We start from the raw sequence: 57,671 nt of genomic DNA on the forward strand, positions 1-57,671 counted from the left end.
CCCTCTCCAGAGCTAGGTTTCAGCCAAATAAAGTTCTCATTTCCGGATAAGTCTAATAAATAATAAACAAAAAGGGCTGCTGAATTAGCAACCCTCAAATTTAGTAAAATTGTTTTTTTTAATCAACCGACGCTAAACCAAGGATTTGTAAGGGTTTTGTAGTATCTCCGATTTTTGTATTAATTTGCTGCACCATTGGTTTGGTATTAATAAGGTCTTTTCCATCTGATGAGTCGGTATCAAACTCATAAGCGCTGGGTTCGTCCAGCATCAGGCGATCGCACGGTATTTTATCGGATAAAATTGCACTTGCCATCATCCCTGTATGAATCTCCATTTGACCTTTTCGCGGAGCTTCAAATACTAAACGTTGTCCTGGGAAAACAACCCTTTCAAAGTACCAGTTGGGAATATTGGAGATGCGAGCTACCTGTATTTTGCTCGTGGCATTAATGTAGCAGCAGAGAATTTTCCCCGATTGCTCAGGTGGTAGAGGATCTAATATTTGAGCCATAACTGCTGAGGAGCTTTACGCCACAATTTTACATTACACTAGCCAAGCCTAACACCCACTGATCCCCACTTGTTGTAACTGCGAATACCAACTCATGTCTTTCTAGATTTTTTCTACCTAAAGATATATCGGAGGTTATAAAAATTTTATAAATATTTATGCTCTTTCTAAAATTTTATACTACGTGAACATCTTTGAGTTTTTAATCTCTGGCAAAAAACCTTTAACTTCTTCAGGGCAGATAATTACAGAGTCGGTATGGTGAAGATCCCCTTAGCTTGAGCTTAGTTCACGAGTGTATTTTTGTGTTTCATCTATCCCCCGATTAAAAGCCTGGGATCATCGCTTAATGAATAAACTCAATGTTATCGTAAAGCTATATGAAAAATTTCTTCATAAAGCCTCTCTTGATAGCCTGCATTTGGTATGTAAAGCAATTTTATTGATTCCTACATCTGTGAACAAAAGTTTCGCTCATATCAATAATCGGCTTCAATGTCAAGCAAGATTGTCAAAGATTAAGAGTAGCCAAAACAAAAACACGCCTTAAAACTGGAATTTATCTCGCTTTCCCCAAAGATTGGCAAGATGGAAGTCAAAACACCCATGATGGAAAATCGAATTCTTTACGTTCGCCTTCCTTGTAACCCTATCTTTCCCATTGGGGTTGTCTACCTGAGCGATCACGTCCACAAACAGTTTCCAAATATCGAACAGCGTATCTTTGATTTGGGAACAGTGCCACCTTTAGATTACGCTACCGCCTTGGATCGCTGTATCGATGAATTTAAACCGACACTACTAGTATTTTCTTGGCGGGATATTCAAATTTATGCCCCAGTTGGCGGGCGTGGTGGTAATCCACTACAAAACGCTTTTGAATTTTACTACGCGAAGAATCCTCTATTGAAACTACGTGGAGGATTGGGCGGTTTACGAATCTTCATCGCTTACTATGTAGAGTTATGGCAAAACCAGGGCTTAATCAAACGCGGTTTAAAGCGTGCCCAAAAATATAATTCTGATGCTCGTGTAGTTGTAGGTGGTGGTGCAGTTAGTGTATTTTATGAACAGTTGGGTAAAAGCTTACCTCAAGGGGCAATTATTTCTGTGGGTGAAGGCGAAACTCTGCTAGAAAAACTTTTAAGTGGCGGAGATTTTCGAGATGAACGCTGTTACGTTGTCGGAGAAACTCAACCACGGAAACGGCTAATTCACGAACAACCCACCCCACTAGAAAAAACAGCTTGTAACTATGACTATATCGAAAGCATCTGGCCGGAATTTAACTATTACCTGCAAGAGCAAGACTTTTATATAGGTGTACAAACTAAGCGCGGTTGTCCTCACAACTGTTGTTATTGCGTCTACACTGTTGTGGAAGGGAAACAAGTACGCATCAACCCAGCAGATGAAGTAGTTGCTGAGATGCGCCAATTATACGATCGCGGCATTCGCAATTTCTGGTTTACCGATGCCCAATTCATCCCAGCGCGAAAATTTATCGACGATGCCATAGAACTCTTGCAAAAAATCGTCGATTCTGGTATGACAGATATCCACTGGGCAGCTTACATTAGAGCCGACAATTTGACACCCCAGTTGTGCGACTTGATGGCGAAAACTGGGATGAACTACTTTGAAATTGGGATTACCAGTGGTTCTCAAGAACTCGTGCGGAAAATGCGGATGGGGTATAACCTGCGAAACGTCTTGCAAAACTGCCGTGATTTAAAAGCAGCTGGTTTCAACGACTTAGTTTCCGTCAATTACTCCTTTAATGTCATTGACGAACGTCCCGAAACCATCCGCCAAACCATCGCCTACCACCGCGAACTAGAACGGATTTTTGGTGCTGATAAAGTCGAGCCTGCCATTTTCTTTATTGGACTACAACCCCATACTCATCTAGAAGAATACGCTTTTAAAGAAGGTATCCTCAAACCAGGATATGATCCAATGAGCCTGATGCCGTGGACAGCCAAAAAACTCCTCTGGAATCCCGAACCCCTTGGTTCATTCTTTGGTGAAGTCTGCTTGCAAGCTTGGCAACAAAACCCCAACGATTTCGGACGCGAAGTCATGAAAATTCTAGAAGAAAAACTGGGTTGTGCCGACTTAGAAGCAGCACTTTCTGCACCAATAGAGACGAAAGAAAAACAGTTAGCAGTTGTATCCTAAAAAACACGAATTCGGAATTTCTGCCCCTCTCTTCCTCTGTGTCACGCTAGTTGCTTCTCCCAAGGGGAGACGCTGCGCGAACAAGTCGGGAAACCCGCCCAACGCACTGGCTTCTCTGCGCCTCTGCGGTAGCCTGCGGCAAGCCGCTCCACGTCTACGTTTTCATAAAATCCCAAACCCATGTTAGAAGGTTCAATTCTACAACAGCTAGAAACAGCCCATCGCCACACTACCAGACCAATTCGATTCGGTGTTTACTATAAAAATACCCTAGTTGCATTGTGCCATGCTCTAGAAGACCATATCTTAACCGACGACGGTACACCCTTAGTAATCACCGCCTTCCAACAGGGTAAATGGTACTTACAAGAAGCTCAACGATATGCAGACATCGCCCAGCGCAGCCGCGAAATTGCGATCATGGCTGCCTCTGAATCTGGCTTTGCTGAACATCCTACCAGCCAGCTACCCAATGTAGACTTAGTGGCATTAGATCCAATTGATCCAGTGGCGCAGGAGTGGCACTTAATTATTTTATCGCCGAAATACACAGCGATGGTAATTTGTCAAGAATTATCAGAGGCTGATTATGGCAGCGCTGGAGTACCGACATCAGATTTAGAGCGCAAATTTTATGGCTTGTGGACATTTGAGCCAGAGTTAGTGCAAGAGACAGCAGAAATAGCGATCGCTCACATCAAAAAATACAACCCAGAACTGGCGGAAAAACTCACAGCCGATAAACAGCAAATTGTACCGTCAATGGACAGATCCCAAAATTTGGGTGCAGTTGTCTCCCGTGTAGTAGATTATCTCCAGACTGGGCAAGATAATTTATCCATACCAACAGCGCTTCAGAAACAAACGCTGGATCGAAACTTGGTTTCCAACGAAATCCAAGCCTTTTTGCGAATGGCGCAACTGATGGATATGGCAGATGTCAACAATCCAATGGCAGCTGCGGAAGTAGTCGTACTTGCTGAAGCGATCGCCCAGCTTTTGGATCTTCCTGCATGGCAGATTAAAAGGTTGCGGTTGGCGAGTTTGTTGCATCGCATAGATCCATTACAGAAAGCCGAAAGCGTTCTCACTGGCGGTATATCTACACGCTACCAAGAAGATGCCCCTAGTTCTCCCTTAACTTGTCCCTTAGTACCGGGGGCGCAAGTATTGCGAACCATGCCACGACTGCGAGCAGTTGCCCAAATTATTACTCACCAAACCGAGTGGTGGAATGGTTCAGGGGAACCAGCAGCTTTAGCTGGAGATGAAATTCCCCTAGAGTCGAGAATTTTGGCATTATTGGCAGACTTTCAGTGGCGGTTAAATCAGCGAAAGTCGTCAAATCAAAGCCGGGAACAAATATTTACTCAAGCTTTAGATGAGTGCAAACAGCAACAATCTACCCGGTTTGATCCTAAACTTGTAGATACCCTAGCTTTGTTAGTTCTGGGTTTACAACAGGGACTCGACTTACCCTTGATGACACCCAAATTCAGCGCCGGTATCTGGATACTTGATTCCCAATGGGATAGCCACAGCAAGATAAGTGAGGAGATTGGTAGTTACTTTACATGAATATTGAAGCCATTAGATTAGGAAAACTCAAACAACTTCCAGGGGCAAATTTAGAAGACGAGGAACTCTCCCGACTCGATTTAAGCCGGATTAATCTTGCTGGCGCTACCCTTGTCGGCACTAATTTCGCTGGTTCTAAACTCGAAGGTGGGCATTTTGAGGGGGCGAATTTAATGGGAGCCAACCTCCAAGAAACTGACTTGCGGGCGAGTTTGATGGGAGCAAATCTGATGCAAGCAGATTTAACGGGTGCTGACTTGCGGGGTAGCAATTTGCGTGGCGCTAACTTGATGGGAGCAAGACTCAGTGATGTGTCATTGGTGGGTGCTTTCTTGAGTGGTGCCAATTTAATGAATGTGAACTTGCAAGGCGTTGACTTGCGCGGTGCTGACTTGCGCGGTGCAAACCTGACTGGAGCAAATCTTAAAGGTGCAGACTTGAGTCGCGCCGATTTGCAAGGGGCTTTGTTGAGTGAAGCAAATCTTGAAGAAGCTGACTTGCGGGGGGCGAATTTGGCGGGGGCGAATTTGACGGGAGCTAATTTACTCTGTGCAGAGTTAGAAGGTGCAAATTTGAGCGGCGTTAATTTGAATAAAGCGTGTTTGGTGGGTACAGTGGTTGAGAGGCTGACGTAAAGATTGCACCAAAAAGCCCAGTATCCTTGGATATTGTTAAAATTTTTGGAAATGAAGCAGGTGAAAATTTGTGAGCCTAAAAGAAGTTATCAGACTAGCAAAGCAGCTTTCAACTGTGGACAAAGTACGTTTGATCCAGCAAATTGCTCCTGATATAGAACGCGAGTTAACAGATAAACTCTCTAACTTTCCCCGACAATCCTTATGGGGACTCTGTGCTGATTTAGGAAACGCACCTTCCACAGAGTAAATTGATGTAGCCCGTAGTGAAGAATGGGCTAACTTTCCACGGGAGGATATTTGATGCTGCGTGCTGTATTATCAATATATTCTTGTGAGAAAATTTGCCTTCCTAATACCAATGCTTCTTACCTTTCCTCATCTGTCATATAATCATCTCCCTTGAGTCCCCTTGGAGTACGTCGAGGATTTCCTCCTGCATCTAAATATCGCTGACGTGCGATCGCAAATAGTTCTAATATTCTTTGCGTTTGCTGCTGTTTAATGGTGTTAGATTGCGTCATCATTTTTATTCTTAAAAAGGAGAAAGCCTTTTAAATTCCATTTGCTCATTGAGAGAATTAAATCCATTAGTGAACTGTGTAAACTCGTTATAAGAGGCTCCACGCCAAATAGTATGAGAATTGTAGATAATCTTCTGTAAATTAAAACTTTCTAGAGAAACACTGCTCAGGTTAGCTCCACTTAGATTAGTATCTATAAGATAACCGTTCAGTTTAGCTCCTTGCAAATTAGCATTTATCAACTGTGTTTCTTGCAAGTTAGCACCTAAAAGTGAACTGTGATCTAAATTGGCATTTTTAAGGTTAGCTTCTTTGAGATTTGCATGATACAAGCTACTCAAACTTAAATTCGCACCCTGTAAATTAGCCTTTTTTAGATTAGCGTAATCTAGTTCTGCTGACTCTAAGGAAGCGCTTTTTAAATTAGCTTTTTCTAAATTTACTTTATTGAGTTTTGCCCAGTTTAGTTTTGCATTAGTCAAATCAGCATCACTCAGATTGGCTTCGCTTAAATCCAAACTTGATAAGTCAGTTTGAATAAGTTTTGCTCCCCTCAAGTTAGCTCCTTTGAATGAAGCCTCATAGGTAACATTACAGTAATCATCACCAATTTCTGATATACCCATTTTCCCTTTGTCGCCAACATCATCTCGCCATCTGAGTTCAGCTTTAGTTAAATCAGCCCCTTGTAGATTGGCTCCGTCTAATTTAGCATTAGTCAGTTCGGCTTCTCTTAAATCTGCTCCAGCTAAATCAGCATTTGTTAAATCAGCACCACCTAAATCACACTTGGGACATTTTTTAGTTGTTAGCAACTGCTTTACATGAGCGGGATTAGAAGTTTTTTTAGCCTCACAATCTTTACAACCAGAAAGAAAATTACTAATAAAGCTGATACTATTAATATTTTGATTTTCATATATGAAGCGATCGCTCAGTTCGCCCTCGTATCCACAAAGCTAGTACACTCATTAACAACACCCCCATCACTCCTTGCAGGGGATTATTATTCACACCAGTTACCCAATCAGGAACATGACCAGAATATTTCGTTAAGTCCCCAACATTAATTATGTAGTAGCCTCCTACTAAACCACCATGTAAACCAATTGGTAAACCCAAGCGTCCTCTCCGCCAACGCTTTCCCCATACCTGCGTTAACCCCAGCAGTACTAAAGCTGGAAATTGCGGCAATGTATGAATAATTGCCTCCCAGGGTTTAATAAAGTGCAATGTAGCAAACGCAGTTGCATCTGTCCACAATGCCACACGGGGACTGTAATCTCGTTGTAATTCATCTAGCAACCAGCCTCGGAATAACAATTCCTCAGCAAATCCAATACCTAAGCCAACAAGTAAACCCTCTAAAATCACTTTCAGCAAAAAAACTTTCGGTTGTTGCCACACCAACCAACCCAATAAACTTTCTACCCCAAAAAGTATCAGAATATTTATTATCCCCATAGCCAAGCCACGCACTAAATCCACACCGTTTTGTCGCGTGAATTCTAAGCCATAATGCCGTAGAATTTGGGGCTGCTGGTAGACATATTTACCCCATAGTTTCAACAGAAAAATAAACACTGCATATAACAATACCAATGTCAATATACTTTCTAAGTTTGAATCATGCACTAGTAAGTATATTGGTACAGCCAATGGCAACCATAGCAGCAATAAAGTCAAAATAAAAGCACCCAGCCTAATGGGGGCAGGGCGTTCGGCTAGACGGATAAGGTTTTTTTTCATACCAATGTTAAGTCACCAGCCAATACTCTAAATTCCGACTAATGACCAATGACCAATGACCAATGACTATTCATCAGGTTCAATCGTGCTACTTAAACCGTGACTTTTCAATGTTTCGCTATAGAACTCAGCGTGTTCCAGAGCGCAAGTAATGACTAAAGCTAGCCCGTTAGTATGGGCTTCCATCATGATGCTAACAGCCTGGGGTTGGGTAAGGCTTGGCACAGTGGCTATTAGTGACTGCACAACATGCTCCATAGAATTGTACTCGTCGTTATGGAGCAAAACGCGATACCGAGGCGCGAGCTTACGGGATGTGGAACGCTTTTCAATGGTTTCAACTGACACGGCTCTTTGCTCTTTTCTCGTTAATTCACTACAACAAAGTTTCTGTCCAGCGATCGCTTAACAGTTATTTACCTATTCTATAGTATTTCTGTCCAGATACTATGCTAATAAAACCCTTTGCTGCTCGCAATTGGTCGTATTAGTCTTGCGTAACCACTTATGAGACAGATGTCTAAGACATGGCTGCCGTAAGAGTGCTACCCTAATCTTAACATCTGACTTTTCACGGGATCTGGAAAACCTCTCTTCTTTATCTCTCTCCTAAAAGGAGGAGCCACTGCGTTGGGGAGCCAGCGCGGGAACAGGGGGTTTCCCCTATTAGCGACTGGTGTCGGCTCCCCCGACTTGTCCCTTGCGCGTCTCCCCTTGGGAGAAGCACCTGGCGTCAGAGACTTTGAATTTTCCCCCTTAGAGTGTTGGGAAGGGGGCTAGGGGGCTAGGTCTTTCGTAGGCTTTTCCACATGACGTGAATTGTCAGAATCTTACAGAAGCTTTCCTTAAACCTAGCGCATTTTCACTTTTAAGATTAAGCAAGTTGCAAAACAATCCTTGCCCCTGCCCAAACTGCATAATGATGGACATTAGCCGAGATTTTCTTCAACCAGGACAAATTGTGTCTTTAGAGCATGACGACAGGAATCTGTATGCAGAAGTCATTCAATTTGTGGTTTCCCGCCAGTTGTGCTGGGTACGTCCTTTATTAATGGTTACTTTGATTCAAGAATCGCCGCTAATTACTGATTTGCGAGATGCGTCTGACCTGCTTTGGCCTGCCAATTTATTTCGACCAGCTTTAGACACAGAAGTAATTACCTTCTTGAGCCAAGTTTTAGCAAAAGAACCAAAAACTGAAGCTGACTCAGCAGCCAAGCAGCAATTCAATCAGTTTATTCACCAACTTTGGCAAGCTAGTCATTAGTCATTAGTCATTTGTCATTTGTCATTGGGCATTAGCCATTGGGTATGGTTATTCTTGTTGTCCCCTTGTCTCCGCACTCCCCACTCCCCTTATCAACCGTAGCCAATACCGGCATATTTCATGCGTTGAATTCCTTCTTGCAACCGTTCATCAAAGATAGTTAAAGCAATGCGGAAAAAGCCTTCTCCAGATGCACCATAACCACTATCTGCCCGCACAACAATACCACATTTGTCAAGTAGCAACGTTATAAACTCTACTTAGGAATATCTTGGAGGAACGGGTGTCCAGACGTAAAGAGTAGCTTTCGGAGGCTGAATCGACCAACCTAGAGATTGCAATCCATTTACGATAATATCGCGACGATTTTGGTAAACCAACATGATGTATTGGAGTTCCTAAAACTTGTTTTACTTACTTGAAATTTTGATTTCTCCACTCTTAATAAAATTCACCGGATATAGTCAAAAAGCCTCTATGCCTGAGCAATTACGAATATCCCCAGCTAGAAACTAACTGAATTCGACCAGCATCCATCTCTGCCATTAATAATTCTAGGGCTTCGTAATCAACATCAGAAATGTAACCCAGTTCCGTTAGTTCTGAATTGATTTCATTTTCTATCTCAGGAGTTAGTTTTTTAATGTCAAGAGCTTTTTCTACCAATTTACGAATAGCGTACTGAGTTCTCATAAGTAATAGCCTAATTGTATATGATACTAATTATCCCAGATTTATCTAAGTATAAAGAGTGATCTAAATACTAACTCTTGGTGATATAAATCACATCTTAATGAGTTAATAGATAATGCGCTATGACTCTGTGGTATGCGATCAACAACGCTAAAGTGGAAGATTTAACTTCCCATTAAGACTTAGCTAAATTAGCTTTAGTTATAGACTAAGCAAGTTTTCTCAGCATAGTTACTGATGAGTTGTCTGCTCTATGGCTGTCTATGTTGATTGTTTTTGAAGTGAGCTAAAAAAAAAGTATATATAAACACATTTTAAACCGGAATTATAACAATCTTTAAACAGAGATACTAAAGTAATAAAGATTCAGCAAAGAGACCTAAGACATATGGCCGATGCAACAAAATAGAGTTTATGTTCAAATAATCCTTAGCTTGACGCTTCAACAATTCTTAATAGGATGTAACTATGCAGGCAGTGCTTAACTATCCCAAGATTGCAGTTATTCGCCCCCAAGGCTGTTTGAATGCTGCAAACGCCTTGGAGTTTGAACGAGATATGACTACAGCATTGGCACAAAATGATATTTCCATCTTGGTAGTAGACCTAGTAGCAGTAGAATCCTTAGACAGCGCGGGGCTGATGGCATTGTTATCTACACACAAGCTAGCTCTCGGTTTAGGACGGAGTTTCCGACTTTGCGCTGTTACCCCGTCAATTAGAATTATTTTTGAACTAACGCAACTCGATAGGGTGTTTGAAATATTGGATGATGAAATTGAATTGGATGCAACATAACTTTATGTAAAAGCATAAAGGTTCGGGTAGAAAGTAGACTTTATGTAAAGGAGTTATAAGTTGCAACGATAAACTATGTTAAAAGACCTAATTCAATGCTAAGGTTGGGTTTGAGTAGCTGTAATTAAGGTAGCTAGAAGATAGCACAGTGGCTGTTGCAGTTGAAAGATTAATAACATCGGATATTTTAAAACCAGCGCGTTACCTGGGTAATGAGCGTTTAGCAGTACATAAACCTTGGGATACGACAGCAATACGCTGGGTCTTAACATACCCAGAAGTATATGAAGTCGGTGCATCCAATTTAGGGCATATCATCCTCTATAACATCTTGAATGCCCAACCGCGTCAATTGTGCGATCGCGCCTACCTCCCAGGACAAGACCTGGCAGCCAAACTACGCGAAACCAATACGCGATTGTTTGCGGTAGAGTCAAAGCGATCGCTCACAGAATTCGACATTTTAGGCTTTAGCCTCAGTTACGAGCTGGGTGCAACTAATATCCTCGAAATGTTGGATTTGGCTGGAATTCCCTTGACGTGGCAAGAACGCCAAAAAGCAGAGGCAGCAGGGGGAGAATTTACTAATCTCCAATCCCAGTTTCCGTTAATTTTTGCTGGTGGGCAAACAGCGACATCGAATCCTGAACCTTATGCCGACTTCTTCGACTTTTTCGCCCTTGGAGATGGAGAGGAACTGCTGCCGGAAATTGGTTTGGTATTGGAAGAAGGCAAACAAGCCCGATTAAGTCGAGAAAATCTGTTACTGGATTTGGCACAGATACCAGGCGTATATGTTCCCCAGTTTTACAACATGGCAGAGGATGGCTCAGTTCATCCTCGTCGCCCAGATGTGCCAAAACGAATTCTGCGACGGGTTGCAACTCCCATACCAGCATATTCCATTGGGTTAGTTCCCTACGTGGAAACGGTGCATGATCGCTTGACCATTGAGATTCGGCGTGGTTGCACTCGTGGCTGTCGCTTCTGTCAACCAGGAATGCTGACTCGACCAGCACGGGATGTAGAACCGGATCAGGTGGTAGAAGCGATTGAACAGGGTATGCGGGCAACTGGTTACAATGAGTTTTCCCTCCTATCTCTGAGTTGTTCTGATTATTTGTCCCTACCAGCAGTCGGGATGGAAATCAAAAATCGGCTAAAAAATGAAAACATTTCTCTGACTCTACCAAGCCAACGGGTAGACAGATTTGATGAGAATATTGCCAACATCCTTGGAGGTACGCGCCAAGGTGGACTGACTTTTGCTCCAGAAGCTGGAACTCAGCGGATGCGAGATATCGTGAATAAGGGTTTGACGAATGAAGAATTGTTGCGGGGGGTGAAAACGGCTTGGGAGCAAGGCTGGGATAAAATAAAGTTGTATTTTATGATTGGCTTACCGGGTGAGACGGATGTTGACGTTTTAGGCATTGCGGAAACAGTAAGCTGGCTACAGCGAGAATGTCGAGGCAAGGGCAGAAAACCTCTAAACTTTAACCTGACAATTTCTAACTTTACTCCCAAGCCCCATACACCATTCCAGTGGCACTCAGTCTCTACCACTGAATTTAAGCGCAAACAAAACCTGTTGCGGCAAGAATTCCGCCGGATAAAGGGAGTGAAGGTAAATTTTACCGATGTCCGCATTTCGGCAATGGAAGATTTTGTGGGAAGAGGCGATCGCAATTTGGGTAAAGTAGTGCGCCGTGCCTGGGAATTGGGTGCAGGTATGGATTCCTGGTATGATAATTTAGATCAGGCTTTTAGTGCTTGGGGGTCTGCGATCGCCCAAGCCGGTCTAGATTGGAAATACCGCCAAGTAGAAAATGGCGAATGGAATTTGTTTCACGCACAAGAGCAGAACAAATCAGCAGATAGCGAAAATACCCAACTCCCCACTCCTGTACAGACGCGATTAATCGCGTCTCTCCCCACTCCCCACTCCCTTGATATTCCCCTCCCTTGGGATCATATTGATACCGGGATTGACAAGAAGTGGCTCCAAGAAGACTTGCAACGCGCCTTAGAAGCTGCAATTGTACCCGACTGCTCTTTTGAAGGTTGTTCCCACTGTGGCATCTGTGGGACTGACTTTGGCCATAACGTCGTAATTGAATCACCCGCTATTCCAAAATTCGCTGGCGAGTTTGTTCCCAATCCAACTAAGGCACAACGACTGCGAGTTTGGTTTGGGAAACAGGGTAATATGGCTTTGATCAGCCACCTAGATTTAATCAGTCTGTTTGACCGAGTTGTGCGACGAGCAAGCTTGCCAATCGCTTTCACTGGTGGGTTTCATCCCATGCCGCGAATTTCTGTAGCAACTGCTTTGGCTCTAGGGGCTACTAGTAGTGGTGAAATAGTAGATTTTGAGTTAACGGTGCCAGTGGCAGTCAATACTTTCCGAGAACAGTTAGCTCGTGAAATGCCCACAGACATACTTATATATAATGTGGAGCAGATAGATTTAAAAGCTAGTGCCGCGACCCAACTGCTAGAGGCCGCAGAGTATCTGATTACTGTAGCGGTACTTGAAGAAGCAACACCTATACAATGGCAAGACTGGATTGATCTAATCAAAGCGAAAGAAGAACTCTGGTATGAGCAAACAACTAAGTCAGGCAAGAGCCAGTTAATAAATCTGCGCGATCGCTTATTTGAACTGGAATTAGTAGAAACCGACAATAGCAAAGCAGAATCTATCCCATCTGTGATCATCCGTTATCTAGGTAGCTATCGCCAAGACGGTTTGCTATTGCGTCCCGAACAAATCCTGTTTATGCTAAAGTCAGTGGCTAGTGTAGAATTTCAACTCCTGCACATCCACCGCAATCGGCTAATTTTAGGGGTATAATCCCTGTAGGGCAGCTTGCTCGTAGTTGTCCTAAGATGGTACGTCGTCGGAATTGATTTTTAGCAAGGTTGCGTTAGAATGGGGTGAAGAGAAATTTTCTGGCGCTGCATTGAATTAGCTGGTTCACTACCCTGGTATTCAGGGGGCGAAAGCATACATATTAGAGTGCAATATCTAGGATTTTATTCTAGATAAACAAAAAGCAGATTAAAGAACACTCTCTCTATAGCTACCTTGTGAATCAGTAACTAACAGCAGGCTCGGCTAGCTTCTCTAAATCCATGCTTTTTAAACAACTGCTGAATGTCTAATCTACAGTAGTGCCGAAGAGCTAGTGCATTACTTTTCTAGAGTTGAAGCAACTGCCGTCGGTTATGCCGACTTGTAGACGTTCGCAGACGCGCAAAGGGCAGCTTGCCATAGGCTAGGGCAGCTGAAGGCAGGGTAGCAGCTGGCGTTGCTGAGTATAACCCTAAGGATAAATCCGGGGAATGGAAAATAGAAATAGTTTCTTTTTCTTAACAACTTCAGTAGGTTACTCTCAAATCAAGCGTCCTGGGTTAAAAGCTAACTCAGGATTTAGAACTTTCAACTCAGAACTCTCTTGATTGAGCGTATTGGCTCACGAATCAACCACAGACGGTTGATTTAATCGCTGAAACAATACGCAGCCGTGTAAACGCTCTTAAGAGCGCCAATAGCTATTTAACTTAGAAGCCCAGATTTGTGATTTTTATTACCAGTAGCACCTTTTAAGGGTTGTAGGGACAACAAAGGTATGACAAACCTCCAGACCTATTGGTGCTGCCAGTTTTTGAGGAAATTGAATGCCAAAACAAATTATCATCGCGGAGCAGCACCAAATTGCTGCGGTTTTTTCTGAAGATCAAATACAGGAACTCGTCGTTGCTACGGGTCATCACCAAATAGGTGATATTTACTTAGGAGTAGTAGAAAACGTATTACCTGGGATAGATGCGGCTTTTGTCAATATTGGCGACCCAGAGCGGAACGGTTTTATTCACGTCACTGATTTAGGGCCATTGAAGCTAAAGCGTACCGCTGCGGCAATTACAGAACTACTAGCACCACAGCAGAAAGTTTTGGTGCAAGTAATGAAAGAACCAACGGGGACAAAAGGGCCCAGGCTCACGGGTAATATCACCTTACCCGGACGCTACGTAGTACTGATGCCCTATGGTAGGGGCGTAAATTTATCTCGACGGATTAAAAGTGAAAGTGAGCGCAACCGCTTGCGGGCACTGGCGATTTTGGTCAAACCGGCGGGAATGGGTTTGCTTGTGCGTACAGAAGCCGAAGGCAAACCGGAAGAAGCGATTATGGAAGATTTGGAGGTGCTGCAAAAGCAATGGGAGACCATCCAGCTAGAAGCGCAGTCCACCCGTGCTCCAGCACTGCTCAACCGGGATGATGACTTCATTCAGCGCGTATTACGGGATATGTACGGCGCAGATGTAAATCGGATTGTCGTTGATTCTAGTACTGGTTTGAAGCGCGTGAAGCAGTACTTGCAGAATTGGAGTGGAGGTCAAACACCGCAGGGATTGTTGATTGACCATCACCGCGATCGCTCCCCAATTTTAGAGTACTTCCGCATTACTGCCGCCATTCGAGAAGCCCTAAAACCGAGAGTAGACCTACCTTCTGGAGGCTACGTGATCATTGAGCCAACTGAGGCATTAACCGTAATCGATGTTAACTCAGGTTCCTTTACGCGATCGGCAACAGCTAGAGAAACAGTTTTGTGGACAAACTGCGAAGCGGCAACAGAAATTGCTCGCCAGTTGCGTCTGCGGAATATCGCCGGGGTGATCGTCGTTGATTTTATTGATATGGAATTGCGACGTGACCAACTGCAAGTTCTCGAACACTTTAATAAAGCACTCAAAGCAGATAAAGCTCGTCCTCAGATTGCCCAACTCACCGAACTGGGTTTAGTAGAACTGACCCGCAAGCGTCAGGGTCAAAACATTTACGAATTATTTGGTGAAACTTGTCCCACCTGTGGCGGTTTAGGACATACCGTGCGTCTGCCTGGAGAAATCGAAAACCGATTGCCAATACTAACAGAGACCGCAGAGCGTGAGCGTTTTGTATCCCTGCCTCACCGAGAACCACGTCAGCCATCTGCCCGCGTCCCGGAACCACGAGAAACTTATGATGGATTTGGGGAAGCATTTGACGGCGACTCGGAATTGAGTAACCTAAATCTGATCAATCATCCTAGTTATCAAGAACTGAATGATAATAAGCGTCGTACCCGCACTCGCCGCAGTCGAATTGGCATCAATGGGTTAAATGGGAAAGATGAAGCTCGCGTTGTTGCCAATCCTCTGGCTTTTGTCAACGAGCCAGACTTAGACCTTGATGTGGAACCAGAACTAGGAGTTGTACCAGAAATCCCCTCACCCACCCTTGGTAAACCAGGTTGGAGTGAAAGAGTAGAGCGGACTAAAGTTATCAAGGCAGAACCAGTCAAACCAGTGGTAGAGCCACCGGAAATTAGAACTGTAGAAATGAGCCTCCAAGAACAGGATATGTTTGCCTTGATGGGAATCTCTCCCTTGGTGAAGTTAGAGCAAGAGGTTAAAAATACCAAGTCTGTGATTATTAATGTGATTCAGCCCGGTCAACTACCAACGACCCCAACTGAATCAACCTCAGAATCAACTCTTGCCCAAAAAGCAACACCTGAAATAACCGCTATTGCCCAAAAAGCAACACCTGAAATAACCACAAGCAAGATACCGACACCAAAAGTTATTGAACCAGAACAAAAATCTTTGATAGAAGAGACAATTGAACCATCAGAGTTAACTGCGAATCCTTCGGAAGGCTTATCTGCAAAAGCCTCCGCTGCGATCGCAGATGAAAGTGAAGCTGAAAGCAATAATAGCGCCACTGCCAGCCGTCGTCGCCGCCGTCGTTCCTCCGCGATCGAGGATAATTAATTTACTTTATGGTAGAAACATCGCCACCACCCTTGGAAAAATCCACTTGGCTGGAGTTTTCTACCTTGTCAGGGATTCCAGGATTGGTTGCAGGTGTGGATGAAGTCGGGCGAGGTGCCCTATTTGGCCCTGTGGTGGCGGCAGCAGTGATCCTACCAGCTCATGCTTTGCCAATACTGATGGCAGCTAAAATTAAAGACAGTAAAAAGTTGTCTAGTTCTCGTAGAACTCAGCTAGCACAGCAAATTTGTGGGCTGGCTATAGATTGGAAAATTGGGTTTGCTTCTACTGCCGAAATTGACAAGATAAATATTTTACAAGCAACGCTGTTAGCAATGAAGCGGGCTGTGCTGAAGTTAAAGGTACAGCCTACACTTTGCTTGGTTGATGGGAATCAGTCAATCAAAGACTTGCTAGTGCCGCAGCAAACAATAGTTAAGGGGGACGAGCGATCGCTCGCTATTGCCTCTGCTAGTATTGTCGCTAAGGTTTGGCGGGACGAACTGGTACTGCGTCTAGCATTAAAATACCCTATGTACAACCTGGAGCGTAATAAGGGTTATGGTAGCCAGAAGCATTTGCTGGCTTTACAACAATACGGGCCCTCGCCCCTACATCGTCAGTCTTTTCGTCCTTGCCAAATTAAACGACTGAGTGTTGAGTGATTGAAGAAGAATACAGAATACAGAATTCAGAATCAATACTTCGGCGTGATGTTAGCGACGTCGGAGCATCTGACTCGCTACCGCAACGCCTTACACCAGTCACACAGAATTCAATTCTAAATTCTGGCGACTGGCACCTTTATTCTGTTTCTTAAATAATTACTCAGCATTCAGGATTGGTAATTCAGTATTATCACCGTCAAGTCCTGTATTTTTAGTTTGTGATACCACCCAGTAGCGATAATCCGCCAAAAGTTGATTTAATAATCGTTGCTTGACTGACAACAGCACGCTTTTGAGCAAACCATTGCCAGTAGCTTCTAAAATCGGCTTCGGAGTGAAAGAAAATGGCGGTGGGAAATCCACCAGCACTTCTAAATCAGCCCTTCCTTGCAGGCGAGTGCCAGTACTAAATTCTTTGGGAGACAAATACCCTTTTAAATTGAGGGTAAAGCGCTGGTTAATATACTCGAAACCTAAGATTTCACAGCCTAGCGATCGCAAATAAATAACTCCATTTGATTCCGCCCAGACTCTCATGTCTACAGTAGGTTGAATACTCAGTGACATAAAGGTTAGTGGACGCATTTTTAAGCGAAATACCTCCTCAGAAACCTGCTGAATCCGGCTATTGTCAACCAAAGCCTTAACCAGACGTTGAGGCTGACGCAAGTAGTGCTGAATAGGAATAGGCTGCTCTGGAACAGCAATTTCCACTGATTGGGAGGCAGTAAACTTGGTAGCCATGAGTGGATAAAAATATCTGTTTCTTAATTTTAGTATTTTTTAACAACTTAGTTCTGATTATTAGAAAAGTACAAAATTTCTTGACCATAAAAATGATTGTTGCTTATCTGCTATAGATCATTAGCAAAAAGTTAGTACGCTCATTACTATCTTTAGTTCAAGAAATATAAATTACGATTTAAGTATTGACACAAAATCAAGAATATGCATCATTATTCGGTCAGAAACCAATATAATTGCTCTTAAATCTTCAAAAGAATTTAGCAAAAAACTGCCAGGAAATCTATCTGCTATAAGACTGATTTCCATAACTCGTTTTTCTGGATAAGTAAGTAGAGAGGATAAAACGAATATATGTTTAGTTTTGTAAAGACGGTGAAATAACGTATTTGTGAGGTGTGTACTAAATTTACATTCTGTTACATACTTATAAATTTTCCCGCCCACTTACTTACATATTTCGGTTTATTACTTTAGTGCGTAAATTTACAGATTATAGACAAGAGCCTCTACTAAGAGTAGATATTGGATATATTTGCCAAGACCAAAGTATCATACCTCTGTTTACCGATTAAACTCGCAACTTAAGGCTAAAGGCATGACTTTATCGATCGCACATTTAGGGCCTCCCGGCACTTACACAGAACAAGCAACTGTTTTTTATGTCAACTGGTTGAGCAAAAGTACGGGAGTTGAAGCTATATTATGCCCTTATCCCACCATCTCCCAATCACTGCACGCCGTTGCTGATGGTCAAGCCCACTTGGCTGTTGTGCCAGTGGAAAATTCTATTGAAGGGAGTGTGACTACAACACTTGATACACTATGGCAGTTAGATAGTTTGCGAATTCAGTTGGCTTTGGTATTACCCATTGCTCATATGTTAATTTCCTGCGCCTCTAGCTTAGATAGGATTAAAACTGTTTACTCTTACCCGAATGCTTTGGGACAATGCCAGGGATGGTTAGAGCGGTTTCTCCCGACTGTACAGATTATTCCTAGCAATTCCACAACCGAAGCATTACAGCGATTGGAACAAGATACCACAACAGCAGCGATCGCTTCTAGTAGAGCAGCTCAACTCTACAACCTGCCGATACTTGCCAGTAACATCAACGACTATCCAGAAAACTTTACTCGTTTTTGGGTAGTAACTCAGCCTGAAGCGGAGGCAGGATACCAGGCATCAACAACAGATGCCAGTCACACATCGCTGGCTTTTAGTATGCCTGCCAACACACCCGGAGCATTGGTCAAACCTTTGCAAATATTTGCTCAGTTAGGGATTAACCTTAGCCGGATTGAATCTCGTCCCACGAAGCGATCGCTAGGCGAATACTTGTTTTTCATGGATTTAGAAGCGGATGCCAAGGAAGCACAAATGCAATCTGCTTTAGCAGAGTTAACTATCCACACAGAGATTTTAAAAATTCTTGGCGTTTATAATGTTTTGCCGATCAGCGCTGTTATTTGAGAAATTTGGAGTTATTGGTTAGAAATCAAGAGTTATCAGTTAGGGACTATAAATTATAAGTTGTCAATTTTTTATTTTTTGTTATTTTTCCTAACCCCTCACTCCTAACTATTAACTCCTCACTTTTCATTAAATGTATCTTTGAGAACAGCGCGAGCTGCCAAGTGATTTCGAGTAGAAGTTAAAATTTCTGCTTCCCGTTCTAGACGAGTTACAGTATCTTGCATTTCTAGTAATAATTGCTGCTCTGCGGCGACACCGTAAAGATTACTAGCTACCCAATAAGATAACTCTGTTGGTAGATCAGGTAAATCTTCTGGCAGTTCAATATTTTGTTCGGTTAATTTGGCTGACAAACGCACAACATCTCGCAGTAGTTGTTCTACTTCAGTTGATAAAGGTCGCAAATCTTTAGTTGGTGGTTGGTCTTCAATCCACTCCACTAAGCCGACGCGGTATGGCTTTTCACGAACATACTCTAGTACACGAAATCTTTGCTGCCCTAAAGTCATCATTTTGATCCGATCATCTGGCAGTCGCTGGTGATGAATGATTTCGGCACAGCAACCAGTGTTTGCAATTGTACCTTTGACTGGATCGAACATTAAAACACCGAATCTGCGATCGCTCTCCAAAATCGTGTTGATCATGATTCGGTAGCGAAATTCAAAGATGTGGAGGGGTAATGGCCTGGTAGGAAACAGAACTACTTCCGGTAACGGGAACAGAGGTAGTTCGCGAACTGCAATTTTAGAAGATGATGTCATTGTTACCTTGCTATAAACTTAATCTTAAAAAATAATTTTTCTCTGCTTTTCCCGTACTTTATCTACATTCTATCATTTGTTTCCTAGCTAAATAAAAGCCCTGAGATATATTTCTTCAGGGCTATGTAAATATTCATACTAATGTCATTGTCATTTGTCTTTGCTAATCACAAATGACCAATGACTAATTAAAGTTTGACTTCAATATCTACACCCGATGGTAGATCCAATTTCATCAGGGCATCGATAGTCTTAGAAGAGGGCTGATAAATGTCAATAATCCGGCGATGAGTACGGGTTTCAAAGTGTTCCCGTGAATCTTTATCGACGTGAGGCGATCGCAGCACACAATAGATCCGGCGTTTTGTTGGTAAAGGAATTGGGCCTATGGCTGTAGCGTTGGTGCGGTTAGCTGTGTCTACAATCTTCTCGCAAGATGTATCTAATAAGCGCCTGTCAAAGGCTTGTAAGCGAATTCTAATCTTCTGCTGCTGTAGAGTTGCCATCTTTAATTTTCCAGGTTCTGCGTAATTAGGGGAGTAGTTACAGGTTAAAGGTTACAAGTTATAGGTTACAGAAAACTATTACCTGTCCCCTGTAACCTATTACCTTATTTATAGAGGGAAGAGAAAGGAGCAGAGAGGCATAACAAATACCATCTCTGCTCCTTCGTTATGAGCAAAAAGGTGCTACTTCAGAATTTTGGAAACGACACCAGCACCGATGGTGCGACCACCTTCGCGGATAGCGAAGCGCATTCCTTGTTCAATAGCGATCGCGTTGATCAATTCTACTGTCATCTTGATGCGATCGCCTGGCATGACCATTTCGGCTTCACTACCATCATCAGAGGTAAAGGCTTTGATGGTACCGGTTACATCGGTTGTCCGCACGTAGAATTGGGGACGGTAGCCGGAGAAAAATGGAGTCTTACGACCACCTTCTTTTTCTGTTAAAACGTATACTTCACCTTCAAATTGAATGTGAGGTTTAATTGAACCTGGTTTAGCGATTACCATACCCCGTTCAATATCAGCCTTCTGAATACCCCGGAGGAGTACGCCAGCGTTGTCCCCAGCCATACCTTGGTCAAGACTCTTCTTGAACATTTCAATACCAGTTACGGTAGTGGCGCGAGTATCTCTGATACCCACTAGTTCAACGTTATCGCCGACTTTGACTATACCCCGCTCAATCCGACCGGTGGCTACGGTACCACGACCTGTGATTGAGAATACGTCTTCTACAGCCATCAGGAAGGGCTTATCAACATCCCGCTCAGGGGTGGGGATGAAAGAATCTACAGCGTCCATCAATTCGTAGATTTTGTCTACCCAAGGATTTTCACCCCGTTGGGTCTTGGGATTTTTGGCCATTACTTCCAGAGCTTGCAGACCAGATCCTTTGATAATGGGGATATCATCGCCAGGAAAATCGTAGCTGGTAAGCAATTCTCGAAGTTCTAGTTCCACTAGTTCTAGGAGTTCTGGGTCATCCATTAAGTCTTCCTTGTTCAAGAAGACAACCAGACTGGGAACACCGACCTGTTTTGCCAACAGGATATGTTCGCGGGTTTGGGGCATCGGTCCATCGGTAGCAGCTACTACGAGGATGCCACCATCCATCTGGGCAGCACCGGTGATCATGTTCTTCACATAGTCAGCGTGTCCAGGGCAGTCTACGTGAGCATAGTGCCGACTAGCAGTTTCATACTCAACGTGAGCGGTATTGATGGTAATACCCCGCGCCTTTTCTTCTGGCGCGTTATCGATTTGGTCGTAACCCTTAGCTATAGCTTGACCCATAGCTGCCAAGGTCATGGTGATGGCTGCTGTTAACGTGGTTTTACCGTGGTCAACGTGGCCAATGGTACCGATATTGATGTGGGGTTTATTCCTTTCAAACTTTGCGCGTGCCATGAATGCTCATTTCCTTATTTTAACTAAGCGTTCCCTTTGCCTTTAGCAATGATTGCCTCAGCCACGTTGCGAGGTACTTCTTCGTAGCGGCTAAACTCCATTGAGAAGATGCCCCGACCTTGGGTCTTCGACCGGATATCAGTAGCGTAGCCAAACATGGTCGCCAGTGGGACTTTGGATGTCACCTTCGCGAGTCCTTGTTCAGTGCTTTGGCTTTCAATATGCCCCCGTCGGGCAATCAGGTCGCCAATCACATTCCCGATATAGTCTTCGGGAACTTCAACCTCAACTTTCATCATAGGCTCTAAGAGGACGGGTGAAGCTTTCAGCACAGCCTCTTTCATCGCCATTGAGCCAGCGATTTTGAAAGCCATTTCCGAAGAGTCTACATCGTGATATGACCCATCAATTAGCGTCGCTTTGACGTCAATCAACGGATATCCAGCCAGAACACCAGATTCACAGCTTTCTTTCATTCCTTGTTCTGCTGGACTGATGTACTCTTTAGGTACTGTACCGCCAACAATTTTGGAGACGAATTCAAAGCCAGTACCGGGTTCTCCAGGCTCCAAATTGATCACAACATGACCGTATTGACCTTTACCACCACTTTGGCGAATGAATTTCCCCTCAACTTTGTTCACAGCTTTCCGAATTGTTTCTCGGTAAGCTACTTGCGGCGCACCTACATTCGCTTCCACCTTGAATTCTCGTAACATCCGGTCTACTAGAATTTCTAGGTGCAGTTCTCCCATCCCTGCGATCACGGTTTGGTTGGTTTCCGGATCGACGTGGACACGGAAGGTGGGGTCTTCTTCTGAGAGAGATTGCAGAGCCTTCGACAGTTTATCCATGTCGTTCTTGGTTTTGGGTTCAACCGCCACCGAGATTACAGGCTCAGGAATGAATAGGGATTCCAGAATTACTGGCGATCCTTCTTCACAGATTGTGTCACCTGTCAAGGTGTCTTTCAATCCCAGGGCTGCTCCTAAATCACCCGCTCGCAGTTCATCGACATCTTGTCGGTCATCTGCCTTCATCAGCACTAAACGGGAAATCCGTTCTTTTTTATTCTTACTAGCGTTGAGGACGTAGCTACCCTTTTTCAACACACCAGAATAAACGCGAACAAATGTCAGGCGACCATAAGGGTCAGCCATAATCTTGAATGCCAGAGCCGCTAGGGGTTCGTTGTCATCAGCCCGCCGCTCAACAGTATCGCCATTTGGCAGTAAGCCTTGAATTGGCGGCACTTCACTTGGCGCTGGCAAGTAATCGACAACGGCATCCAGCATCAATTGCACGCCTTTGTTTTTGAATGCCGAGCCACAAAGTACTGGTACGATTGTGCCAGCAACTGTGCCTTTACGTAGGGCAAGAGCGATTTCCTCTGCTGTCAGTTCTTCGCCCTCGAAGTACTTAGCCATTAGAGTGTCATCAGTTTCTGCCACTGCTTCTACTAGCTTGACGCGGTATTCATCTACCTGCGCTTGCAATTCGGCGGGGATATCCGTTTCCTGAATATCGGTTCCTTGGTCATTTGCGTAAATATACGCACGTAAATGTACTAAATCGATGATACCTTGGAATTCGGTTTCACTACCAATTGGTAATTGAATGGCGATCGCATTCGCCCGCAAGCGATCGCGCATTTGCTCGTGAACTTTATAGAAGTTCGCTCCAGTGCGATCCATTTTGTTGATGAAGGCAATCCGAGGAACTTTATAGCGGTCTGCTTGTCGCCACACTGTCTCAGACTGCGGTTGCACGCCGCCCACAGAACAAAATACTGCAATTACACCATCTAACACGCGCATGGAACGCTCAACTTCAATTGTGAAGTCTACGTGACCCGGAGTATCGATAATGTTAATTTGATGATCTTTCCAACTGGTACTGATAGCAGCAGCAGTAATGGTAATTCCCCGCTCCCGCTCCTGCTCCATCCAGTCTGTGACGGCAGTTCCTTCATGAACTTCGCCAATTTTATGAATTATTCCAGAGTAAAACAATATTCTCTCTGTTGTTGTTGTTTTGCCCGCATCTATATGCGCCGCAATACCGATGTTGCGTACTTTCTCTAGCGGGATCGTGCGTGCCACAATTACCTCCTATAGTTTTTGCCTCATGATATCTTGTATATTACTCTTTGTTAAGATTCTATACTTTTACGGAAAACCGCCTTTTTTTTGTAAATCATCCGATATACCGCTTCGGGAGGGCGATATATCGCTTTTCTACTTAGTAACGATAGTGTGCAAATGCTTTGTTAGCTTCCGCCATGCGGTGCGTTTCTTCCCGTTTGCGAATGGCATTTCCAGTTTCATTGGCAGCATCCATTAACTCATTTGCCAATTTGCTTGCCATTGTGCGGCCTGGTCTAGATCGGGAATATTGCACTAACCAACGCAGTGCTAGGGTAGTACCCCGTTCTGTACGTACTTCCATTGGTACTTGGTAGGTTGCTCCGCCAACTCGCCGAGCTTTTACTTCTACTAAAGGCGTGGCATTTCGCACCGCTCTTTCAAAGGTTTCTAAGGCAGCGCTACCAGTGCGTTCCTCAATAGTTTTCAATGCATCATAAACAATCCGTGCGGCAAGCGATTTCTTGCCATGACGCATGATCCGCCTGATAATCATGCTCACAAGGCGACTGTTATATACTGAGTCAGACGGAACTGGGCGCCTTTGAATAACACCACGACGAGACATACTTCACCTTTAATTCGGAATTGGCAACGAAATTATATGCTATCAGACACCGGAAACTAAAAGTGGTAGAACCCAACTCTCAGACTTCCTCAATTTTTTTCGACCGTTGCAGCGAGCCTGACTTCTCGATAACTCGCTAACGCTCCGCTATCGCAAATCTAAAATTGTTTGACTTGCTACCTGCAACTAAATACTCAAGGCGACAAGATTATAAACTTTAATGTCCAGATGAGAATTTTGCTGTAGCTTACAACCTTCTCCTCTGAACTTCTACACTTGCTCACTTAGTGTAGGTATAGCTTGCTTGATTTTTTGAAACAGGCTTTAGGAGCCTTGATAACTGCTGTGACAACACAGGCAGCGAGCGTTTTTTCTCTTTGGGCGCTTTTAAGGCAGACGATTAATCGTGTTGGATGCGATTAATCGCCTAATCCTATTTTTTCGCTTCTTTAGGCCGCTTAGTTCCATACTTGGAGCGGCCTTGCTTGCGGTCTTTGACTCCGGCTGTATCTAAGGTGCCACGGATAATGTGGTATCTCACGCCTGGTAGATCCTTAACCCGACCGCCACGAATCATCACAACTGAGTGTTCTTGTAAGTTGTGACCAATGCCTGGAATGTAAGCTGTGACTTCAAATCCAGAGGTAAGTCTTACTCTTGCTACTTTGCGTAGAGCTGAGTTAGGCTTTTTTGGTGTGGTCGTATATACTCTGGTACAAACTCCCCGACGTTGGGGACATTGTTTCAGAGCCGGGGACTTGGTTTTCTGACGCGCTTGTTCGCGCTCATTACGTATTAGCTGCTGTATTGTTGGCATGAGTTACAGCGCGTAAAGCTGCTTATGGTCTAAGTTTTAACAAATCCTGATTATATCGTTTTTTACTGTTTTATGTCAATTATTATTTGTCATTTGTTTGATAAATGACTAATGACTCAAGGAGAAGGAATTGCCACAGCCACAGGTAGCGATCGCCTGGGGGTTGTGAAAGCGAAAACCACCACCCATTAAGTCTTCTGAATAATCGACCCTCAAACCGTTGAGGTAATTTAAACTTGCTTTATCTATGACTACTTGAATATCATCCAAGTTGAAAACCTGGTCGCCAATTTTTATTGCTTTATCGAAGGACATATCATAAAAGAACCCGGAACAACCACCTGGTTTTACTGCCAATCTAAATAAGACATTTGGTTGCTGCTTGGACTTTATTCGCCCAATCTCATTCGCGGCTGCTTGACTCAGATGAATCATGGAACTCGTTTTTTACAATTAAATACCCCATCTTCATTTTACAGATGGGTTGACCAGAAATAAAAAGGTACAAGCCCCTAAATTTATTTATGGGGTTCTTACTTTTAACTTTTGACTTTTGACTTTTGACTTCCCCGAAGGGGCTGACCCTCCCTATCTCCCTGTGCCAAATCACCAAACTCATGAGCGCGATCACTACTACTACATTTATAGCACTAATATGCTTCAGTCCCCACCTTAACTAGGTAGGGACTTCTGGGTGCAGTGTTTACCAAAGAGGGTTTGCACAAAAATGTATGTATTCAGTTTTTGGATTTAAGTCTTTAGATAGTTTTAATCTTTGGTACGAGCATAGTCATCTTGGTAGCGAATAATGTCATCTTCGCCCAAGTATTCACCATTTTGCACTTCAATCAACACCAAGGGGATCACGCCAGGATTCTCTAAACGATGAGATGTACATTGGGGTACATAGGTTGATTCATTATTGCTCAGTAGTACTTCTTGCTCACCACAAGTTACCCTAGCTGTACCAGAGACAACAATCCAATGTTCACTGCGGTGATGGTGCATTTGTAGACTGAGGCGGTGTCCGGGCTTAACTTCGATGCGCTTAATTTTGTATCCGCGCCCTTCTTCCAAAACTGTAAAAGCACCCCAAGGACGTAACTCAGTTGCAGCAACGCCTCTGGAAGTGATACCTGGAGGTAGATGTAGAGTCTCAGTCTGTGTAGTTTCTTGATATCGAGCCATAGTTACCTCATTTGGAGACATAACAAACCGTTGGTACTCTTAACTATTGATCAAAAATCTGGCGCTATCTTGCAAGATTAAAAATCAGCAATTTTGTCGCACCTTGATAAACATAGCAAAATTCAGACGTTACGGTGTAAATCATCACTACTAAAACTATGATCTCTACATCAAGTCTTCATCAAGCAAAATGGCAGCTTGTTCTAAACTTTAAAAAAGGATTGGGCATTGGGCATTGGGGATTGGGCATTGGGCATTGGGCATTAGTGATTAAGCGGCTTCCCTATTCCTTGATTATCGTGGTTGCAGGAAAATACCAATTCCGTTATGAACACGAGCGGCGGTATTAGGCGATCGATTGAGTAATTGCCCTCCTAAATAAAGGCTGGTAGAACTACCACCGTCCAAATTTAGGGCATCCACACAGCCCATTTGTTGCATCAATTGGGCATGTTCCGCTAAGGTAGGGCCATAACCGCCAGCACGATTATGTATGGCAGTAATCATCAGTGTGCCTGTTGCCGTTATGCAAATACCGCTCCGAATAGCCTTTTCGGCAATAAAGGCATCACTAAATTTTTCGCCTTTGGCATCAAGGACAATTTGACGATTTTGGACTAATAGCGGCCCAGCTCCAATAATGTCGGGATAACGATTAAAATCAGCTGGAACAGTGGTGCTGGAAATACTTACTCCGCTTCCAACAAGTAATTGTGAGGCAGCACTAGTAGCATTGGCGCGTAAGGTTAGTAAGTAGCCATCCTGGGGAATCAAAACCGCCGTCCCACCAACTTTGCCCCCTGGTAACTGATTAGTAATTTGGTCTTTCTGTACCACGAGAATGATTTCGTTGTCTGTCAGGGGCGTGTAAGTTGATCCCCAAGCTGGGGTATAACGAGCAATGCCACTCTGGACGTAACCACTGTTGAGGAACAGAATTGGTAGGCGCTGGTTATTCGCTGTGATTAAAGTTTCTTCTAAGGTGAGACGACCGAAGTAAAATTGGCCAGAATCATTCCAAGCGATCGCACCCCGGTTAAGAATCGGCCCTGATAACCACTGACTATTGCGACGAATCGCACCCAATGGCAATCTGTTATTGCGGTTAAAATAACCACCGTTAATTCCAGCTACTGCTAAGTAACGTTGTGCTGTTTGAATTAAGGGAGCAGTACCCGCAAGCCCATCAAGACTTGCCCATATAGGTTTCAACGTTAGCCCAAATTTTCGGGGATTAACTTCTAACCAAACCACTGGAAAGCGTTCTGTGCCTAAGTTGACATAATGCTGTCGCCAGCGCAATCCTGGTGCCCAAGTAATATCCCGCTCTTCTAGAGGATCAGGTCGAATATCGATAATCAGGCGATTGGGGTTAGGGACAGTACTAACTTGAGGCGATAAACCAAAGGGAACGCTCAGACTAATAATCGTTTGGTTTTTCACCACCTCCACTTGTTGAATCAGTGGTTCTGGGGCTGGTGCTGCTGGTATTGGTTGTGTTGGTATCGCTGGTGATAATTGTTTGAGCAGGTTTGGCAGCAATGTTGGTGGTGTTGCTGGTGTTGGTGGTGGCTGGGGGGTATAGCGTTCTATCAAAATAGGATCGGCTATTCCATCCAGGGTAATTGTCCACTCTCGATTTGGCGGTACAGTGGATTTTGCGGTTGGTGTGTCTGGATCAGAGGATGGAGTTTGGGGTTTTGCGATCGCTAACCCTTGTGTAACTTGCCAGGGAGTTGGACGATCTAAATCGACAAGAATCCGAACCTGTTGTAAAGGAGTAACACTCGCGTCTGAAGATTGCTGGCTCTGAATAATATTTGTCACTTGCGCCTTTGGGGTAGCAATCACCAAGGTGTTACCATTGGTTTGGATTTGCCATCCAGATGTTTGAGCAAAATTAGTAATATCCAGATAGCGATATGCTCCTAGTAGCTTGGTAGCTAAAATCAGTGGCGTTGTCACCGACGAAAACCACTGTATTGGTTGCCTAGCTGAACTGCTACTGTTTAAGAAATTTACTCCTATTAATTGCCTGAATGCCCCGTCACTGAGATGAGTTGTCACCTGACCAGCTTTCCCAGGCCCCTGCAACCAAGTTCCTGGTAAGGTACGTCCATTGAGGGAAATTTGATTACCAGAAGAGGATGCCACACTTGTTAAAGGAGATGCAGCTGACTGTGAGGTTAACCGGGGTATTGATTTGATGGTTTTCGGAGACTCCTGGGCATTGGTAGCACAGGTAGTAGTTAACCACAGTGCTGTCAAAAGTATTGGTGACACAGAAGAGAGGAAAAACCTGCGTTCGCCAATCAGGAATTGGCAACAATTCGGCATTTTTACCATAATTTGCTAGGTACTTTTGAAAACTATCACCCAAGCTATAAACTAACTAATTATTTAGAAATCTAAAAAAAACATGACTTTATTTTTGAAAAAAAATGGTAGTATATATATTGGCTTCTTATCTTTTTTAGACATAAATAACCATTTAGGTGCTAAGTCCACTGCAACCAAGTGTTTTAACTGGCACTAATTCCAATCACACTATACACGGTAGCCTTGGTTATCAAAACTGGATTAAGATATTCAATCCTGACTGAAGCAGCAACAATAGCAACTTTCAGTCAGGTCTAGTTAATAGTAAATGTGTGGCAACTGGTAAGCAGCCAAAGTTTAGACAACAACAAAAATATTTGGGAATTGTCAAATGGGTATATATTGTAATACGCTGATTTTAATGCTGGATCAGGATGACTTTGGCTTTAAAACATAGTAAAACTTCAGTTTTAATTTTGTTTCAGGTGAGCCGAAATAGGCTCTAGGAGTAGCTAGCGTGCATCTGGAAAGAGGGGATTGAGAAAATATTTAGCTTCACAATATAAAAAAGAAACTGTCACGGCAAAAATGATGTCTTGGCGGCGGTAACTTGTCTAACACCGCATAAATACATAAAAAGTACGCAACTATTTTAACAAGGGTGAACTAATAAAGTAGAACCGAAGTTAAAATTTTTTTTCCCTAAATTTTGGTGCTTATATATTTCTCCATCGCTGAATTGAAAAATTTTTTCCGATAAGTAGTGGCAAAATTGGTAACTTAATACTTCAGGAACAGGGTATGAATAATAAACCGATGAATCAAGACCAGAAAATCACAGCAAAGATCAACTCAACAGATACTTATCAGGGGCAAAAGTGGTTAGTAGAGGAACGAGATGCCTGTGGTGTCGGTTTTATTGCTCATCGCCAGAATCATACCAGCCATGAAATTGTCGAAAAAGCCTTAGCTGCTTTAACCTGTTTAGAACACCGGGGAGGTTGTAGCGCTGATCAAGACTCTGGTGATGGTGCTGGAGTATTGACAGCTATCCCTTGGGAGTTGTTCCAACAAGACTTTGCCCAAAGAGGGAAGGAATTTTCATCCACCAATAATATAGCTGTGGGGATGATCTTTTTACCACAAGACCAAGAAGCAGCACAAAAAGCCAGGACGACAGTTGAGCAAGTCGCTGCCGAAGAAAAATTTATTGTACTGGGTTGGCGAGTAGTGCCAGTGCAACCTTATTTACTGGGGGTACAAGCAAAAGAAAATCAACCCCAAATTGAACAAGTTTTGTTAGCTTCTGTTGACAAAAGTGGCGATGAATTAGAACGGCAGTTATATATTACTCGCCGCCGAATTAGTAAAGTTGCAACCAACATCTCAGAAGAATTTTATATCTGCTCTTTGTCAAATCGCACAATTGTCTACAAAGGCATGGTGCGTTCCGCCGTCTTGGGCAACTTTTATGACGATTTAAAAAATCCAGCTTACAAAAGCGCCTTTGCTGTCTATCACCGCCGCTTTAGTACCAACACGATGCCAAAATGGCCCCTAGCTCAACCGATGCGGCTTTTGGGTCACAACGGCGAAATCAATACCTTGTTGGGTAACATCAACTGGATGATGGCACGAGAAGCTAGTCTGAATCATTCTGTATGGGGCGATCGCATCCAGGAACTCAAGCCATTAGTTCATATTGATAACAGCGACTCAGCTACCCTAGACAACGTACTAGAATTGTTGGTGTCTTCTGGACGCAGCCCCTTGGAAGCTTTAATGATTATGGTTCCAGAGGCTTACCAAAATCAGCCTTCTTTACGTGACTCTCCAGAAATTATTGATTTCTATGAATATTACAGTGGTCTGCAAGAAGCGTGGGACGGGCCGGCACTTTTAGTATTCAGCGATGGCAAAAAAGTTGGTGCAACGCTAGATCGTAATGGCTTAAGACCAGCTCGCTATGTGATTACCAAAGATGACTACATTGTTGTAGCTTCTGAAGCAGGTGTAGTGGACTTTCCAGAAGCCAATATTGTCGAGAAAGGTAGACTCGGCCCAGGGCAAATGATTGCTGTGGATTTAGTAAACCATGAAGTGCTGAAGAATTGGGAGATTAAGCAGCGCATCGCCAAACAGCACCCTTATGGTGAATGGCTGCAACAGTACCGTCAAGAACTCAAACAAATTATCAGTAGTCAGTCCTCAGATGTTAATGGAAATGGACATCTGGTTGCTGAAAATGGTAACGGGCATAGTACACCTGACAAAGTTGACAAGCAAACCTTGCTTCAGTTTCAAACTGCCTTTGGCTACACCACAGAAGATGTAGAAATGGTGATTCATCCAATGGCGATCACCGGTTCAGAGCCGACTTTCTGCATGGGTGATGATATTCCTTTACCAGTGCTGTCACAAAAGCCCCACCTGCTTTATGACTATTTCAAACAGCGCTTTGCTCAAGTGACAAATCCAGCGATCGATCCCCTGCGGGAAAAGCTAGTCATGTCTCTGAAAGTGGAACTGGGTGAGCGGGGTAACTTATTGGAACCCAAGCCAGAATATGCGCGGAGATTGAAACTCGAATCGCCACTATTGACAGAGCCAGAGTTGGAGGCAATTAAGCTGTCAGGATTTGCCACAGCCGAGTTGTCAACCCTATTTGCGATCGCCTCTGGCCCTGAAGGATTGAAAGCCGCAGTCCAATCTTTACAAGCACAAGCAGCTGAATCAGTCCGGGCAGGTGCAAAGATTTTAATATTAAGCGATGTCTACGACGGGCGACGCCAACGGGTCAATGACGGTATCAGTACAGAATCTACCTACATTCCTCCCCTATTAGCAGTAGGTGCCGTACATCATCACCTGATTCGTGAAGGGTTGCGAATGAAAACATCCCTGATTATCAATACTGCCCAATGCTGGAGTACTCATCACTTTGCTTGTCTCATTGGCTACGGTGCTGGTGCAGTTTGCCCGTATATGGCTTTGGACACGGTGCGTAATTGGTGGTCTGATGCCAAAACCCAAAAGTTAATGGCTGTGGAGAAAATTCCAGCCCTTACCCTAGAGCAAGCTTTAGGAAACTACCGCAAAGCAGTAGAGTCAGGTTTGCTAAAAATTCTCTCCAAGATGGGAATTTCTCTGCTCTCCAGTTATCAAGCAGCCCAAATCTTTGAAGCTATTGGCATCGGTGGAGATTTAATTGAACTCGGATTTCGTGGTACGACTTCCCGCATCGGTGGTTTGAGCGTCAGCGAACTTGCTGATGAAGTGCTTTCTTTTCATAGCAAGGCTTTCCCAGAACTGACGACCAATAAGTTAGAAAACCTGGGTTTTGTGCAGTATCGTCCTGGCGGCGAGTACCACATGAATAGCCCCGAAATGGTCAAGGCGCTGCATAAGGCTCTAGATGGTAAAAACTACGACCACTACGAAGTTTACAAAAAGCACCTCCAAGGCAGACCAGTAACAGCCTTGCGTGATTTGCTGGACTTCCAAGGCGATGGCATCCCAGTTCCGATAGAAGAAGTTGAGTCGGTATCTGAGATTGTCAAACGCTTTTGCACTGGTGGCATGTCTTTAGGCGCTTTGTCAAGAGAAGCCCATGAAACTTTAGCGATCGCCATGAACCGTATTGGCGGTAAATCAAATTCTGGAGAAGGCGGCGAAGACCCAGTGCGCTATGTAGTCCTAGATGATGTGGACGAATCTGGTCACTCGCCAACCCTACCTCATTTAAAAGGATTGCGGAATGGTGATAAAGCCTATAGTGCCATTAAGCAAGTTGCATCGGGACGCTTTGGGGTCACGCCAGAGTACCTAGTCAACGCCAAACAAATTGAAATCAAAATTGCCCAAGGTGCCAAGCCTGGAGAAGGTGGACAACTGCCAGGGCCGAAGGTGAGCCAATACATTGCGATGCTAAGGCGCTCGAAGCCGGGTGTCACACTGATTTCGCCGCCACCGCACCACGATATCTATTCCATTGAAGACCTAGCACAACTGATTTTTGATCTGCACCAAATTAACCCCAAAGCAAAGGTATCGGTGAAGCTAGTTGCAGAAGTTGGCATTGGCACGATCGCTGCTGGTGTGGCTAAGGCAAACGCTGATATCATCCAGATTTCTGGTCATGATGGTGGTACAGGTGCATCACCACTAAGTTCGATTAAACACGCTGGCTCCCCGTGGGAACTGGGTTTAAGTGAAGTGCATCGCGTCTTGATGGAAAATAGTCTGCGCGATCGCGTGATTTTGCGCGTAGATGGCGGACTCAAGAGTGGCTGGGATGTGGTAATAGGTGCATTGATGGGCGGTGAAGAATTCGGTTTCGGCTCCATCGCCATGATTGCTGAAGGCTGTATCATGGCGCGAGTTTGCCACATGAACACCTGCCCTGTAGGTGTTACTACTCAGAAAGAAGAACTCCGCAAGCGGTTTACAGGAATACCGGAACAGGTTGTCAACTTCTTCTACTTCATCGCCGAAGAAGTGCGTAGTTTGTTAGCACGGCTTGGCTACCGTTCTTTGTCAGAAATCATTGGACGTGCAGATTTGTTGAAACTGCGCCCAGAAGCAAAACTCACCAAAACGCGATCGCTGAATCTGAACTGTTTACTTCAGTTACCAGATACCAGAGAAAATCGTAGCTGGTTGGTGCATGAAGAAGTCCACAGCAACGGCGTGGTTTTGGATGACAAGTTGCTTGCCGATCCCGACATTCAAGCTGCCATTCGCAACCAATCGACTGTCACCAAGACTTACCCTATTGTCAATACTGACAGAACAGTAGGTACAAGATTAGCGGGAGCGATCGCTTCTCAATACGGTGACAGTCGCTTTGAAGGACAAATTAATCTCAACTTCACAGGTAGTGTTGGGCAAAGCTTTGGTGCATTCAACCTTCCTGGCATAATTTTGAGCCTAGAAGGAGAAGCAAACGACTACGTAGGTAAAGGGATGCATGGTGGTGAAATCATCATCAAACCTCCAGCTGATGCTAGCTATAACGCAGCCCAAAACGTGATAGTTGGTAATACGTGCCTTTATGGTGCTACTGGGGGCATCTTATTTGCCAACGGTTTAGCAGGAGAACGCTTTGCTGTGAGAAATTCCAAAGGCATAGCAGTGATTGAAGGTGCTGGAGATCACTGCTGCGAATATATGACTGGTGGTGTAATTGTCGTCCTCGGCAAGGTAGGACGTAACGTAGCTGCTGGAATGACTGGTGGACTGGCATACTTCTTGGATGAAGATGACTCATTTCGTGAGTTAGTCAACCCGGAAATTGTCAAAATACAGCGGGTGATTACAGAAGTTGGCGCAAAGCAGCTGCAAGAGTTAATCAAAACTCATGCGGAACGCACCGGTTCACCAAAGGCAAAGAAAATTCTGCAAAACTGGCAAGAATTTTTGCCGAAATTCTGGCAATTAGTTCCGCCTTCTGAAGCTGATAGTCCAGAAGCTGATCCTGAAAAAACAACTGAGTTCAGTTTAGTAACTAGTCATTAGACATAATCAGATGAGGTACATCATAGTCCCCTGCTCGCTTGCGGGGAGGCAGGGTGGTTTCATCCGAAGAAAGAAAAATCTCGGATTCTTATTTTTCCGTTTAATGCCTAAGCTAAAAATCTTTTAATTTGCATCCTCAAAAAAATGAATCTCTTGTGGGGTGGGCATCTTGCCCACCCTAGTTGTGCAAATTAAATGCGCGACATGCTTACTACAAAATTGCAAATTAAATGCGCAACAGCTTACTACAAAATAGTCAAATGAAAACGAAAGTTTAAGGCTTAGATTTTTTTTGTGTCGAGAATGAAACAACCCTGCTCCTCGCTTGCTCTTAGAGGGTTGGGAGTGGGGTTTTTCTACCTCATTCAACCGATAACCGCTATATTGACCTATTGTTGTGCTTGATAATTTTAATTAAAAACACTCCTGTAATAGCTCCCCTGAGCATCCCAAATAATAATCTAAAAACGAATAGTTCTACAACAAAAATGATAGAAAAAGGTTCAATTATAGTTCATAAATTTATGAATGCCAGCGAAAGAAATACCTTTCTCATCATAAATATAGCTATACTTGCACCTATTGCACCGAATATGCTCGATATACTTAAAAAGAAGAATCCAGGGAAATTTTGATGATGATAAATAATTGCTTTAAGTATTTCATTTAAGTTATAGCTAAACAATTTAATCATAAATCGCTCGGCTATGACAGTTAGTAAATCCTAACTCCAAAAAATATAATTTTATTTTTTAGCCAATTACTATTGACCAATTACCCATAATTAATAATTATTATTTTTTGGGAGCGAGCAACTTTTGATCTGTATCTTCTATTTCTAAAAGTTCTGGAATAGTAACAAAGCGATAGCCTTGCTTTCTAAAATTGCTAATAATTTCTGGTAAAGCTTGTATAGTTCTAGAACGGTTCCCACCACCATCATGCATAAGCACAATCCCACCAGGTTTTGAATCTTTAATCACGTTATTTATCAACTTTGGTACAGCAGGCAACTTGTAGTCTGTGGAATCAGCCGACCACATCACCACAGTATATTTTTGTCCTTTAGCATAAGCAGCTAATCCATTATGCAGGATGCCCCCAGGGGGTCGGAACAGATTTGTTTTAGCACCTGTAACTTGATAAATTAGGTCTTCTGTGCGATCAATTTCAAAAGCTGCTGCTTGTGGATTAAAAAAGTGGTACCAGTGATGCCAAGTATGATTGCCAATGACGTGACCTTGAGCGACAATCTGCTTTCCTAACTCTGGATAATTTTTGAGGTTCTGCCCGACGACAAAAAACGTCCCTTTGATATTATTTGATTTCAGAATATCTAGCACTTGCTCTGTAGTCTGAGGCCAAGGACCATCATCAAACGTGAGAGCGATCACTTTCTCACCTTGAGTCAGTTTTGCAGAATTAATTATTGCCCCTTGAAAACGTGATGCTACAGCGTAGGATAGTCCTTTTGCTTGTGCTTCTTGCTGCCAACTTGTAAGCATCGCTGCCTTTAATTTCTCAATGCGCTGCTGAGTTCCTACGTTTGCAGCTACAACCTTGACATTTATACTTTGTCTATTCTGAGCCTCTGAAGCATTTGGTCTTAGAAGCATCATGAAAGCAAGGCTAAAAACACCACATAAGGCAAGCAACGCAATTAATATTCCTTCTGGCCACAGAAATGACTTATTGTTTTCCACCTCATAGCTCCTTCAAAGATCGAACCATCAACCACGCTTATGCCGGTACGTTATAGCACATTTTTTTAGATATTTAGATACAGTTGCTTTCTGGGAATCCCGAAAATTGGAATTGAGACTAACAGAAATTCACAATCGAGAAGACAGACTATACGGCTTTAACTGAAATCTAGATGCACTAGATTTGGACGAACCCTTATACAATACTTGGTACTGTATAATGTCAACCCACTCAGAAAAGGCAAGGTCTACACTTCCATATTCTTGCCGCTAGCTGTAAGAAGAAGCACAATCAGATAATTAACCACACCCCAAAATCCTCTTAATAGCAGTTCCGAATTAGTTACTGTCTTTGACTTGACCGCTAAGGCAGCATTATCCTTTCAAGTTTTATAGCTTTGCAAATAAGATGAGCTAAACTGTCGCGCCTACAATTTACACTTTTCACGGGTAGAAGTTTTTATAGGAAGACTTTCTGACAGGAAAGTTGTGTAATTAACAGCTAAGTGAATTATTTAATTAACATACAAAACTACTTACAAGGGGCGGAGTATTTTTCAAACAAGAGTCTAATAAACTATTAGTTCTATTCTTGATAAGATATATCTTACCGCCTGCTGCCATTGCTTCCTTTTTAAGAAAAAGTTAAATTTTTAACTGACAGAATGTTGCCTTATACTTTCTTTGAAATAGAGAGACGAAAATTGATTCAATATAGTTTCTCATTGCCAACGGGCACTTATTCGTTAATCTAGATACTTTTGACTCATTCAGCAAAAATAATTTTGTCAGCAGTTTAACTCTATTTTTGATGCTGATACTTTAGCCGTCAATGTTTTTCTCGATAGTTAAGGAGATTGATATATTATTATTAATAGTACAATTTAATATGCACTGTCACCGTATAATTACGGAAGTTAATCGCATTTATCTAGGCAACTTTTTAAAATTGTAATAGTATAGCATATATCTATTGAAGCATTAAATCTACATTTAAATGAAGTATTTTTGATTAATTACACTTGATTAAGCTAATTTGAGGTATTTAAAATTATCTTGAAGTTGAGATGAATTTTCTGTAATATCACTTAATAATATATACCAAAATATATTTTCTTCCAACTGAGCCTCCAACAAGACTGCCTTCTGCCTTTTTTCGGTAAAGTGAAGCAGACATTGTCAGACATTCGGTAAACTGTTTTGCCACTCAACGACCAATTTTCTGCTTAAAGGAAAACTGACTAGCTGTATCGCCTACCACTCGCTAAGTGTTTTTTTAGCAGGAAGAAGCAAAACTGTAAATCATCTCATAACTTGCCTTATAATTGCAGCAATTAGAATTAAATTTTTTTTAGTTATCTAGTAATCTTAATCATCAGCTTATATTGCCTTAGACAGGTCATAGTTTATTTACAGTATTTTTGCTTATCTTTGCTAGATGCAATAACTGTATTATTTAATATCTGTATGGATTCGTGCAGAACCAAGCTTGCCTATCAGTATACCTTTTGAGTCAAAATAATCAAGGTATTTGTCCCACTTCTCAAACTGGCTAGAAACTTTTATGATTCCTCACGAAAGTGATGCAAAAGAAGAGCGTGCGTCGTTAAAAGTATGGCGTAGTTGGCAAGAAAATCTGATTTTAATTGCGATCGCACTGTGTTTGGCATTCGTGATCCGGACTTTTATCGCCGAACCCCGCTATATACCTTCTGACTCGATGTTGCCCACCTTACATACAGGCGATCGCTTGGTAGTTGAAAAAATCTCTTACCATTTTCATCCTCCTATAACTGGGGATATTATTGTTTTTCAGCCACCTGCAGAACTACAACGTCGAGGATATCCCAAAGACCAAGCCTTCATCAAGCGAGTTATTGGCAAGTCTGGTGAGGTAATTAGTGTTGCTTCTGGCAAAGTCTACCTCAATGGTCAACCCTTGGTAGAAGACTACATTGCTGAACCCCCAAATCAGCCATATCGACCAGTGAAAGTTCCAGAAGACGAATTTTTTGTCATGGGGGATAACCGTAACGATAGTAATGACTCTCGCTATTGGGGCTTTTTACCCAGAAAAAATATCATCGGTCGGGCAACATTTCGCTTTTGGCCTCTCGACCGCATTGGGTTTATTTAAATAGTTAGGAGTTAGGAGTACAGACGCGATTAATCGCGTCTGTACAGGAGTTAGCAGTTATTTTAAAACTTCTAACTTTTAACTTAAAACCTTAAATAATACATTATCTGGGCGATCGCATCACCAGATAACTCTAACCGTCGCTGGAAATCAGCTAGGTTACGATAAGGCCCGGCTGATTGCCGATTTTGCACTACTGCTTGCGCTAGAGATAAATCTATAAATGGAATTTGTGCTAATTTTTCAACGGTTGCAGTGTTCGGGTTGACTAAATGGGTAGGATTTTCTAAAGATTCGTGGTCGTAGTAAATAAAATTCAGCAGAGGCTTTAATGGCTCCAGACGCGGCGCTGGCATACCCAAAGCCGCAGCGATATCTTCAATACAGTAAAATTTAACACCCGAACGTGAAAGTTCTACAAGCGATCGCGCTTGGTGAATTGACAAACCTGGTAGGCGTAACCAATCATCTACAGTCGCTTGATTAGCATCAATGCGAATACCTAATTTTGCCGCTATCTGAATTTCTTCCCCAGATTGTAGGCGATAGTAGGGATCGTTGAGGAGCTTGGCACGGAGTTTTTGCAGCCTGGGGTTCAAAGGTAGCCAGTTATTCATGATTGTTGCTTACCTCAAGAAATCTGGTCTAACAATTGGCGGCGCTTTTGCTCAAATTCATATTCTGAGATCAGTCCATCCTGGCGCAGAGCATCTAATTCACGCAAAGCGTCAGCGATCGCTCCTACCTGATTACTCACCCGTTGGGAGTTTCTTGGCCCTGACTTCCCTAGATTAAAATTGCGATCGAAAGCTTCTTCGTCTTGGGCTAAGTACCAAACTCCCTCAATAGCACTAGCTACCTTGGGGATAGGCGTCCAGGAAAGCAATATATACAAAACACCCCACACCGGCTGTCCCAGATAGAATTTATGTAATCCTGAAATTGTCAGTGTGCCAGAAAAAGCTAAAACAGCGGCGACACTTCGGCTTTTGCGCTTAGTTAACATATTCCTAACAAATATACCAGTACTACAGTTCCGACAATAAGACAGCCAAAAGGCATATTAAACAATTCAAAATTCAACCTGGTGAAAACACTAATTCTAAATCAATGGCTAAAGCTGTGAGTATTGTCGGCTTTATTAAATCGGTTTAGCGAGGTGAAACGTTCTCAAGTCAAGTGTTGAAATTTCGGTAACAAACCGTACTAAAACCGAAGCTTCGTGACTAGATTACTCCCCTAGACTAAAATAAAAATAGAAGTAAAACTATTAAGCTACTGAGTCTGGGCACTCAGTTTAATATAAGCAATATGGGATTCTTCGATTCTGAAATAGTTCAGCAAGAAGCAAAACAGCTGTTTGAGGATTATCAAGCGCTGATCAAGCTTGGCAACGGCTACGGCAAATTTGACCGCGATGGCAAAAAGCTGTTTATTGAGCAAATGGAAACCATGATGGATCGGTATCGCATCTTTATGAAGCGGTTCGAGCTATCAGAAGATTTCATGGCACAAATAACAGTAGAACAACTGAAAACGCAATTAGGTCAGTTCGGTGTAACCCCGCAACAAATGTTTGATCAAATGCACCTCACTTTAGAACGGATGAAAGCCGAGCTAGAAAAACAGCCCTAGTCAATTTTAGATTTTGAATTTTGGATTTTGGATTGGCAATTAATCCAAAATCCAAAATCTAAAATCTAAAATCTAAAATTATTGTGACTTGGGACGAGAAAACTGGGAAGGTGGCTTGAAGTTTTCTACTGGTACTTTCTTAAGTGCCTTCTGCATAAAATCTTTCCAAATGGGAGCAACCAAAACACCACCTGTGGCATGGTCAGCTAATTGTCTGCTGTCGTCTCTCCCTACCCAGACAGCAGTTGTTAACTGTGGCACAGTACCAACAAACCAAATATCCTTTTCTGATGATGTTGTTCCGGTCTTTCCTGCGGCTGGGCGACCGATCGCAGCGCCTTTACCTGTACCTTCAGTGATTACCGATCGCATCACATCGATAATGGCTGCTGATGCCCAAGGATCGAGAACTAGCTGGGGTTTGGGGGTGTTGTCTAGCAACACGTTACCACTACTATCGGTGACGCGGGCAATTACAGTTGGTGGAGATTGCCAGCCATAATTAGCAAAGGTAGCATAGGCACTAGCCATTTCCAGAGGGGTGACACCAATTGCACCAAGTGGCAAAGAAGACACAGGTTCCATCGGACTCATAATCCCCAAGGTACGGCAGGTTTCTATGACTCTATTCATCCCCACAGCCTTACCAACTTTGATCACGGGAATGTTGCGCGATTGGGCTATAGCTGTGCGGATTGGCATCTCTCCCCTAAAAGTACCATCATAATTTCTGGGAAAGTACCAACCGTTACCATCTCGATAGCTAACTGGGGCATCTAATACCGTTGAGTCCGGCGTATATTTACCACTAGCAAAAGCAGTATAATATACAAACGGTTTAAAAGAAGATCCGGGCTGGCGTTGAGATTGAGTTGCACGATTGAATTCACTGGTCTTAGAATCTATACCACCTACCAGGGCTTTGATAAAATGTGTGCGCGGATCAATTGCCACCAGGGCCATTTGATTCTTAGATAATCCCTGCTCTAGTAGTGATTTATGCCACTTACTGACAGTTTCTTCTGCCATGATTTGGAAGTCGGCATCAACTGTAGTTTGAACTCGCATCCCGCCTTTGAGTAGTGTTTCACGCCCAAACTTCTTAGCTAACTCCTGCGCTACAGTATTGGTTACATAGGGTAGGGCACTACCTTGAAAGGATTTGATTTTACCAAGTTTGATTTGTTGCTTGAGGGCATCGTCGTACTCTGACTGGCTGATCCAGTTCAATTCCAGCATCCGTCCCAGGACTTCTTTTTGTTTCTGTTTTGCCAGCTTCATGCTCACAAACGGGCTGAATTCTTCTGGTGCTTGGATTAAACCCGCCATCATTGCCGACTCACCCAAGCTTAAATATTCTGCTGACTTATTAAAGTAACTGCGTGCCGCCGTTTGTACACCATAATTGTTATGACCCCAATAAACTTGATTGAGGTACATTTCAAAGATTTGGTCTTTATTGAGAATTTGCTCTAACCGGATTGCCAGCACTGCTTCTGCTAACTTGCGGGTAAAAGCCCGCTTGTGAGATAAAAACAGGTTTTTTACCAATTGCATAGTAACAGTAGAGCCACCCTCTCGGACTCCACCTGCTGCCGCGTTAACTACTACAGCCCGCCCAACGCCGACGGGGTTAATACCGTGGTGATCGTAGAAGTGGCTATCTTCACTTGCTAATACCGCCCGTTTGAGATTCGGGGAAATTCTATCTAGGGGTACGACTTCCCGGTTGGCTTCTCCGTGGATACTGGTTAAGAGTTTGCCCTTAACGTCATAAATGTAAGTTGTTTCTGAGGGAAAGAAGTTACGTAGCTGTCTCACATCTGGCAAATTACGGAAACTAATCGCTAAACCAACCAGTCCTCCGGCTACAATGGAACTTGCCAGCATGGTGATTGAAAGCAGAGTACCGCCAGTTACCTGACCGACTCCTTTCATAAACTCAAAACCTGATGAAGCCCGACGTTGTGGCTGCTTATCTTCAAAAGTCCTAGAAGACGACACGGCTATTACACTTCCTCACTTATAAATTTAACTGTAATTGATTGGGCGAAGCAAGACGGTTAATTTTTTGCAATTATAGTAGTTTGGCAGATGAGAAAGCGGATAAATTGCAAGTGTTTATAACCAACTTAACTTCTAGTGTGCAAAATATAGCTAACAGTGGATTTTCTAGTATGACACCAGATTTTGCTTGGCTGCGTCGTGGTGTAGTAGAAGTTTTCCCACAACCAGTTGATGTTAACAGTGAAAGTCTAGAAAAGCGCTTGGTAACTACAAACCAACCTTTGAGGATCAAATTGGGGATTGACCCTACGGGTACTGATATTCATCTCGGTCATAGCATACCGGTACGGAAACTGCGAGCGTTTCAAGATGCAGGTCATATAGCAGTTCTAATTATTGGCGATTTTACCGCACGCATTGGCGATCCGACTGGGAAATCTGAGGTGCGTCGTCAGCTGACAGAAGCAGATGTAGCTCAAAATGCTCAGACTTATCTTGACCAAGTACGTCCTATCTTGGATTTTGACACACCAGGAAGGTTAGAGGTGCGCTATAACTCCGAATGGCTCTCTGGGTTCAACTTAGAGAAAATTTTGGAGTTACTTTCCACGATGACGGTGGGGCAGATGTTGGCGAAGGAAGGATTTGCCGATCGCTATAAAAAAGAGAACCCGATTTTTATCCATGAGTTCCTATACCCCTTGATGCAAGGTTTTGATTCGGTTGCCGTTGAGGCAGATGTGGAATTGGGAGGGACTGATCAGAAATTTAACATTGCTGTAGGCAGAGATTTGCAGCGTCATTTTGGTCAAAAGCCCCAGTTTGGGATGCTGCTGCCGATTTTGATTGGCACGGATGGGGTGCAAAAAATGTCCAAGTCTTTAGGTAATTATATTGGTTTGTCGGAACATCCAGCAGAAAAGTATCAAAAGTTGCAAGGAGTTCCCGATCATTTGCTGTCACAGTATTTTGAACTGTTGACAGATTTACCTTTGGATAAACTGCCAGAAAATCCCCGCGATCGCCAAACACTCCTAGCATGGGAAATTGTCAAACAGTACGACGGCGAAACCTCAGCCCAAGAGGCGAAAGAAGCAGCCCAAAGCGGTGGAAAGGAAGGTGCCGTTCCAGAATTTTCTCTAGCTGGCGTGCCGCAGTTTCCGACTAAGTTAGCCTATATTCTCAGTGCCACTGGCTTGTGCAAAAGTACCAGCGAAGGAAAGCGGAAAATTCAAGAGGGTGGGGTGCGCTTAAATGGCGATCGCATTACCGATGTCGATATTACTTTTGCTGATCCTGCTGAGTTACAAGGTAAGGTTTTACAAGTTGGGAAAAATAAGTTTGTGCGTTTAGTTTAAATGGGGAGTAGGGAGTAGGGAATGGGGAATCGCAAATGAACACAGAACAACGAATTATTGTGGCTTTGGATGTGTCGGATGAACAAAGTGCGATCGCTCTTGTAGATCAACTTCCGCAAATCGGTTTCTGGAAAGTCGGCTTAGAGTTGTTTACCAGCACTGGGCCGAAAATTCTAGAAGTGTTAAAGTCCCGACAAAAGCGCATTTTCCTAGATTTAAAGTTTCACGACATCCCGAACACAGTCGCTGGCGCTTGTCGTAGTGCAGCTAAATATGGGGTGGATTTGTTAACAATTCATGCTGCCTCTGGTGAAGATGCCTTAAAAGCGGCAATAGAGGCGGCACAAGAAGGGGCTGCCCAAGCGGGTGTAAAACCGCCTAAGTTAATTGCTATCACTTTGTTAACGAGCATTTCTACTAGGCAGTTGGCCTTTGATTTAAAGATTCCCTTAGAATTACCAGAATACGCTCTAGAAATGGCATTGCTGGCTCAAGAGGCGGGATTGGATGGGGCAGTTTGTTCGCCCCAAGAAGTGGCACAGCTACGGCAAACTTGTGGAGATGACTTTTTGCTTGTTTGTCCGGGGGTTAGACCAACTTGGGCAGATAAAAGTGATCAAAAGCGATCGCTTACCCCAGCGCAAGCAATCATTGCTGGGGCAGATTATCTAGTGATTGGGCGGCCGATCACTACTGCTACTGAGCCTGAGTTAGCCTGGAAGAGGATTTCTGAGGAGTTAAGCACGGTGGCATGAAGCTAGGAGTCAGTGAGAAACTGGGAGAGAGAGTGCAGGGTGTAGGGGAGAAGAATCTTGCTTCTTGGCTCAGAAAGAAAAATTATAGTTGGCTTTTAGCTTGTGGCTTCTGGGTTTTAGTATCAAATAGCCTTGCTTATCCAGCGTTCTCGATAAATCTCACCTCTAAACCCTCTGCGATCGCAGAAAAGGAAAATGTCAACGGTGGGGCAAGGTCTTTGTGTTCTGAGCAAAATTTAGAAATATTAACTACACAGCTACTGAAAGATTTACCTAGTTATACTAATCGCGCTAGTCAACGCGCCCGCCGCCTCAGTAGAAGCAGTGATGTTTACAGTTATATGTTAGTGGCAGGAAGACCTGAGTTTACTCCTCTGCCCCTTAATCTTGAAGAATATAGTACAGATGCGCCTAAAAGTACTGCATCAGGAGTTGAGCAAGTTTTCTTTACTACTTTGGAGCGGCAGTACATAGGAAAGAAAGCCGTAGAATTACAGGAATTCCACTGGCTGTTGTTGACTAAAACTAAAAGTGGTTGGCGACTAGTGATGATGTTTTCTCAAATTGGTTCCCATTCAGCACAGCAACCACTATCCCCGCCACGCGATAGTAGTAACGGTACGGTTGCCCAAGGGGTTAAAGCTTGGTTACGCGATTGTCAAGCTGGAAGTGTGCGTCAATAAAACCTAATCCCCAATCTTCGTAAATTAGAAGAATATTAAATAATAGACCTCTTGTAAAAGTCCCAGAGGTGTGGGACAAGTAGCGGTAAATATAGTGAAGCTGACACTAGAAGCAAAGTAATACAAATTTACCTAAAACCGATATTTGTAGTATGCCAATGACAGAACTGAAACCCTTATTCTTTGGTTACAGCCTTCTCTAACAAGAAGTAAACAAGAACTGGATGATTTATCAAAATGCGACAATTGAAAAGCTTATACAGTAAGGCTTTCAGCCTATCTTGCACTTGGTGACAGCTTCGCTATATTTACCCCAAGGTGGACAGAAATCAGTGATAATTTTTTTTGACTCGCTAATGCCAAGCAACTGATAGCCTCTGGTTTATTAATCGCTGACCTAATTTACTCAATGTTGCTGTTAGCAGAGCGCGAGAATTGTTTATTCTGGTAGGGAATTTGACACGAATCTCTGAGGGTGGTTATACCAGAAAGTTGGTGGAATATATCAAGGAATTTGGTGAGATGCGATCATTTTAATGTAAGGGTAGCTGATAGACCTGCGGAATGTGGATTAAATATGATTATGAAATTACACAAATGGGAAGTGTATGTAATAAATCAAGTGAGATTTTGAAAAAGCTATGCTAGATCAGATGTTGATTGGTCGCTACGAAATTCAAAAACAACTGGGTAAAAATCCCGGTCGTAAAACTGTGTTGGCTATGGATCATCAAACTCAAGAATTAGTTGTGGTTAAGCTACTGACATTTAATGAAGACTTTGAATGGCAATCCTTAAAACTTTTTGAACGAGAAGCAGAAGTTTTAAAATCATTGGATCACCCCGCTATTCCTCGTTATCTCAATTACTTTGAGATTGAGCGCGGTTTTGCCCTAGTTCAAAGCTATATCAATGCTAGGTCACTTGAAGAACACGTCCAAGCGGGTAGAACTTTTAAAGAATTTTCAGTCAAACAGATTGCTATAGATATCTTAGAAATCCTTACTTATCTTCATAGTCGGCTACCTCCCGTCATTCACCGAGATATAAAACCTAGTAATATTCTTTTAACTGAGCAAACGGAGTACAGTTCTGCTAAGGTGTATCTGATAGATTTTGGCTCTGTTCAAACTGCTGTTAACATCCCTCAAGGAACAATCACGATAGTTGGAACTTACGGTTATATGCCGATGGAACAATTTGGTGGACAAACTGTTCCTGCATCCGATATTTACAGTTTAGGGGCAACTTTGATTTATCTGGTAACTGGGCGACATCCAACAGAGTTACCCCAAGATGATGGACGGATTGCTTATGAGCAAGTAGTCAATCTCAGCCCTGCATTGGCTAATTGGCTACAGTTGATGACTGAACCGAGCTTAAAACGACGACTAAAATCGGCTAAAGTAGCATTGGATGCACTGGAGCAGGTTAAAAAATCACAGGATGCGCTGGAGCAGGTTAAGAAATCACGTTTGGTTAGTCAATGGGAGGGTGAAGGTAGAGAAAAGGTTTTAAGGTGGTACATACACGAATAAAGTAGTTGTGCCGTTTCGGTTATCGTGTTGGCACTAGTATAAAAGCTATCTATTTAGTTTATGTATTTATTCAATAGCAAATACAGTAAACGTATCTTTAGGAATATTTTTAGGAAAAATAGTTAATAAATAGCTAAAAGAAGCAGAGATTATTTAAAAACCCAGATTGGCTTGAATTTGAGCGTTGTAACTCCCGTTTTTTGGCGATAACATGGAAAGAAGTTTATTTCAAGCTTTATCAAACCGCGTTTAGCGTCAGTTTTTTATGGACATTCAGTTAATCAACATCGGCTTTGGTAACATCGTGTCTGCCAACCGAGTAGTTGCCATTGTCAGTCCAGAGTCTGCCCCGATTAAGCGGATTATTACCGATGCACGGGACAGAGGTCAACTGATTGATGCAACTTACGGTCGTCGGACTAGAGCTGTAATTATTACCGATTCCAGCCACGTAATTTTGTCAGCGATTCAGCCGGAAACAGTAGCGAATCGCTTTGTGATTTCCCGCGATCATCAAACTGTAGATAATTGACTAGCAGTGGATTATTTCCACTCCTGTTTGCACCATATCGACCGTAGTATGTGAATTAGACAAGTTTTCTTTCACACTTGCTACAAATTCTTTAGTCACTAGTGGACTTGGCCAGGAGTACAAAACTAATGAATAATAATTATTGATTGATTCACAGGTTGAAGGGATGATGCCAGTTTTACCCATCCAGAGTAGTGCTACTACCCAAGAATGCTTACATTTAGGCAAGTTAATTGTTTTAACTGGCCCCAGTGGGGTCGGTAAAGGCACTTTAATGCGATCGCTCCTACAACGTCATTCGGAACTATATTATTCCGTATCCGTGACGACTCGTTCTCCACGTCCAGGGGAAATCGATGGCAAAAATTATTACTTTATTAGCCGCAGTAAGTTTGAACAATTAGTTACTGAAGGTGAATTTTTAGAATGGGCAGAATTTGCTGGTAACTATTACGGCACTCCGCGTGAAGCTGTGCTTAACCAAATTAATTCCGGTAAGTTGGTGGTGCTGGAAATTGAACTAGAAGGGGCAAGACAAATTCGTGCTTCTTTCTCCAGTGCCCTCAGAATTTTTATTTTACCGCCTTCCTTTGATGAATTAGAGAAACGAATACGCTCTCGTGGCCAAGACTCTGAAGAAGCGATCGCCCGTCGTTTACTCCGCGCCCAAGAAGAAATTCAAGCCGCAGATGAATTTGATATTCAAATCGTTAATGACGATTTGAAAACTGCTTTAAATGATATTGAAGCGGTTTTGTTTAAATAAGTTAGGAGCGGAGCCGGAGACGCTCCGCCTCCGGTTAAGAGTTAGAACTTATGAATTTAAACTCCTAACTGCTAACTCCTAGTAATTAACCAAATAGACCTTGAATTAGCGCCAGATTACTACTCAAAAAGTAAGCGACTACTGCACCACCAATACCACCAATCAAGAAAGAACTGGCGAAGTTGTTCCAGCTTTCTTTAGAGTTAAAAGCATCTGCCGGAGGTCTGGGTACGGTAACACTAGGAAGTGCTTTGGGCGGATTGCTATTGGCATACAGCGATAGGGCGCCGGTAAGAACAACAACCAAGCCAATGCCTCCCAGTAACCCAGCTAAGTTAGCGTTAGCTGTGTCCCGCAGTGGCCCCAATTTGGCAAAGGGGCCAAATAGCCAGTAACCATGAGCTGCTCCCACTTCTAGCGCACGTCTACCAGGGCTAAGACCTGGACGATAGGCAGGTAAGTTATTAATGAACCACTTGCTCAAGGGAGAAGAATTAACCGGAGTTTCTAGGTTGCCAATTTGCGGATCGCCGAATGCGGGAAAAACAACTTCCCGATTTCTGGGATCACTGGGAAGATTCTTTGATGCATCTACTGCTTGTGCCATATTTTATGTTCGCCTCTAAATTAAAATGGTGGCATTTTCATATTAATAATAATTGTGGCTAAAGATGTCTTTTGGCTGGGAAGTTTAGAAAAATTAATTTAGCTAGTTTTCAGAGTGTGAAACTCGCGATCTGTAAACAGAATCACGAGTTTCAAAAAACTATTTTGCTACCTATTTTGGTGATAATTCTGCCTAAATAAGCTGAATAGATCAACTACACAATATTAAGCAAAAAGCAAGATATTCAACTGTCCTAAATCCCATTTGACCAACAATTTTAGATTTTGGGTCGCACCTTTGGTGCGCTTCCAGCGCAACTTGGATTAAAAGAATTTTTCGGTTCATACCCGATCCCTTGTGGGCAGTGTCAATCCAAAATTGCAAATCTAATCCAAAATTGTTTGACACTTATGGCAGTGGGTGGAAAAGCAGGTCGGGGAAAAAGCGGTTGAATTCAATCAAGATGCCTGCTGTAATAGTCAGCCAGATGGTAGCTGCTACGGGCGCTGTGGAAATGAATTTAATCAAATAAGCTGATTGGTCGCCTTTGTCTGCCATGAATTTAGTCTCCAAAACAAAACGAATTAGTTAAGCTGATTTAGCGGGGGGAAATGGGAATTTCTGAATCCTTGGCTGCTAATTTGCCAGAGAGAAGTTCTTGGACTGCTGCTGCGGGCCAAGCAAAGCCTGTGGCGATGATGGGTAGTGCCAAACCAAGATCGATTTGGACTTCTTTTAGTTCAGTGTCAGATTCCTTTTTGATTGCTTGCAGATAGGCACGACCTACCCAACCAATCCAACCAGCAATATATAAAAACAGAATGCTAGGGATCAGGAAGTCACCAGCATGATCCAGACGACTATCAACAATTAAGTGAGGGTATCCCTCAGGGCCGCACAGCGCCTGAGAATAACGCTCAAACCGCTTTTTCCCGGATTCGGGGTCAGCAGTGGTATTACGGGCATTAGCTGCTAGCTCTTGGAAAGCGGGAGTGTCCTTGCACGGTGTCAAATTAGCCCCTAAAGCTTTTGCTGGGGGGGCAAAATTGAACCAAAGACAAATCGCTAACATCAAAGCAAACAATCGTCGCATAGAGTTGTTTCCTTTTATTACAAAACAAAAAGTTCTTTGTACAAAACGAAGCGGCTTGTACAGTTTGTTTATTTGCATAACTAGGAAGTCATCATACTCTTGGGTGGGAACCGAGTAAAGTTTAAGTAAATAAAAGTTAAAGCTTCTCAACCAAAATAGAGTGTTGAGTGCCCAGTTAGAGCGCCGAGTATAAGAATTGTTGTTGTAGGGTAGTAAAGAAGCAACATTTTTTCTTTATTACTCAGGACTCCAGACTCAGCACGGGCTAAACCCTAGCTATCCGCTAACAGTACTCATTACTCTCAATGGCAACCGTTTTAGCAATAGAAACAAGCTGTGATGAAACTGCCGTCGCAATTGTTAACAATCGTGAAGTTTACAGCAGTATCGTCGCCTCGCAAATTCCAGTCCATCAACAGTATGGTGGGGTAGTGCCAGAAGTCGCGTCTCGCCAGCACTTGGAAACAATCAATGAAGCGATCGCTCAAGCCTTAGAGCAAGCCCAACTAGACTGGGGAAAAATTGACGCAATTGCCGCCACTTGTGCACCTGGACTCGTAGGAGCGCTGTTAGTGGGGTTAACTGCTGCCAAAACCCTGGCAATGGTACACAAAAAGCCATTTTTGGGAGTTCATCACCTCGAAGGTCACATTTACGCAACTTACTTGAGTGAATCAACTTTAAATCCCCCTTTCTTGAGTTTATTAGTTTCTGGCGGACATACAAGCTTGATTTATGTCAAAGATTGTGGTATGTACGAAACATTAGGACAAACCCGTGATGATGCTGCGGGTGAAGCCTTTGATAAAGTGGCGCGATTGTTAAAACTGGGTTATCCCGGTGGACCGATGATTGACAAGTTGGCACAACAGGGCAATCCCCAAGCCTTTGCCCTACCAGAAGGAAAAGTTTCTCTAGCGGGCGGGGGGTTTCATCGTTATGATACGAGTTTTAGTGGGTTAAAAACGGCTGTATTACGTTTAGTGCAGCAGTTAGAGAAAGATGGTGGACAAGTACCAGTGGCAGATGTAGCAGCTAGCTTTCAGGAAACCGTGGCGCGATCGCTAACCAAAAGAGCGATCGCCTGTGCCCTAGACTATGGTTTAGACACAATTGCCGTTGGTGGCGGTGTAGCAGCTAATAGCGGGTTGAGAAAAAATCTCCAAGCCGCCGCCGTTGAACATAACCTACGCGTCCTATTCCCCCCTCTGAAATTCTGTACCGATAACGCCGCCATGATCGGCTGTGCCGCCTCTGACCATCTATCCTGTGGTCATACATCCCCCATCACACTGGGCGTTGAGTCTAGGTTAGCGCTTACCCAGGTGATGAAGTTGTATGAACCTTTTGAGTAGTCATTTGTCATTTGTCCTTTGTAATTTGTTAGTTGTAACTCAATACACTTGGGTTAACGCTTAACTCTTTGTCAAAGTCAATTTTTTAACGTAGATACAAAGGGGCTTGCCGCAGGCTACCACCATCTCTATGAGAGGCTTGCGCCAACCGCAGCGTCTAGCAGAGAAGGAAGAAATGCTTAACTGAACTGTATTGAGTTATAACCACCAATGCCCAATGCCCAATGCCCAATGCCCAATGCCCAATAACTATAGACTTTTGACTATTGACCGAATGTGATCAGCCACTGCATCCGGCTGTTCCAACATTGCCAGGTGTCCACAATCAGGAATTTCCAAAACATTGTCACCAGAATATTGGAACAGTCTGTGAAAGCTAGCTAAATGGCGTACATACTTGGGTTCCATAACCTTATCTTCGGCACCAGCCAAAAAATAAACTGGCTGCTTCAATTGGGATACTAGCTCAGGTAAACGATTGATTTCTTCTTCAGTTGTGGAGTCTAACAAAGCTCCCAGAGCCGCTTCTGGGTCAGCCACAACGAAATCAATCAGCCGTTGACGTGCCCAATAGCGCTCCAAAGGACGTGCCACACTGGCTCTAGTAAACAGCAAATCAATCAAAGGCAGTTGAGACAGCCAACGCGGGCGGACTTGCAAAAATTTCTGACCCGCCGAGCGAAACTGCTCAAAGGCTTCTTTAAGGTAAATACCACCGCCAGCGTTGATACAGATAACTCCTTTAATACACTCAGGTATTTGATCTGCTCCCCAAAGAGCGATCGTGCCTCCCAAAGAGTGACCAATTAGCCAAGCACTGGTAATATTCAGCTGTTTCAGGAGAATTGCTAAATCCTGAGCATAAGCAGCAGGAGTATAAAGAGAATCGAAAGGTGAGCCAACCACACTACTGGAGATGAGCGTAAGACTCAGAGACGTTTGTGCCCGACTAAAATCGGTTTTTACCTGGGACTGGGATTCACCAAAACCCCGCAAATCATAGGAAAGGCACTGCAAATCATCTGATAGGCGAGAAATCACAGGTTGCCAATATCCACGGCTATTAAGCCAACCGTGGATAAATACTAAAGCATTGGGGCAGGAAGTGGGAGCCGTTAGCTCGTATGCGTGTGGAACGCCCAAGATTTCGATAGTTGCCATACTTATATCGTACCCCGAAGGAGAGGTGCGACTAAATACGGAATAAGAAGAGAGTTAGAAGTGAAGAGTGAGGAATTGTTAATTTTTAACTCATAACTCATAACTCATAACTTTTATTATTTACCCAGCAGCCTCTGTCCCACTCCTTCAGCAATTTTGTGACCGAGATATTCAGGAATGAGGCTTTCATTTGGCCCCAACAAGTAAAGAATTAGCCGTGTACGTCCGCGCCAAACCAGTAAATTGGCATTGACTACCAGCAGGTCTTCCTGCCAGATGGCATACATTACTTTGTAAAATAATCCTGGTTGATTATCGGCTTCAATCACTAGGGCAGGGAGATGAAAGACCGGATCGACATAGAACTCAGTTTGTACCTGCTCTAAACCAGTATCAAGATTGAATTCTACTGCCAGCATCTCTTCTACCTCAAACCGACCTCCTAAAGCCTCACGAATGGCGCGACAGACATTTTCTGCGGTTTTCTCGGTCAAGGCTTTACTACCACGAGACACCAATAGTTTGATAAAAACTAACATTGGCGGACGGATTTGACCGTATAGACTTAGACCGTGGACAGTCAACCCATAAGCTGCTAGTACACCAAAAATATCGCTGAGGAGAAAAGACTGGTTGCGGTAAGCAAAATGCAAGGCACTTTTACTACCTTCCGGTTTCAGTTCAATAACAGCGCGTCTAGTTTTATAGAGACGGTAGGCTAACCGTAAATTTTGCAGTTGAATCTCACTGCTGACGAATTGCTCATAAAACTGGGGAAACGCTCGGTTAAAGCGCTTTAGGAGTTCCAGTGTTGAAGATTTTAAACCAGAAGCCATTGTTAAGGGTAAGACTCGCTTGCTTTCGTCACCTGGGTGTTGGGAACTGGGGGACTAAGTAGTGCTGTTAAGAAACTGTTTTGCCCCATACCCAATCCCTTGTATACAATTCACTCCTAAGCTAACGTGCATTTAAGCTCTATACGAGTAATTGCCAGGATTAGGTTTTTCTATTTTGAATGCGTGAATTTTGAATTGCTTATATCCTTACCCTTTTGGTGAATTTCTCCTAGCCTTTACAACAAAATGCTAAAGTTGAAAATGATTGGTGTGAAACACGCTCTAACTGGCTGTTGCCATTGCAAATCCCGAAAGCAACCGAAAAAATTTGAGTGTCAGGGGTAGTAAATGGAAGTAGCTATGTTAAACGTGAATCAACGCTCCTGAGAGTGGAAACCAATTTAGTTATACTACCCGAACCACGTTGGCATGGGTTTTTGGAAAACTTGGTTTAGTACTCCTGAATCTGTAGCGACAACTAGGACAAACCCCTTTGAAGAGCATACAGCGCAAACTGTGGGCAACTCCAACCCCAGCAGCATTAGCGAAGCTTCTTCAAAGGATGCTCGCATCGTCTTCAGCACGGAGCGAGACATTGACCTATATGAGCTAGAAGAACTCTGTGATGCAGTTGGTTGGTCGCGTCGTCCTCTAAGAAAAGTGAAAAAAGCTATTGAGCATAGTTTTCTTGTCGCCTCAATGTGGCAGGTGAGAGGAAACCAAAAGCGGCTCATTGGTTTTGCCCGCGCTACCTCAGATCACGCGTTTAATGCCACTATTTGGGATGTGGTGGTTCACCCAGACTTTCAAAGTCAAGGACTGGGCAAGGCACTGATGAAATACGTTCTCAAAAAACTTAGGAGTGAAGAAATTAGTAATGTCACTCTCTTCGCCGACCCCCATGTTGTAGATTTCTACCGAACTATGGGGTTTATGGCTGATCCTGAAGGTATCAAAGGCATGTTCTGGTATCCTCACTAGCGCTCAATCAAAATAAAAGCCGATTCGCACAAGAAAATCAGGTATAATAGCAAAAATCTATTATTTTAATCTGGTTTTGCAAGGTTCAGCCGACGAACGAACAAGTATATCTCTTGTAAAACTAAGTCGGCAAAAAACCTTTATCAGTGTAAGATTCTAATCAATATTGTTTTTGCAAAAGATGAAAAAGATTAGGCATAAGCCGTGTTATGTGATATGATTGAATTAATGCTTTTGCGAAAGCCCAATCGCTTTGATGGTAAGTGCAAACCAAACCAAAAAAAGTAGATAAATCTCACCGGGATGTAGCGCAGCTTGGTAGCGCGCCTGCTTTGGGAGCAGGATGCCGCAGGTTCAAATCCTGTCATCCCGATTTAAATAATATAGTTAACAGTTTTTTTACTTTGCCAAGATGTGCAATTTAATTGCATATTTTTACAGAGAAGAACAATTAGGCTGTTCTGCTGTTGGGTTGGCTGTTAAACCTAACAGGCAAATTTCGTACTTAAGTGACACTTAGCTCTGTATAGATTTGAGAAGAGATTAAACCAATCGCAGATGGAACGATTGATTAAGTAATAGCGTCACCCGATATTAGAAAAAGCCGATAAAATGGCGTTTATCATCTCCAATGTCCCAGAGATAAAGAGACTTTTCAGTGTTTGAGAAGACATATAGTACTCATATTTGATTTTTGAACAACTAAGCGCTTAGAAGCTTGACATACAAAGCTTTCCTTGGCAGTATACTGAGCAAGATTCAAGTAGGATTCCTATATAATAGGCATCTACCGTATTTCCCGGTGAATAGCCAAATGAAACCGAGAAATACACAACCTTAGCATAGTCAATTTGTGAAAACGATACTATAGCAATCTTAAATAGTTGCGGAATATTATATTTTGACCGTTGACCCTCCGGGTTCGGCAGTCCCTCTTTGTTGGAAGAACAAGACCGGGCTGCCTCACGGTTAACACTCAACCTCAACGCGCACAATTAATTTTTCACAACTGAAATATATTGCTATATAACTAAAGCTAGTTGGTGCTGTGCAAATCCAACCATTTGTTTAATTTAATTGGATTATTGATGCGAGGAGCAGTCATGAAATCATTTATCCGCTTGGGCGCAACATTGGGTATAGCTAGCAGTATATTTTTGGCGGGACTTTCAGGAATAGGCAATCTACCAGGAATAGGCAATCTAGAAGCGATCGCGTTGCCACAAAATGAGGTAGTGAAAAAACTCCAAGAAGTACCTGTATTCACGCTCACCAATCCTAAAGGGGAATTCGTAGTTCTGTCGAGGAACAACGCATCCAAGCCGATCTCGCAAGTGGGATTTTTTATTAGCAAGCAAGATGCTCAAAAATTCCTTGACAATCGGCTCAAAAAAGAAAACCCCCAGTTGGCAAGCACGCTACAAGTGAGACCTTTGTCCTTGGCAGACTACTATAAAATAGTCCAAGAAAGCAAAAAGAAATCAGACTCTGTAATTTATACTTTAGTGCCGACACAACAACAGGTAGCTTCGGCAACAAGTATGCTGAATCAAAATGGTAAAAAAGGGCAGCAATTCAATGGTATTCCCTTATTTGTACCTAAATTTAAGAAAGATAATAGCTATCTGACCATTCCGGTTCCAAAAGGCAACGAGCGATTAATCCCATTCTTTTTTGAAAAAGAACAAGCAGTGGCTCTGTTAGACCAATTCAAAAAAGCCGTGCCAAAGGAAGCAGACAACACTGAGATTCAGGTGGTAGATTTGTACGGTGTTCTAGAGGCTCTCAATAGCAGCAACGATCCTGGTATAAATAAAATTATTCTGTATCCATCGCGGGAGTCGATCAATTTTATTCGATCGCTTGCGCCGAATCAATCACCAGCTGCCAACCCTGCTCCTGCGGCCGCTCCGAAAAAATAACGGATATGCACTCCAAGGTTGAGGCATGGAAGAGAAACATCTGATAGTTTCTGGTTTACAACTTTGGCAGTGGCGGAATGCAGCGATTAAAGCAGCAGGAGCCACTGATGTCCCACCAACTGAGGTAGATTGGCTACTCCTAGAAGTGGCTGGGTTAGACCGCTTGGCACTGCGTTTGGAGTCTTTCAAAAACTGGCCGCAAATTCAGCTGCAATTGCCGCTAGAAGAGTTAGACCAGTTATGGCAGAGACGATTAAATGACCGCTTACCAGTGCAGTATATTGCGGGAGCTACACCTTGGCGTCAGTTTCAAATCGCGGTGTCGAGTGCGGTTTTGATTCCCAGACCAGAAACAGAGTCCTTAATTGATTTAGCAGCAGATGCTAGTAATACTTCAGGACACTGGGCAGATTTAGGTACTGGGAGTGGAGCGATCGCACTGGGACTAGCAGATGTCTTGCCAAAAGCAACAATTCATGCAGTTGATTACAGTTTAGAAGCTCTGGCGATCGCCCAAACTAACGCCGATAATTTGGGTTTTGCTGACCGGATTAAATTTTATCAAGGTTCTTGGTGGGAGCCACTGGCATTTCTCAAAGGTCAGTTCAGTGGTATGGTATCGAACCCCCCTTACATACCCACCAGCACCTTACCTACTTTGCAACCAGAAGTAGTTAACCATGAACCACATCTAGCTTTAGATGGTGGCGCTGATGGCTTAGATTGCATTCGCCATTTGATAGAAATATCCCCTAGTTATTTGCAACCGGGTGGGGTGTGGTTAATTGAGATGATGGCAGGACAAGCGGATGCAGTGCGAGAACTTTTGCAAAATCAAGGTAGCTATTGTAAAATTCAAATTCACGCTGATTTAGCTGGAATTGAACGCTTCGCCCTAGCTTATAGAAGTTAGGGTTTCCCTTGCTCAGTTTGGCTATCTCCGTCTGTTTGAGCCATTCCAATATCGCTGGAATATCATCAATTGCAAGAGAACTTATTTCGACTATTTCCCCCATACCCGCACCCGAATCAATAGACATCTCCATAAATTAAATATGCGTTATCTAGAACCCTTGTAGAGACGCGAAGTTTCGCGTCTCTACATTCTTTTTCGGAGATGTCTAATCAGCTACTTCCTAGACTACCTTGATTCCTGAAGCGTAATGCAATTGGTTTAGAAAATACCCCGATTTTTCCTCAAGGCATTAATTTATCTTGCCATCTTCAAATGATCTGACGTACAGATATTGACATGATCTCTGCTATTAGTGAAGTGTCCAGGGTAGCACAAACAATCGGCAATTCGTCGCAACCAATTAATTATGTGCTTGTTATATATTTAGCGAGATTCTGCATCTATATCTACCTATATATTTTTATCTAAACATTTTGTTTAACTGATTTTATCGAACAGAATAAAGGTGCCAGGAGTCAGAATACAGGAAAGGTATTCTGTACAACTGGTGGATGAATAATCGGGTTTAAGACCCCCACAAAATTTTCTTGTTTTGTGGTCAATAAGAAAGTCGCGGGTCTGAATCCCCGACTGATTGATTCTGACGAATGTATTATGACTCCTGAATTCTTCTTCAATTAGCTTTTATTGATTGACAACAAAAACAAACAATGATAGCTTTAATCTCGGATTAAAAATTACTTTTAATCCAAATAAATTTCCAACACATCTAAAAAGATTTAGATATTGGTACGTTTAGAGCATAGGAAAAACTTTTTGTGACTAATCTTTTCTTAGATAATGGCATTTCTATTTATATGCCTTATCTTCCAGTTTAAATAATGTTTAAAGTTGAAAATTGGGTACAATATTGGCTAAATGCCACTCCTCGTTAAATTAATATTACACAGCAATCTTAAATGCTTTATAAAAGCCGAGAAGAAGTTAAGTTTCTCTGTTTTATGATGCTCACACTTCAAATAAGATTGCTCTAGATAGAATCTTCAAAGTCAAAATAACACTAGTCTTTAGTAAAATTAGTTTTAGCAGTTTTCTTAGTGTGCAAGCACTTTGTAAGCTACTGCATATAGATAATGGGAAAAACTGCTAGCAAGAGAGCTTTTTTAAGCTAAAAATTGCTTGCTATTCTCAATACCTTCACCAAGAAGGTAGATATAGGTTATGTCAAAATAACGCAATTAAACTGCGTGATTGACTATTAGACAAAACCCATAATGAGAAAGTAGCGAAAAACGTATCTATTAAGCAGTTCATAATCTGATTCATGGAAGATATCTATTGCTTAAAAGACTTAAGCGGTTAATTTGTTTTGCTAAAAACAGAGAAATAAATGTAGGTTAGAGGTCACAATGTTAAGTAAGGGCCAGATTTTGCTTATGATCTGTGCGTTCGTAAGATTACTCCCGAACAGCTTTCTAGTCTTGACTTAAGCAGTTGGGAAGTGGCTTTCAATGGAGCCGAACCAGTCCGTGCCCAGACAATGAAGTTATTTGCTAGCTATTTCGCTCCTTGCGGTTTCCGTCGAGAAGCGTTTTACCCCTGCTACGGGATGGCTGAAGCGACTTTATTTGTTTCTGGAGGTTTGAAAACAGCTTCCCCCGTTTTGTGCCAAGTTGAAGGAGCAGCCCTTGAGGAAAATCGGGTGGTGGCTGCTGAATCTGGGGAAGGGAGTAAAACAATTGTGGGCTGTGGTCGCACCTGGTTAGATCAGAAAATCGCCATTGTCGATCGCG

Annotated in this window: 47 protein-coding genes, 1 tRNA gene and 3 pseudogenes (1 of these 51 running past the window's edge); 25 read left to right on the forward strand and 26 right to left on the reverse strand. The window is 43.1% G+C overall.

Translation table 11 applies throughout. The annotated features are described in order from the left end of the window. Positions 1-118 precede the first annotated feature (118 nt). Positions 119-514 carry a DUF1830 domain-containing protein gene (locus tag PUQ00_RS12870; protein WP_300416778.1) on the reverse strand — a complete coding sequence of 132 codons (396 nt, stop codon included), beginning with the start codon at positions 512-514 and terminating at the stop codon, positions 119-121. 588 nt (positions 515-1,102) lie between these two features. Here PUQ00_RS12870 and PUQ00_RS12875 point away from each other — a divergent pair. The 4 genes from PUQ00_RS12875 (at position 1,103) to PUQ00_RS12890 (ending at position 5,158) form a co-directional block, all read left to right on the forward strand. Beyond that, positions 1,103-2,695, forward strand: coding sequence for a photosystem II high light acclimation radical SAM protein (locus PUQ00_RS12875; RefSeq protein WP_300416781.1), 1,593 nt, complete (start codon positions 1,103-1,105; stop codon positions 2,693-2,695). A 180-nt stretch (positions 2,696-2,875) separates the two neighbouring features. Continuing rightward, on the forward strand, positions 2,876-4,273 hold the full coding sequence (locus PUQ00_RS12880; RefSeq protein ID WP_300416783.1) for a DICT sensory domain-containing protein: 1,398 nt from the start codon (positions 2,876-2,878) through the stop codon (positions 4,271-4,273). Next, positions 4,270-4,908 carry a pentapeptide repeat-containing protein gene (locus tag PUQ00_RS12885; RefSeq protein ID WP_300416786.1) on the forward strand — a complete coding sequence of 213 codons (639 nt, stop codon included), beginning with the start codon at positions 4,270-4,272 and terminating at the stop codon, positions 4,906-4,908. Before PUQ00_RS12880 ends, PUQ00_RS12885 begins: the two co-directional genes overlap by 4 nt. 70 nt (positions 4,909-4,978) lie before the next feature. Next, on the forward strand, positions 4,979-5,158 hold the full coding sequence (locus PUQ00_RS12890) for a hypothetical protein (RefSeq protein WP_300416788.1): 180 nt from the start codon (positions 4,979-4,981) through the stop codon (positions 5,156-5,158). A 118-nt stretch (positions 5,159-5,276) separates the two neighbouring features. Here the strand turns inward: PUQ00_RS12890 and PUQ00_RS12895 are convergent, their stop codons facing one another. The 4 genes from PUQ00_RS12895 to clpS form a co-directional block, all read right to left on the reverse strand. Then, on the reverse strand, positions 5,277-5,435 hold the full coding sequence (locus PUQ00_RS12895) for a hypothetical protein (protein ID WP_300416791.1): 159 nt from the start codon (positions 5,433-5,435) through the stop codon (positions 5,277-5,279). An 8-nt stretch (positions 5,436-5,443) separates the two neighbouring features. After that, positions 5,444-6,247 (reverse strand): pentapeptide repeat-containing protein, encoded by an 804-nt coding sequence (locus PUQ00_RS12900; RefSeq protein WP_300416794.1) that lies wholly within the window; start codon positions 6,245-6,247, stop codon positions 5,444-5,446. A gap of 100 nt (positions 6,248-6,347) precedes the next feature. Beyond that, positions 6,348-7,181 carry a type II CAAX endopeptidase family protein gene (locus PUQ00_RS12905; protein WP_300416797.1) on the reverse strand — a complete coding sequence of 278 codons (834 nt, stop codon included), beginning with the start codon at positions 7,179-7,181 and terminating at the stop codon, positions 6,348-6,350. A 66-nt stretch (positions 7,182-7,247) separates the two neighbouring features. Next, positions 7,248-7,529, reverse strand: a complete 282-nt coding sequence (gene clpS / locus PUQ00_RS12910) for an ATP-dependent Clp protease adapter ClpS (RefSeq protein WP_300416799.1) — start codon at positions 7,527-7,529, stop codon at positions 7,248-7,250. Between the two features lie 574 nt (positions 7,530-8,103). Here clpS and PUQ00_RS12915 point away from each other — a divergent pair. Further along, on the forward strand, positions 8,104-8,448 hold the full coding sequence (locus PUQ00_RS12915; RefSeq protein ID WP_300416894.1) for a hypothetical protein: 345 nt from the start codon (positions 8,104-8,106) through the stop codon (positions 8,446-8,448). A 92-nt stretch (positions 8,449-8,540) separates the two neighbouring features. Here PUQ00_RS12915 and PUQ00_RS12920 read toward each other — a convergent pair. Beyond that, positions 8,541-8,846 (reverse strand): annotated as a pseudogene (locus tag PUQ00_RS12920) (aminotransferase class I/II-fold pyridoxal phosphate-dependent enzyme); the annotation flags it as partial. A gap of 91 nt (positions 8,847-8,937) precedes the next feature. Then, complete coding sequence (locus PUQ00_RS12925; protein WP_292763530.1) at positions 8,938-9,141, reverse strand: hypothetical protein; 204 nt, start codon at positions 9,139-9,141, stop codon at positions 8,938-8,940. A 468-nt stretch (positions 9,142-9,609) separates the two neighbouring features. On the opposite strand from PUQ00_RS12925, the gene PUQ00_RS12930 reads away from it, so the two are divergent. From PUQ00_RS12930 to PUQ00_RS12945, 4 genes are all read left to right on the forward strand, one after another. Beyond that, positions 9,610-9,939 (forward strand): STAS domain-containing protein, encoded by a 330-nt coding sequence (locus tag PUQ00_RS12930; RefSeq protein ID WP_300416802.1) that lies wholly within the window; start codon positions 9,610-9,612, stop codon positions 9,937-9,939. A 148-nt stretch (positions 9,940-10,087) separates the two neighbouring features. Beyond that, positions 10,088-12,796 carry a TIGR03960 family B12-binding radical SAM protein gene (locus tag PUQ00_RS12935; protein WP_300416805.1) on the forward strand — a complete coding sequence of 903 codons (2,709 nt, stop codon included), beginning with the start codon at positions 10,088-10,090 and terminating at the stop codon, positions 12,794-12,796. 827 nt (positions 12,797-13,623) lie between these two features. Beyond that, entirely contained in the window at positions 13,624-15,768 is a 2,145-nt protein-coding gene (locus tag PUQ00_RS12940) for an Rne/Rng family ribonuclease (protein ID WP_300416807.1), read from the forward strand. Positions 15,769-15,776: 8 nt separating this feature from the next. After that, positions 15,777-16,433: a ribonuclease HII gene (locus PUQ00_RS12945; protein WP_300416810.1), complete on the forward strand. Its 657-nt coding sequence runs from the start codon at positions 15,777-15,779 to the stop codon at positions 16,431-16,433. Between the two features lie 159 nt (positions 16,434-16,592). Here PUQ00_RS12945 and PUQ00_RS12950 read toward each other — a convergent pair whose 3' ends face one another. After that, positions 16,593-17,180, reverse strand: a complete 588-nt coding sequence (locus PUQ00_RS12950; RefSeq protein ID WP_300416813.1) for a DUF1997 domain-containing protein — start codon at positions 17,178-17,180, stop codon at positions 16,593-16,595. A gap of 598 nt (positions 17,181-17,778) precedes the next feature. Here PUQ00_RS12950 and pheA point away from each other — a divergent pair. Further along, positions 17,779-18,654: a prephenate dehydratase gene (gene pheA / locus PUQ00_RS12955; RefSeq protein ID WP_300416816.1), complete on the forward strand. Its 876-nt coding sequence runs from the start codon at positions 17,779-17,781 to the stop codon at positions 18,652-18,654. Positions 18,655-18,773: 119 nt separating this feature from the next. Here pheA and PUQ00_RS12960 read toward each other — a convergent pair whose 3' ends face one another. From PUQ00_RS12960 to PUQ00_RS13000, 9 genes are all read right to left on the reverse strand, one after another. After that, positions 18,774-19,421: an LON peptidase substrate-binding domain-containing protein gene (locus PUQ00_RS12960; RefSeq protein WP_300416818.1), complete on the reverse strand. Its 648-nt coding sequence runs from the start codon at positions 19,419-19,421 to the stop codon at positions 18,774-18,776. Positions 19,422-19,609: 188 nt separating this feature from the next. Continuing rightward, positions 19,610-19,927: a 30S ribosomal protein S10 gene (gene rpsJ, locus PUQ00_RS12965; RefSeq protein ID WP_008232935.1), complete on the reverse strand. Its 318-nt coding sequence runs from the start codon at positions 19,925-19,927 to the stop codon at positions 19,610-19,612. Positions 19,928-20,110: 183 nt separating this feature from the next. Next, the gene (tuf, locus tag PUQ00_RS12970) at positions 20,111-21,340 is read right to left on the reverse strand and encodes an elongation factor Tu (protein WP_300416821.1); all 1,230 of its coding nucleotides are present in this window, start codon (positions 21,338-21,340) and stop codon (positions 20,111-20,113) included. A gap of 23 nt (positions 21,341-21,363) precedes the next feature. Then, a complete protein-coding gene (gene fusA, locus PUQ00_RS12975) occupies positions 21,364-23,442 on the reverse strand; it encodes an elongation factor G (protein WP_300416823.1) in 2,079 nt (692 codons plus the stop codon). A gap of 139 nt (positions 23,443-23,581) precedes the next feature. Next, positions 23,582-24,052: a 30S ribosomal protein S7 gene (gene rpsG / locus PUQ00_RS12980; protein WP_292831101.1), complete on the reverse strand. Its 471-nt coding sequence runs from the start codon at positions 24,050-24,052 to the stop codon at positions 23,582-23,584. A gap of 433 nt (positions 24,053-24,485) precedes the next feature. Then, complete coding sequence (gene rpsL, locus PUQ00_RS12985) at positions 24,486-24,869, reverse strand: 30S ribosomal protein S12 (protein ID WP_012410236.1); 384 nt, start codon at positions 24,867-24,869, stop codon at positions 24,486-24,488. 108 nt (positions 24,870-24,977) lie between these two features. Further along, a complete protein-coding gene (locus PUQ00_RS12990) occupies positions 24,978-25,304 on the reverse strand; it encodes an iron-sulfur cluster assembly accessory protein (RefSeq protein ID WP_300416829.1) in 327 nt (108 codons plus the stop codon). A 333-nt stretch (positions 25,305-25,637) separates the two neighbouring features. Continuing rightward, positions 25,638-26,057 carry a cupin domain-containing protein gene (locus PUQ00_RS12995; protein ID WP_300416832.1) on the reverse strand — a complete coding sequence of 140 codons (420 nt, stop codon included), beginning with the start codon at positions 26,055-26,057 and terminating at the stop codon, positions 25,638-25,640. 294 nt (positions 26,058-26,351) lie between these two features. Next, positions 26,352-28,394, reverse strand: coding sequence for a phosphodiester glycosidase family protein (locus tag PUQ00_RS13000; RefSeq protein WP_300416834.1), 2,043 nt, complete (start codon positions 28,392-28,394; stop codon positions 26,352-26,354). A gap of 783 nt (positions 28,395-29,177) precedes the next feature. Here PUQ00_RS13000 and gltB point away from each other — a divergent pair. Further along, on the forward strand, positions 29,178-33,893 hold the full coding sequence (gltB, locus tag PUQ00_RS13005) for a glutamate synthase large subunit (RefSeq protein WP_300416836.1): 4,716 nt from the start codon (positions 29,178-29,180) through the stop codon (positions 33,891-33,893). Positions 33,894-34,687: 794 nt separating this feature from the next. On the opposite strand, the gene PUQ00_RS13010 is transcribed toward gltB, so the two are convergent. Further along, on the reverse strand, positions 34,688-35,596 hold the full coding sequence (locus PUQ00_RS13010) for a polysaccharide deacetylase family protein (RefSeq protein ID WP_300416839.1): 909 nt from the start codon (positions 35,594-35,596) through the stop codon (positions 34,688-34,690). A 1,564-nt stretch (positions 35,597-37,160) separates the two neighbouring features. On the opposite strand from PUQ00_RS13010, the gene lepB reads away from it, so the two are divergent. Continuing rightward, on the forward strand, positions 37,161-37,733 hold the full coding sequence (gene lepB, locus PUQ00_RS13015) for a signal peptidase I (protein WP_300416842.1): 573 nt from the start codon (positions 37,161-37,163) through the stop codon (positions 37,731-37,733). 83 nt (positions 37,734-37,816) lie between these two features. Here lepB and PUQ00_RS13020 read toward each other — a convergent pair whose 3' ends face one another. Continuing rightward, positions 37,817-38,350: a ComEA family DNA-binding protein gene (locus tag PUQ00_RS13020; protein ID WP_300416845.1), complete on the reverse strand. Its 534-nt coding sequence runs from the start codon at positions 38,348-38,350 to the stop codon at positions 37,817-37,819. Between the two features lie 14 nt (positions 38,351-38,364). Further along, on the reverse strand, positions 38,365-38,739 hold the full coding sequence (locus tag PUQ00_RS13025) for an NINE protein (protein WP_300416847.1): 375 nt from the start codon (positions 38,737-38,739) through the stop codon (positions 38,365-38,367). A gap of 305 nt (positions 38,740-39,044) precedes the next feature. On the opposite strand from PUQ00_RS13025, the gene PUQ00_RS13030 reads away from it, so the two are divergent. Continuing rightward, complete coding sequence (locus tag PUQ00_RS13030) at positions 39,045-39,368, forward strand: DUF1825 family protein (RefSeq protein WP_300416850.1); 324 nt, start codon at positions 39,045-39,047, stop codon at positions 39,366-39,368. Between the two features lie 78 nt (positions 39,369-39,446). Here the strand turns inward: PUQ00_RS13030 and PUQ00_RS13035 are convergent, their stop codons facing one another. Continuing rightward, the gene (locus PUQ00_RS13035) at positions 39,447-41,372 is read right to left on the reverse strand and encodes a transglycosylase domain-containing protein (protein WP_300416852.1); all 1,926 of its coding nucleotides are present in this window, start codon (positions 41,370-41,372) and stop codon (positions 39,447-39,449) included. A 173-nt stretch (positions 41,373-41,545) separates the two neighbouring features. Here PUQ00_RS13035 and tyrS point away from each other — a divergent pair, with 173 nt between their 5' ends. The 6 genes and pseudogenes from tyrS (at position 41,546) to gmk (ending at position 47,007) form a co-directional block, all read left to right on the forward strand. Then, complete coding sequence (gene tyrS / locus PUQ00_RS13040; protein WP_300416896.1) at positions 41,546-42,733, forward strand: tyrosine--tRNA ligase; 1,188 nt, start codon at positions 41,546-41,548, stop codon at positions 42,731-42,733. 35 nt (positions 42,734-42,768) lie between these two features. Beyond that, a complete protein-coding gene (gene pyrF / locus PUQ00_RS13045; RefSeq protein WP_300416855.1) occupies positions 42,769-43,488 on the forward strand; it encodes an orotidine-5'-phosphate decarboxylase in 720 nt (239 codons plus the stop codon). After that, complete coding sequence (locus PUQ00_RS13050; protein WP_300416858.1) at positions 43,485-44,171, forward strand: hypothetical protein; 687 nt, start codon at positions 43,485-43,487, stop codon at positions 44,169-44,171. Before pyrF ends, PUQ00_RS13050 begins: the two co-directional genes overlap by 4 nt. A 641-nt stretch (positions 44,172-44,812) precedes the next feature. After that, a pseudogene (locus PUQ00_RS13055) lies at positions 44,813-45,601 on the forward strand (serine/threonine-protein kinase); the annotation flags it as partial. A 373-nt stretch (positions 45,602-45,974) separates the two neighbouring features. After that, on the forward strand, positions 45,975-46,241 hold the full coding sequence (gene remA, locus PUQ00_RS13060; protein ID WP_073639751.1) for an extracellular matrix/biofilm regulator RemA: 267 nt from the start codon (positions 45,975-45,977) through the stop codon (positions 46,239-46,241). Positions 46,242-46,407: 166 nt separating this feature from the next. Further along, a complete protein-coding gene (gene gmk / locus PUQ00_RS13065) occupies positions 46,408-47,007 on the forward strand; it encodes a guanylate kinase (RefSeq protein ID WP_300416899.1) in 600 nt (199 codons plus the stop codon). Between the two features lie 85 nt (positions 47,008-47,092). Here gmk and PUQ00_RS13070 read toward each other — a convergent pair whose 3' ends face one another. From PUQ00_RS13070 to PUQ00_RS13080, 3 genes are all read right to left on the reverse strand, one after another. Beyond that, on the reverse strand, positions 47,093-47,614 hold the full coding sequence (locus tag PUQ00_RS13070; protein ID WP_300416869.1) for a photosystem I reaction center protein subunit XI: 522 nt from the start codon (positions 47,612-47,614) through the stop codon (positions 47,093-47,095). Positions 47,615-48,022: 408 nt separating this feature from the next. After that, positions 48,023-48,172: a photosystem I reaction center subunit IX gene (gene psaJ, locus PUQ00_RS13075; protein WP_094339707.1), complete on the reverse strand. Its 150-nt coding sequence runs from the start codon at positions 48,170-48,172 to the stop codon at positions 48,023-48,025. Positions 48,173-48,212: 40 nt separating this feature from the next. Then, complete coding sequence (locus PUQ00_RS13080) at positions 48,213-48,707, reverse strand: Photosystem I reaction center subunit III (protein ID WP_300416875.1); 495 nt, start codon at positions 48,705-48,707, stop codon at positions 48,213-48,215. A 305-nt stretch (positions 48,708-49,012) separates the two neighbouring features. On the opposite strand from PUQ00_RS13080, the gene tsaD reads away from it, so the two are divergent. Continuing rightward, the gene (tsaD, locus tag PUQ00_RS13085; RefSeq protein ID WP_300416877.1) at positions 49,013-50,062 is read left to right on the forward strand and encodes a tRNA (adenosine(37)-N6)-threonylcarbamoyltransferase complex transferase subunit TsaD; all 1,050 of its coding nucleotides are present in this window, start codon (positions 49,013-49,015) and stop codon (positions 50,060-50,062) included. Positions 50,063-50,311: 249 nt separating this feature from the next. On the opposite strand, the gene PUQ00_RS13090 is transcribed toward tsaD, so the two are convergent. Next, positions 50,312-51,223, reverse strand: coding sequence for an alpha/beta hydrolase (locus PUQ00_RS13090; protein WP_300416880.1), 912 nt, complete (start codon positions 51,221-51,223; stop codon positions 50,312-50,314). Between the two features lie 116 nt (positions 51,224-51,339). Beyond that, positions 51,340-52,059 (reverse strand): hypothetical protein, encoded by a 720-nt coding sequence (locus tag PUQ00_RS13095; protein ID WP_300416882.1) that lies wholly within the window; start codon positions 52,057-52,059, stop codon positions 51,340-51,342. 429 nt (positions 52,060-52,488) lie between these two features. Between PUQ00_RS13095 and PUQ00_RS13100 the strand changes: the two genes are divergently transcribed. The 5 genes and pseudogenes from PUQ00_RS13100 to PUQ00_RS13120 form a co-directional block, all read left to right on the forward strand. Further along, positions 52,489-53,040 (forward strand): GNAT family N-acetyltransferase, encoded by a 552-nt coding sequence (locus PUQ00_RS13100; RefSeq protein WP_300416885.1) that lies wholly within the window; start codon positions 52,489-52,491, stop codon positions 53,038-53,040. A gap of 299 nt (positions 53,041-53,339) precedes the next feature. Next, positions 53,340-53,413 (forward strand) — tRNA-Pro (locus tag PUQ00_RS13105). Positions 53,414-54,143: 730 nt separating this feature from the next. Beyond that, a complete protein-coding gene (locus tag PUQ00_RS13110) occupies positions 54,144-54,962 on the forward strand; it encodes a Tic22 family protein (protein WP_300416888.1) in 819 nt (272 codons plus the stop codon). 25 nt (positions 54,963-54,987) lie between these two features. Then, a complete protein-coding gene (gene prmC / locus PUQ00_RS13115) occupies positions 54,988-55,875 on the forward strand; it encodes a peptide chain release factor N(5)-glutamine methyltransferase (RefSeq protein ID WP_300416891.1) in 888 nt (295 codons plus the stop codon). Positions 55,876-57,298: 1,423 nt separating this feature from the next. Next, positions 57,299-57,671: pseudogene (locus PUQ00_RS13120) on the forward strand (AMP-binding protein); its annotated part runs 92 nt beyond the window's last position; the annotation flags it as partial.

It is taken from the genome of Nostoc sp. S13, assembly GCF_029379315.1.
In the GTDB taxonomy this organism is placed as follows: domain Bacteria; phylum Cyanobacteriota; class Cyanobacteriia; order Cyanobacteriales; family Nostocaceae; genus Nostoc.

Coding starts and splice junctions, on each gene's coding strand:
- PUQ00_RS12950 (WP_300416813.1), bottom strand. CDS start 17,180: ATGGCTACCAAGTTTACTGCCTCCCAATCAGTGGAAATTGCTGTTCCA.
- PUQ00_RS13070 (WP_300416869.1), bottom strand. CDS start 47,614: ATGGCACAAGCAGTAGATGCATCAAAGAATCTTCCCAGTGATCCCAGA.
- PUQ00_RS13000 (WP_300416834.1), bottom strand. CDS start 28,394: ATGCCGAATTGTTGCCAATTCCTGATTGGCGAACGCAGGTTTTTCCTC.
- PUQ00_RS13100 (WP_300416885.1), top strand. CDS start 52,489: ATGGGTTTTTGGAAAACTTGGTTTAGTACTCCTGAATCTGTAGCGACA.
- PUQ00_RS13030 (WP_300416850.1), top strand. CDS start 39,045: ATGGGATTCTTCGATTCTGAAATAGTTCAGCAAGAAGCAAAACAGCTG.
- pyrF (WP_300416855.1), top strand. CDS start 42,769: ATGAACACAGAACAACGAATTATTGTGGCTTTGGATGTGTCGGATGAA.
- pheA (WP_300416816.1), top strand. CDS start 17,779: ATGACTTTATCGATCGCACATTTAGGGCCTCCCGGCACTTACACAGAA.
- PUQ00_RS12870 (WP_300416778.1), bottom strand. CDS start 514: ATGGCTCAAATATTAGATCCTCTACCACCTGAGCAATCGGGGAAAATT.
- PUQ00_RS12995 (WP_300416832.1), bottom strand. CDS start 26,057: ATGGCTCGATATCAAGAAACTACACAGACTGAGACTCTACATCTACCT.
- rpsG (WP_292831101.1), bottom strand. CDS start 24,052: ATGTCTCGTCGTGGTGTTATTCAAAGGCGCCCAGTTCCGTCTGACTCA.
- prmC (WP_300416891.1), top strand. CDS start 54,988: ATGGAAGAGAAACATCTGATAGTTTCTGGTTTACAACTTTGGCAGTGG.
- PUQ00_RS13020 (WP_300416845.1), bottom strand. CDS start 38,350: ATGAATAACTGGCTACCTTTGAACCCCAGGCTGCAAAAACTCCGTGCC.
- PUQ00_RS12875 (WP_300416781.1), top strand. CDS start 1,103: ATGGAAGTCAAAACACCCATGATGGAAAATCGAATTCTTTACGTTCGC.
- PUQ00_RS13050 (WP_300416858.1), top strand. CDS start 43,485: ATGAAGCTAGGAGTCAGTGAGAAACTGGGAGAGAGAGTGCAGGGTGTA.
- PUQ00_RS12960 (WP_300416818.1), bottom strand. CDS start 19,421: ATGACATCATCTTCTAAAATTGCAGTTCGCGAACTACCTCTGTTCCCG.
- PUQ00_RS12885 (WP_300416786.1), top strand. CDS start 4,270: ATGAATATTGAAGCCATTAGATTAGGAAAACTCAAACAACTTCCAGGG.
- PUQ00_RS12895 (WP_300416791.1), bottom strand. CDS start 5,435: ATGATGACGCAATCTAACACCATTAAACAGCAGCAAACGCAAAGAATA.
- rpsL (WP_012410236.1), bottom strand. CDS start 24,869: ATGCCAACAATACAGCAGCTAATACGTAATGAGCGCGAACAAGCGCGT.
- tuf (WP_300416821.1), bottom strand. CDS start 21,340: ATGGCACGCGCAAAGTTTGAAAGGAATAAACCCCACATCAATATCGGT.
- PUQ00_RS13090 (WP_300416880.1), bottom strand. CDS start 51,223: ATGGCAACTATCGAAATCTTGGGCGTTCCACACGCATACGAGCTAACG.
- tsaD (WP_300416877.1), top strand. CDS start 49,013: ATGGCAACCGTTTTAGCAATAGAAACAAGCTGTGATGAAACTGCCGTC.
- PUQ00_RS12945 (WP_300416810.1), top strand. CDS start 15,777: ATGGTAGAAACATCGCCACCACCCTTGGAAAAATCCACTTGGCTGGAG.
- PUQ00_RS13095 (WP_300416882.1), bottom strand. CDS start 52,059: ATGGCTTCTGGTTTAAAATCTTCAACACTGGAACTCCTAAAGCGCTTT.
- lepB (WP_300416842.1), top strand. CDS start 37,161: ATGATTCCTCACGAAAGTGATGCAAAAGAAGAGCGTGCGTCGTTAAAA.
- PUQ00_RS12915 (WP_300416894.1), top strand. CDS start 8,104: ATGGACATTAGCCGAGATTTTCTTCAACCAGGACAAATTGTGTCTTTA.
- gmk (WP_300416899.1), top strand. CDS start 46,408: ATGATGCCAGTTTTACCCATCCAGAGTAGTGCTACTACCCAAGAATGC.
- PUQ00_RS13025 (WP_300416847.1), bottom strand. CDS start 38,739: ATGTTAACTAAGCGCAAAAGCCGAAGTGTCGCCGCTGTTTTAGCTTTT.
- PUQ00_RS13110 (WP_300416888.1), top strand. CDS start 54,144: ATGAAATCATTTATCCGCTTGGGCGCAACATTGGGTATAGCTAGCAGT.
- tyrS (WP_300416896.1), top strand. CDS start 41,546: ATGACACCAGATTTTGCTTGGCTGCGTCGTGGTGTAGTAGAAGTTTTC.
- remA (WP_073639751.1), top strand. CDS start 45,975: ATGGACATTCAGTTAATCAACATCGGCTTTGGTAACATCGTGTCTGCC.
- PUQ00_RS12930 (WP_300416802.1), top strand. CDS start 9,610: ATGCAGGCAGTGCTTAACTATCCCAAGATTGCAGTTATTCGCCCCCAA.
- PUQ00_RS12990 (WP_300416829.1), bottom strand. CDS start 25,304: ATGATTCATCTGAGTCAAGCAGCCGCGAATGAGATTGGGCGAATAAAG.
- PUQ00_RS12905 (WP_300416797.1), bottom strand. CDS start 7,181: ATGAAAAAAAACCTTATCCGTCTAGCCGAACGCCCTGCCCCCATTAGG.
- PUQ00_RS12880 (WP_300416783.1), top strand. CDS start 2,876: ATGTTAGAAGGTTCAATTCTACAACAGCTAGAAACAGCCCATCGCCAC.
- PUQ00_RS12940 (WP_300416807.1), top strand. CDS start 13,624: ATGCCAAAACAAATTATCATCGCGGAGCAGCACCAAATTGCTGCGGTT.
- PUQ00_RS12925 (WP_292763530.1), bottom strand. CDS start 9,141: ATGAGAACTCAGTACGCTATTCGTAAATTGGTAGAAAAAGCTCTTGAC.
- psaJ (WP_094339707.1), bottom strand. CDS start 48,172: ATGGCAGACAAAGGCGACCAATCAGCTTATTTGATTAAATTCATTTCC.
- gltB (WP_300416836.1), top strand. CDS start 29,178: ATGAATAATAAACCGATGAATCAAGACCAGAAAATCACAGCAAAGATC.
- PUQ00_RS13080 (WP_300416875.1), bottom strand. CDS start 48,707: ATGCGACGATTGTTTGCTTTGATGTTAGCGATTTGTCTTTGGTTCAAT.
- rpsJ (WP_008232935.1), bottom strand. CDS start 19,927: ATGGCAACTCTACAGCAGCAGAAGATTAGAATTCGCTTACAAGCCTTT.